At 61.2% G+C, this 57671-nt stretch carries 47 protein-coding genes and 2 pseudogenes (2 of these 49 cut by a window edge); 38 read left to right on the forward strand and 11 right to left on the reverse strand.

Annotated features, from left to right (window positions below):
• Nucleotides 1-1017 carry the 5' portion of a type VI secretion system protein TssA gene (tssA, locus tag TMS3_RS17610; RefSeq protein ID WP_025166606.1) on the reverse strand. It extends 546 nt beyond the left edge of the window, so only the first 1017 of its 1563 coding nucleotides appear in the window; its start codon is at nucleotides 1015-1017; the stop codon falls past the left edge of the window.
• A 418-nt stretch (nucleotides 1018-1435) separates the two neighbouring features.
• Nucleotides 1436-1704 (reverse strand): annotated as a pseudogene (locus tag TMS3_RS24725) (transposase); the annotation flags it as partial.
• Nucleotides 1705-2264: 560 nt separating this feature from the next.
• Here TMS3_RS24725 and TMS3_RS17620 point away from each other — a divergent pair.
• The 7 genes from TMS3_RS17620 to TMS3_RS17650 all read left to right on the forward strand — a co-directional run bounded on the left by TMS3_RS17620 (nucleotide 2265) and on the right by TMS3_RS17650 (nucleotide 9043).
• Complete coding sequence (locus TMS3_RS17620) at nucleotides 2265-3035, forward strand: ABC transporter substrate-binding protein (RefSeq protein ID WP_025166608.1); 771 nt, start codon at nucleotides 2265-2267, stop codon at nucleotides 3033-3035.
• 187 nt (nucleotides 3036-3222) lie between these two features.
• Nucleotides 3223-3912: an ABC transporter permease gene (locus TMS3_RS17625; RefSeq protein ID WP_025166609.1), complete on the forward strand. Its 690-nt coding sequence runs from the start codon at nucleotides 3223-3225 to the stop codon at nucleotides 3910-3912.
• The gene (locus TMS3_RS17630) at nucleotides 3909-4622 is read left to right on the forward strand and encodes an ABC transporter permease (protein WP_025166610.1); all 714 of its coding nucleotides are present in this window, start codon (nucleotides 3909-3911) and stop codon (nucleotides 4620-4622) included. Before TMS3_RS17625 ends, TMS3_RS17630 begins: the two co-directional genes overlap by 4 nt.
• Before the next feature lie 27 nt (nucleotides 4623-4649).
• Nucleotides 4650-5417 (forward strand): ABC transporter ATP-binding protein, encoded by a 768-nt coding sequence (locus TMS3_RS17635; RefSeq protein WP_025166611.1) that lies wholly within the window; start codon nucleotides 4650-4652, stop codon nucleotides 5415-5417.
• Between the two features lie 35 nt (nucleotides 5418-5452).
• A complete protein-coding gene (locus TMS3_RS17640; protein ID WP_025166612.1) occupies nucleotides 5453-6583 on the forward strand; it encodes a DUF2817 domain-containing protein in 1131 nt (376 codons plus the stop codon).
• A 257-nt stretch (nucleotides 6584-6840) separates the two neighbouring features.
• The gene (locus tag TMS3_RS17645) at nucleotides 6841-7899 is read left to right on the forward strand and encodes an aromatic ring-hydroxylating dioxygenase subunit alpha (protein WP_025166613.1); all 1059 of its coding nucleotides are present in this window, start codon (nucleotides 6841-6843) and stop codon (nucleotides 7897-7899) included.
• A gap of 1 nt (nucleotide 7900) precedes the next feature.
• The gene (locus tag TMS3_RS17650; RefSeq protein ID WP_025166614.1) at nucleotides 7901-9043 is read left to right on the forward strand and encodes an FAD-binding oxidoreductase; all 1143 of its coding nucleotides are present in this window, start codon (nucleotides 7901-7903) and stop codon (nucleotides 9041-9043) included.
• A 238-nt stretch (nucleotides 9044-9281) separates the two neighbouring features.
• On the opposite strand, the gene TMS3_RS17655 is transcribed toward TMS3_RS17650, so the two are convergent.
• The gene (locus TMS3_RS17655; RefSeq protein ID WP_025166615.1) at nucleotides 9282-10226 is read right to left on the reverse strand and encodes a LysR substrate-binding domain-containing protein; all 945 of its coding nucleotides are present in this window, start codon (nucleotides 10224-10226) and stop codon (nucleotides 9282-9284) included.
• Between the two features lie 369 nt (nucleotides 10227-10595).
• Here TMS3_RS17655 and hutC (TMS3_RS17660) point away from each other — a divergent pair, with 369 nt between their 5' ends.
• Both hutC (TMS3_RS17660) and TMS3_RS17665 read left to right on the forward strand, forming a co-directional pair.
• Nucleotides 10596-11348, forward strand: a complete 753-nt coding sequence (gene hutC, locus TMS3_RS17660) for a histidine utilization repressor (protein ID WP_025166616.1) — start codon at nucleotides 10596-10598, stop codon at nucleotides 11346-11348.
• A complete protein-coding gene (locus tag TMS3_RS17665) occupies nucleotides 11345-11947 on the forward strand; it encodes a HutD/Ves family protein (RefSeq protein ID WP_025166617.1) in 603 nt (200 codons plus the stop codon). The genes hutC (TMS3_RS17660) and TMS3_RS17665 overlap by 4 nt, the downstream gene beginning before the upstream one ends.
• 139 nt (nucleotides 11948-12086) lie before the next feature.
• On the opposite strand, the gene hutC (TMS3_RS17670) is transcribed toward TMS3_RS17665, so the two are convergent.
• On the reverse strand, nucleotides 12087-12836 hold the full coding sequence (gene hutC / locus TMS3_RS17670; protein WP_025166618.1) for a histidine utilization repressor: 750 nt from the start codon (nucleotides 12834-12836) through the stop codon (nucleotides 12087-12089).
• Between the two features lie 440 nt (nucleotides 12837-13276).
• Between hutC (TMS3_RS17670) and TMS3_RS17675 the strand changes: the two genes are divergently transcribed.
• The 7 genes from TMS3_RS17675 to hutG all read left to right on the forward strand — a co-directional run bounded on the left by TMS3_RS17675 (nucleotide 13277) and on the right by hutG (nucleotide 22819).
• Nucleotides 13277-14638 (forward strand): formimidoylglutamate deiminase, encoded by a 1362-nt coding sequence (locus TMS3_RS17675; RefSeq protein WP_025166619.1) that lies wholly within the window; start codon nucleotides 13277-13279, stop codon nucleotides 14636-14638.
• Between the two features lie 427 nt (nucleotides 14639-15065).
• Nucleotides 15066-16784: a urocanate hydratase gene (gene hutU / locus TMS3_RS17680; protein WP_083491785.1), complete on the forward strand. Its 1719-nt coding sequence runs from the start codon at nucleotides 15066-15068 to the stop codon at nucleotides 16782-16784.
• Nucleotides 16785-16786: 2 nt separating this feature from the next.
• Nucleotides 16787-18319: a histidine ammonia-lyase gene (gene hutH / locus TMS3_RS17685; protein WP_025166621.1), complete on the forward strand. Its 1533-nt coding sequence runs from the start codon at nucleotides 16787-16789 to the stop codon at nucleotides 18317-18319.
• Between the two features lie 70 nt (nucleotides 18320-18389).
• Complete coding sequence (locus TMS3_RS17690) at nucleotides 18390-19730, forward strand: Na+/H+ antiporter family protein (protein WP_025166622.1); 1341 nt, start codon at nucleotides 18390-18392, stop codon at nucleotides 19728-19730.
• Nucleotides 19731-19749: 19 nt separating this feature from the next.
• Entirely contained in the window at nucleotides 19750-20583 is an 834-nt protein-coding gene (locus tag TMS3_RS17695; RefSeq protein ID WP_025166623.1) for a phytanoyl-CoA dioxygenase family protein, read from the forward strand.
• Between the two features lie 222 nt (nucleotides 20584-20805).
• Complete coding sequence (hutI, locus tag TMS3_RS17700; protein WP_025166624.1) at nucleotides 20806-22014, forward strand: imidazolonepropionase; 1209 nt, start codon at nucleotides 20806-20808, stop codon at nucleotides 22012-22014.
• Nucleotides 22007-22819: an N-formylglutamate deformylase gene (gene hutG / locus TMS3_RS17705; protein WP_029866457.1), complete on the forward strand. Its 813-nt coding sequence runs from the start codon at nucleotides 22007-22009 to the stop codon at nucleotides 22817-22819. The genes hutI and hutG overlap by 8 nt, the downstream gene beginning before the upstream one ends.
• A 138-nt stretch (nucleotides 22820-22957) precedes the next feature.
• Here hutG and TMS3_RS17710 read toward each other — a convergent pair whose 3' ends face one another.
• Both TMS3_RS17710 and gspG read right to left on the reverse strand, forming a co-directional pair.
• A complete protein-coding gene (locus tag TMS3_RS17710) occupies nucleotides 22958-24148 on the reverse strand; it encodes a type II secretion system F family protein (protein WP_025166626.1) in 1191 nt (396 codons plus the stop codon).
• 14 nt (nucleotides 24149-24162) lie between these two features.
• On the reverse strand, nucleotides 24163-24597 hold the full coding sequence (gene gspG / locus TMS3_RS17715) for a type II secretion system major pseudopilin GspG (protein WP_029866458.1): 435 nt from the start codon (nucleotides 24595-24597) through the stop codon (nucleotides 24163-24165).
• Between the two features lie 197 nt (nucleotides 24598-24794).
• Between gspG and TMS3_RS17720 the strand changes: the two genes are divergently transcribed.
• The 20 genes and pseudogenes from TMS3_RS17720 to TMS3_RS17815 all read left to right on the forward strand — a co-directional run bounded on the left by TMS3_RS17720 (nucleotide 24795) and on the right by TMS3_RS17815 (nucleotide 48288).
• Nucleotides 24795-25409: a lytic transglycosylase domain-containing protein gene (locus TMS3_RS17720; protein WP_025166628.1), complete on the forward strand. Its 615-nt coding sequence runs from the start codon at nucleotides 24795-24797 to the stop codon at nucleotides 25407-25409.
• Nucleotides 25410-26109: 700 nt separating this feature from the next.
• Nucleotides 26110-31890 carry a manganese-oxidizing multicopper oxidase MnxG gene (gene mnxG, locus TMS3_RS17725; protein ID WP_407691626.1) on the forward strand — a complete coding sequence of 1927 codons (5781 nt, stop codon included), beginning with the start codon at nucleotides 26110-26112 and terminating at the stop codon, nucleotides 31888-31890.
• Nucleotides 31891-31999: 109 nt separating this feature from the next.
• Entirely contained in the window at nucleotides 32000-33979 is a 1980-nt protein-coding gene (locus tag TMS3_RS17730; protein WP_025166630.1) for a cytochrome D1 domain-containing protein, read from the forward strand.
• A 53-nt stretch (nucleotides 33980-34032) separates the two neighbouring features.
• Nucleotides 34033-34692, forward strand: a complete 660-nt coding sequence (locus tag TMS3_RS17735; RefSeq protein ID WP_025166631.1) for an SCO family protein — start codon at nucleotides 34033-34035, stop codon at nucleotides 34690-34692.
• Nucleotides 34689-35318 (forward strand): SCO family protein, encoded by a 630-nt coding sequence (locus tag TMS3_RS17740; RefSeq protein WP_025166632.1) that lies wholly within the window; start codon nucleotides 34689-34691, stop codon nucleotides 35316-35318. The genes TMS3_RS17735 and TMS3_RS17740 overlap by 4 nt, the downstream gene beginning before the upstream one ends.
• 14 nt (nucleotides 35319-35332) lie before the next feature.
• On the forward strand, nucleotides 35333-36895 hold the full coding sequence (locus TMS3_RS17745) for a cytochrome c/ABC transporter substrate-binding protein (protein WP_083491786.1): 1563 nt from the start codon (nucleotides 35333-35335) through the stop codon (nucleotides 36893-36895).
• 17 nt (nucleotides 36896-36912) lie between these two features.
• The gene (locus TMS3_RS17750) at nucleotides 36913-37884 is read left to right on the forward strand and encodes a peptidylprolyl isomerase (protein ID WP_025166634.1); all 972 of its coding nucleotides are present in this window, start codon (nucleotides 36913-36915) and stop codon (nucleotides 37882-37884) included.
• 238 nt (nucleotides 37885-38122) lie between these two features.
• A complete protein-coding gene (locus TMS3_RS17755; RefSeq protein ID WP_025166635.1) occupies nucleotides 38123-38689 on the forward strand; it encodes a response regulator in 567 nt (188 codons plus the stop codon).
• Between the two features lie 67 nt (nucleotides 38690-38756).
• Complete coding sequence (locus TMS3_RS17760; RefSeq protein WP_025166636.1) at nucleotides 38757-40472, forward strand: GspE/PulE family protein; 1716 nt, start codon at nucleotides 38757-38759, stop codon at nucleotides 40470-40472.
• Nucleotides 40453-41253, forward strand: a complete 801-nt coding sequence (locus TMS3_RS17765) for a hypothetical protein (protein WP_025166637.1) — start codon at nucleotides 40453-40455, stop codon at nucleotides 41251-41253. Before TMS3_RS17760 ends, TMS3_RS17765 begins: the two co-directional genes overlap by 20 nt.
• A gap of 1 nt (nucleotide 41254) precedes the next feature.
• Nucleotides 41255-41800: a pilus assembly protein gene (locus tag TMS3_RS17770; protein WP_025166638.1), complete on the forward strand. Its 546-nt coding sequence runs from the start codon at nucleotides 41255-41257 to the stop codon at nucleotides 41798-41800.
• Nucleotides 41787-42335, forward strand: coding sequence for a GspMb/PilO family protein (locus TMS3_RS17775; RefSeq protein ID WP_025166639.1), 549 nt, complete (start codon nucleotides 41787-41789; stop codon nucleotides 42333-42335). Before TMS3_RS17770 ends, TMS3_RS17775 begins: the two co-directional genes overlap by 14 nt.
• Nucleotides 42335-42883 carry a hypothetical protein gene (locus TMS3_RS17780; RefSeq protein WP_025166640.1) on the forward strand — a complete coding sequence of 183 codons (549 nt, stop codon included), beginning with the start codon at nucleotides 42335-42337 and terminating at the stop codon, nucleotides 42881-42883. The genes TMS3_RS17775 and TMS3_RS17780 overlap by 1 nt, the downstream gene beginning before the upstream one ends.
• Nucleotides 42880-44715: pseudogene (locus tag TMS3_RS17785) on the forward strand (secretin N-terminal domain-containing protein); the annotation flags it as partial. The gene TMS3_RS17780 and the pseudogene TMS3_RS17785, both read left to right, overlap by 4 nt.
• Before the next feature lie 429 nt (nucleotides 44716-45144).
• Nucleotides 45145-45618, forward strand: a complete 474-nt coding sequence (locus tag TMS3_RS17790; RefSeq protein WP_025166642.1) for a type II secretion system protein — start codon at nucleotides 45145-45147, stop codon at nucleotides 45616-45618.
• Between the two features lie 4 nt (nucleotides 45619-45622).
• A complete protein-coding gene (locus TMS3_RS17795) occupies nucleotides 45623-45997 on the forward strand; it encodes a type II secretion system protein (protein ID WP_025166643.1) in 375 nt (124 codons plus the stop codon).
• Nucleotides 45984-46508 (forward strand): type II secretion system protein, encoded by a 525-nt coding sequence (locus TMS3_RS17800; protein ID WP_025166644.1) that lies wholly within the window; start codon nucleotides 45984-45986, stop codon nucleotides 46506-46508. The genes TMS3_RS17795 and TMS3_RS17800 overlap by 14 nt, the downstream gene beginning before the upstream one ends.
• Nucleotides 46509-46636: 128 nt before the next feature.
• Nucleotides 46637-46996, forward strand: coding sequence for a curli production assembly/transport protein CsgE (csgE, locus tag TMS3_RS17805; RefSeq protein WP_025166645.1), 360 nt, complete (start codon nucleotides 46637-46639; stop codon nucleotides 46994-46996).
• A complete protein-coding gene (locus TMS3_RS17810) occupies nucleotides 46993-47418 on the forward strand; it encodes a curli assembly protein CsgF (protein ID WP_025166646.1) in 426 nt (141 codons plus the stop codon). The genes csgE and TMS3_RS17810 overlap by 4 nt, the downstream gene beginning before the upstream one ends.
• Before the next feature lie 36 nt (nucleotides 47419-47454).
• On the forward strand, nucleotides 47455-48288 hold the full coding sequence (locus TMS3_RS17815) for a CsgG/HfaB family protein (protein ID WP_407691627.1): 834 nt from the start codon (nucleotides 47455-47457) through the stop codon (nucleotides 48286-48288).
• Between the two features lie 151 nt (nucleotides 48289-48439).
• On the opposite strand, the gene TMS3_RS17820 is transcribed toward TMS3_RS17815, so the two are convergent.
• The 5 genes from TMS3_RS17820 to TMS3_RS17840 form a co-directional block, all read right to left on the reverse strand.
• On the reverse strand, nucleotides 48440-48778 hold the full coding sequence (locus TMS3_RS17820) for a hypothetical protein (RefSeq protein WP_025166648.1): 339 nt from the start codon (nucleotides 48776-48778) through the stop codon (nucleotides 48440-48442).
• A 73-nt stretch (nucleotides 48779-48851) separates the two neighbouring features.
• Nucleotides 48852-50231 (reverse strand): hypothetical protein, encoded by a 1380-nt coding sequence (locus TMS3_RS17825; RefSeq protein ID WP_025166649.1) that lies wholly within the window; start codon nucleotides 50229-50231, stop codon nucleotides 48852-48854.
• A 60-nt stretch (nucleotides 50232-50291) separates the two neighbouring features.
• Complete coding sequence (locus tag TMS3_RS17830) at nucleotides 50292-50786, reverse strand: hypothetical protein (protein ID WP_051394265.1); 495 nt, start codon at nucleotides 50784-50786, stop codon at nucleotides 50292-50294.
• Between the two features lie 110 nt (nucleotides 50787-50896).
• Nucleotides 50897-53125 (reverse strand): cadherin-like domain-containing protein, encoded by a 2229-nt coding sequence (locus tag TMS3_RS17835; RefSeq protein WP_025166651.1) that lies wholly within the window; start codon nucleotides 53123-53125, stop codon nucleotides 50897-50899.
• A 33-nt stretch (nucleotides 53126-53158) separates the two neighbouring features.
• Entirely contained in the window at nucleotides 53159-54526 is a 1368-nt protein-coding gene (locus TMS3_RS17840; protein WP_025166652.1) for a hypothetical protein, read from the reverse strand.
• A 586-nt stretch (nucleotides 54527-55112) separates the two neighbouring features.
• On the opposite strand from TMS3_RS17840, the gene TMS3_RS17845 reads away from it, so the two are divergent.
• Both TMS3_RS17845 and TMS3_RS17850 read left to right on the forward strand, forming a co-directional pair.
• Nucleotides 55113-56561, forward strand: a complete 1449-nt coding sequence (locus tag TMS3_RS17845; RefSeq protein ID WP_235576665.1) for a sensor histidine kinase — start codon at nucleotides 55113-55115, stop codon at nucleotides 56559-56561.
• Nucleotides 56530-57671 carry the 5' portion of a sigma-54-dependent transcriptional regulator gene (locus TMS3_RS17850; RefSeq protein WP_025166653.1) on the forward strand. The gene runs 283 nt beyond the window's last position, so 1142 of the gene's 1425 nt are visible here — the first part of the coding sequence; the start codon lies at nucleotides 56530-56532; its stop codon lies off the right edge, out of view. Before TMS3_RS17845 ends, TMS3_RS17850 begins: the two co-directional genes overlap by 32 nt.

The raw sequence follows: 57671 nt of genomic DNA on the forward strand, positions 1-57671 counted from the left end.
GATCTCTACCTCGCGCATTGCCTGTTCAGCGTCCAGCTCTTGCAGGCATTGCCAAGCCAGGTGTTGACCGTCGAGCCAGAAGGGCGCGCGTGCGATGCTGGCCTCCAGGTCAACCAGCAGGTCGGCGTATTGACCCTGCTGATAGCGTTCCTGGTAGCTGGCCAGCTTGTCCGCAGGTAGGCCGCGCAGAGCGGTGATCTGTTCAGCATTGCGCTCCGGCAAACTGTCGATTGGCAGCCACAGCAGGGTGCGGGACAGACGCAGGGCGCGCAGATCACTGGCTTTCTGTTTTAGCCAATAAGCACACAGTGGGCGCCCCTGGTCTTGCAGGCTGCGTAGGCTCTTGTGCGCGTCCTTCTCGCTCTCTACCGGGGCGCCGGGAGCGAGCATCTGACTGGCGACCTGTTTCACCTGGGCCAGGGCCGCACCGACGCTACCGGGTTCCGGCTGACCCTGGCTGGCGCGGCTGACCAGTTCATCCAGGCGTCGGCACAGCGGCAGCAGCAGCGGGGCGTCTTCGCCCAGGTGTTCGGACAGGCAGGCTTCCAGGGTGCGCAGTTGCTCGGCCAGGCTGCGGAACAAGGGTAATTGCTCGCCAACTGGTACATGCTCGGCCAGCGCTTGTTCCAGGCGCGGAATCAGCCAACTGATAGCGGCGGCACGTGTGCGCGGCTTGCGTGGATGCAGATCGTTCCAGTGATTCAGGCAGAGATAGTGCAGCAGGCTCAAACCGGCTTGCAGGCCAGCGAAGGATTCGCGCTGGTACAGCCCCCAGATCAGCCAGGCGGCGACACGCAGGTCCTTGGAGTGGGCGCTGAGCAGCACCTCACTGTTTTCGCGAACTTTTTGCCAATCAATGATGCCGCTCTCATGCAGCGCGTTGGCCTTAGCCAACTCATTTTCCAGAAGTTCGTATTCTGTGGAGTAGCGCACGTCACTGCCAGCGAAGTCATCTTCGTTAATGGGCAGCTTGGCCAGTTTCAAATAGTGGGTCGTAAGCGCGTTTGAATAGGTCATCCATGACTCATTATGCAAAGCAGGTAATTCAGAGCGCGGCATTTATATGTAAATGCATGCGTAGAACAAGCTGGTCTGCGCAATTTTTTGCGCACATCAATGTGCAGGAAATTGCGCAAAGCCGTTAAGAGGCGGGCATCCTAGCCCCATAGCCTGCCTTGGGCAACAGTGTGAAGTGTGACCTGCGTTGCAGCGATTATATTTGTCGACCATTTATTCAGTCGATAGTTTCGGACCGCACGAATAGTTTTCTCTGCAAGCTTATATATGTGCTGTGGTCGTCAGAAAATGGAGTTTTAGTTTGTAGGAAATAGCCTACTAAGCAACTAACTCAATCCGATTAGACGGGGCGATATGTGCACTGAAACTGCTGGATAAAGATGCTTGCACGTATTGATCGCCGCCTCGACGCAGGGTCTGCCAGCCCACGGAAGCGCACTTTCACATACACCCAACTGGCGCTTGATCACCCGGAACGAATGCTCGCCCTTGGCCCGTACCTGAGCCTTGCCTTCTCGGTCTTGCGCAGTGCTTTGTACAAATACTGCGCTTATCAAGCTTCTTGTACGTACTGCGGCGGGCGGCGATCTGCCCGATGACCTCACGGCCTTTATGTTCAGGGCGTTTCTCAACGCCGGTGTAACCAGCTTCGGCACCGACCATATTCTCATCGCCGTGGAGCGGCTTACCGCCTGCTTCATAGAGGCAGTAGACGAGGTTGTCGTGGCGCCGCTCGCGTACTGGAGTCAGATCTGGATGCCTATGAGTCCGGCGGGGCGTGTAGCCCATCACGAAATGTATGAGCAGGTGATCCACAGACTGTCGAGCCACCAAGCTTGTTGGCCAGGCTGTGGTCGTGACTAAGCATCACTTGGCCGTAACACGAGAGTGACGGATTGCGACGGTAATCGAGCCTTCTGCCTCTCCGGCGCAAGTGCGCATGGTGAGGTAAAGGCTTGTTGGTCATGGACATGGATCAATTCGTATTGGCGCAGACCTGGCTGCTCAATACTTTAGGTAAGCTAAATGAACAGCCAGTTTTCCTGTCTTTTGTTTAATTCCATGACGTATTAATGTGAATTTCGCCCCTTTCTTGAGCTGGCTTTCCAATGTGGGGGAGAGGCTGAAGAATTAGAAAGGCTGTGGCTAGGTGAGAGCCCGGATCACTTAGCGTATAGATGGTGCATAAATAAGTTTCCAGCTATGTGCTGAGCTACGTATTTATAATAAATAAAGGAAAATAATAAATGAAAACCTTTGCACTTGCCGCTGTACTTGCTAGCGTCTCTTTTGGCGCAGTGGCCGAAGAAGTTAACTCCATTCGTTTCGGCGTGGATCCAACCTTTCCCCCCTTCGAGTCAAAAAGTCCGGATGGTTCTTTGACCGGTTTCGATATCGACTTGGGTAATGCAATTTGCGCTGAGTTAAAGGTCAAGTGTATTTGGGTTGAAACAGCCTTCGACAGCATTATTCCTGCGCTCAAGGCCAAGAAGTTCGATGGCGTACTGTCCGCAATGACGGTTAATGATAAACGCAAAGAGCAAGTTGCCTTCTCCGATAAACTCTATAACTCACCCAGCCGTCTGGTTGCGCGGGAAGACAGTGGATTGTTGCCGACGCCTGAGTCGCTCAAAGGCAAGCGTATTGGTGTGGCGCAAGGTTCCACTCAAGAAGCCTACGTCAAGGGCTTCTGGGTGCAGCATGGCGTCAATATAGTGTCCTACCAAAATCAGGATCTGGTGTTCCAGGATCTGATCAATGGGCGTGTCGATGCGAGCCTGACGGATGCGCCGGTCGCCGATATTGGCTTCTTGCAGACCCCTAATGGCAAGGGTTTCGCATTCGTTGGTGAAGCAGTAGAAGAAAAGACAGTGTTGGGCGAGGGCATCGCTATCGGCCTGCGTAAGGAAGACAACGCACTGCGTGAGAAGATCAACGCCGCACTGGCTGAAATTCACAACGATGGTACTTACAAGACCATTGAAAAGAAGTACTTCACGTCTGACATGTACAACTAAGCTCACTCGCTTAACTGTTCTGAGTTAGTCAGCGGGTAATGGGTCCGTGTCGGCCCTGTGGCTCATTACCTGTTTGACTACCCGGATAGTGTAATGGCGATGTGAGCTCCAGTTGAAGAATTTCGCGAGTGTTTACTGCAGTGCCTGAGTGGAACGGTGGGTAATCGTCCATGCAGGAGGAGAAAATATGCTCTTACAAGGTTTTGGCGGACTTATTCTTGAGGGGACCTTGGCAACTATCAAGTTGGCAGTGCTCTCAATGTTATTAGCGGTACTCATTGGCTTGATGGGGGCGTCGGCAAAGTTATCCAAACTTTGCCTTAGGCGCCATACCGCGACGGTCTATACCACGCTGATTCGTAGCGTTCCCGATTTGGTGCTCATGCTGTTGCTGTTCTACAGCCTGCAAATATTTTTGAATAACCTGACTGAGTGGTTTGGTATCGATCAAATCGATCTCAACCCCTTCGTGTCCGGGGTGATCACCCTGGGCTTCATTTATGGCGCTTATTTCACCGAAACCTTTCGCGGCGCCTTTCAAGCTGTTCCGGCGGGTCAGCTAGAGGCGGCCTCGGCCTACGGTATGAGCCGCTGGCAAGTGTTTCGTCGAGTGTTGTTTCCGCAAATGATGCGCTTCGCCTTGCCGGGAATCGGCAACAACTGGCAGGTGCTGATCAAGGCCACGGCGCTGGTGTCGATCATCGGTTTGATCGACATCGTCAAGGTGACTCAGGACGCTGGCAAGAGCTCAATGCAGCTAATGTACTTCAGCATAGTCGGCGCGCTGATTTATCTGGCGATCACCACGGTTTCCAACGGCGTGCTGCTCTGGCTTGAGCGCCGCTACTCTCAGGGTGTTAGGGCGGCAGCGCTATGATCGAGATTATTCAGGAGTATGGCCAGGCTTACCTGTGGAACGATGGCTACCATCTGTCCGGCCTGGCCATGACGCTGTGGTTGCTGACCGTCTCCATCGTCATAGGTTTTGTGCTCTCGGTGCCTCTGTCGGTGGCGCGTGTGTCGCAAAACTGGGCGATTCGCGGGCCAGTCTGGTTCTACACCTATGTGTTCCGCGGTACACCGCTGTATATCCAGTTGCTGATTATCTACACCGGTATCTACAGCCTTGAGGTGGTGCGCGGTCAGCCGCTGCTGGAAGGTTTCTTTCGCGATGGCCTCAATTGCACGCTGTTGGCTTTCGCGATGAACACTTGCGCCTACACCACTGAGGTCTTCGCTGGGGCCATTCGGGCGACGCCTTATGGCGAGATCGAGGCGGGACGTGCCTACGGTATGTCGTCTTTCGGTTTATATCGGCGGATTATCTTGCCGTCGGCGTTGCGCCGCGCGCTGCCGTACTACAGCAATGAAGTGATTCTGATGCTGCACTCCACCACGCTGGCCTTTACCGCTACGGTTCCCGACATTCTTAAAGTGGCGCGGGACGTCAACTCGGCAACTTATGCCTCGTTCGAGGCCTTCGGTATCGCTGCCGTGCTCTATGCATTGCTGGCATTCGTACTGGTCTGGGTGTTTCGCCGCTGCGAAATACGCTGGCTGGCCTTCCAGAAGCCCCAGTCCCATTGATTCGCCGGATTTAGAGAGAGTCGATCCATGTATAAATTGACGGTAGAAGATCTGCATAAGAAGTATGGCCCCCATAAGGTGCTCAAAGGGGTGTCATTGAAAGCCAAGGCGGGGGATGTGATCAGCATCATCGGCTCGAGCGGATCGGGAAAAAGCACTTTCCTGCGTTGCATCAACTTTCTCGAGCAGCCTTGCGCGGGGCGCATCACGGTGAATGCCGAGGAAATTCGGACTCACAATGATTCCAGTGGCGCGCTGAAGGTGAGCGATGCCCGTCAGTTGCAGCGAGTGCGGACCAAGCTGGCGATGGTCTTTCAGCACTTCAATCTGTGGCAGCACATGACGGTGTTGGAGAACATCACCGAGGCACCGATTCATGTGCTCGGCGTCAGCCGCAAGGAGGCTGAACAGCGGGCGCGGGGCTACCTGGCCAAGGTCGGCCTGGAACCCAGCGTGGAAGACAAGTACCCCTCGCACCTCTCTGGTGGGCAGCAGCAGCGTGTGGCTATTGCGCGCGCGCTGGCGGTGGAGCCGGAAGTGATGCTGTTCGACGAACCCACCTCGGCCCTCGACCCGGAGTTGGTCGGTGAGGTGCTGAAGGTGATGCAGGCGCTGGCCGAAGAGGGCCGCACCATGGTCGTGGTGACCCATGAAATGGGCTTCGCTCGCAACGTGTCCAACCACGTGATGTTCCTCCACCAAGGTGTCGTCGAGGAGGAGGGGCATCCGAGCGAGGTGCTGGTCAATCCGCAGAGCGAGCGTTTGACGCAGTTCCTCTCTGGTCGCTTGAAGTAATCCACCGCACAGCCTGTCAGCAGGATGAGATCAGCATGAGCCAAGACTTTCCAGCACAGCCAAGCTATTCAGCGCAGCGTGAACGCTTTCTCGTTGCTGCGCGGGCCGCGGGGGCCCGCCTGAGCGAGTATCGCCATCCTTTGAGTGGGCCCTTCGACGAAGCGCTGCTCACCGATGTCGCGGTAATCGGCGACCCTAGCGCTTCGCGAGTGCTGGTGGCGCTCAGTGGCACCCACGGGATTGAGGGCTTCTATGGCTCGAACTGCCAGGCCAGTTGGTTGCAGGAGCTGGCTGGCAGGGAGCTGCCAAGGGACGTGGCGGTGGTGATGATCCATCTGATCAATCCTTGGGGCACGGCCTGGATGCGTCGGGTCAATGAGGACAATATCGACCTCAACCGCAACTACCTGGATTTCGCCCAGCCCGCGCCGGTCAATCGCGGCTACGAGGCGTTGCACGAGATCTATGCCTGCTCCCAGTTGCGAGGTTCGCAGCGCGAGCGAGCGGATGCACTGTTGGCTGAACGGCTCCGTGCCGAGGGTTGGTCGGCGCTGATGGCGATAGTCGAGGCCGGGCAGTATGCCCATCCCGACGGCCTGTTTTATGGCGGTCAGGCAGCGAGTTGGTCGAACCAGACGCTGCATCGAATCATGCAGCAGCATCTGGACCAGGCGCGTACCGTCATGTGTTTCGATCTGCATACCGGCGCCGGCGATTACGGTCACCTGATGTTGCTGGCAATCGCCCAGGCCGCCTATCCGGCGCTGGACGATGCGCAGGCGGTGTATGGTCCCTGGCTGCACACACTGCTCACCGGCAGCGATAACCAGAGCGATACCGGTGTTGCGGCGACAACCACGGGCTATACCTCGCAGGCGCTGCTCAATGCCTTGCCCGATCAGCACTTGATGCAGTTTGTCATAGAGTGCGGCACTTATCCGGGGGAGCAGATCCACCGTCATCTGCGTGACGATCATTGGCTGCACCTGCACGGTGATCCTTGCGACCGGGTGGGCCGGCAGATCAAGTTGGATCTGTTGGAGCAGTTCTTCCCGGCCGACAGCGACTGGCAGGCGCTGGTCTGGTTACGCACGCGACAGATCTGGGAGCGTGCGCTGGCGGCGTTGCCGCAGATTGATCAGCCCGGCTCGAAACCAGGGCGCTGACACCGCGAGCAGCCTTGCTACTGATACCGAATCGCGACCTTTACTTGGATTGAGCCGCTCATGCTTGAGCGGTTTTGCCGAGAAACCGCTGTGCGCGTTGTAGACGATTTAAAACTATTTAGTTTTTCTAAACAAAGCTCGAGGTTTTCGTATCTTTCCTGAGTTTTGTTTTTCCGTATGCTGATCTCATCAGCAAAGCCGAGGCGTCAGTCATCGCACTGCGGCACAGCACAGATAACAACTTATGGAGAGAACCTATGTTTCTGCGAAATGCATGGTATGTAGCGGCCAGTGAGGCGGAACTGGGTGAAGACCTGTACCCCGCGACTATCCTCGGTGAGAAAGTGGTGCTGTTCCGCAAGACCGATGGCACCCCGGCCGCGCTGGAAGATGCTTGCCCGCATCGTAAGTTGCCGCTGTCCATGGGGCGCCGGCAGGGCGATACGCTAGAGTGCGGCTACCACGGCCTGACTTTCGACTGCTCCGGCAGTTGCGTCCGTGCCCCAGGCAGCAGCCGCATACCGCAAGGTGCGCGGGTACGCAGTTATCCGCTGGAGCAACGCTACGGCCTGATCTGGATCTGGATGGGCGCTGTCGAACTGGCTGACCCAAGCAAGATTTGCGACGTGCCTGAGTGGGGCGATTCGACCTGGGGCATGAATCGCGGCGACAGCATGATCGTGGCCTGCAACTATCTATACGTGACCGATAACCTGCTCGATCCTTCCCACGTGGCCTGGGTGCATCAGAGCTCTTTTGGCAATGCGGCATGCGCCGAAGAACCGCTCAAGACTACGGTCACCGACGTCGGGGTGATCGTTTCGCGCTGGATGCGTGATGTCGAGGTGGCGCCTTTCTACGCAAAGTTTGTTCAATTCAGCGGTCACTGTGATCGCAAGCAGCACTACGAAGTGCACTACCCTGCGCAGGCGATCATCAAGGCACTGTTCACCCCGGCTGGCACTGGCTCGGACGAAGGTCCATTGCATGAGCAGGTGTTCCTGATGAACTCCTACAACTTCATGACCCCGATCGACGAATCGAATACCCGTTACTACTGGTTCCAGATGCGCAACTTCGATCCAACCAACGAGGCCGTGTCGCGCGAGTTCGATGCAGACGTGCGCCATGCCTTCTCCGAGGACCGCGTTATCCTGGAGGCCGTACACAGCGGCTTGTCTAACAAACAAACACCAAACATCGATCTGGCCTCCGACTCCGGGCCGCTGCGTTTCCGCCGCAATCTGAACAAGCTGATCGAACAGGAGCAAGCCAGCAGCTTGATTCCGCTGGTTAAGCAACACGCGGAGGTGTGATATGAGTGCCGAGCGTCAGACCCAGCCGAACCCGCGTGGCTTCAGCCACTATCGGGTGGTGGATAAGCAGCAGGAAAGCAGCGTCATCACCTCCTTTGTCCTGACGGCTGCCGATGGCTCTGCGAACCTGAGCTTTCGCCCGGGGCAGTACCTGATCGTGCGCCTGCCGCGGGAAGACGGCGGTACCCTGTTGCGTAACTACAGCCTCTCGGGGGATGTCGCGAATCCCGCGCATCTGCGTATCTCGGTCAAGCGCGAGCCGGCCCCCTTCGACAGGCCCGAGCTGCCTGCCGGGCTGGGCTCCAACTACCTGCATGACCGCGTGCAGGTGGGCGATCTGCTGGAAGTTGCCGGCCCGGCTGGTGACTTTGTTCTCGACGAAAAGAGTGAGCGCCCGGTGGTGCTGTTCAGTGGCGGTGTCGGGCTGACACCGATGCTGAGCATGCTGCATAAGTTGAGTCAGGATTCGGGCCGTTCGGTGCACTTCATCCATGCCTGTGAAAATGGCGAAGTGCATGCCTTCCGCGATGAGGTGCTGGCCCTGGCCGAGCGTCGTCCCGGGATCCGCGCACACTTCTGCTACCGCAATCCTGGTCCGGACGATCATGCCTATCACAGCCAGGGCCTAGTCACCCGGGAAACCCTGCAAGAGCTGCTGCCACTGGATGACTACGACGTCTATCTGTGTGGCCCGCGGCTGTTCATGCAGGCCAATTGGCGCCTGTTACGTAGTCTGGGGATCGCCCAGCAGCGTATCCATTACGAGTTTTTTGGTCCTGCGACCATCCTCGAAGAGGACGATATCGAGCAATCGGAGCCGGCCTCCGTGCCGACACCCGTACCTGTGCCGGTCGCGCAGAGCAGTGTGGAGCAGGGCGCGGAAACCCTGAGCGTACGCTTCCTGCCTTCCGGCACTACGCTGGCCTGGGATCAGAACTGCAACTCGCTCCTCGATCTGGCCGAGCAAGCCGGCCTGACCCCAGCATTCAATTGCCGGGCCGGCCTGTGCAGTACCTGCCAGGTGGACTTGCGCGAGGGCGATGTCGAGTACTTCGAGGAGCCATTGGAAGTCCCGGAGAACGGCGCGATTCTGCTTTGCTGCTCGCGTCCGCTGAGTACCGTGACCATCGATTTGGGTAGCTAAGAGCACCGTTACGCCTGCACCGGTGTTTGCATTACAGTTACCTACACACCTATGGGTGGGTTCTGCATCGGTTAATCAGGGCGGGATGCTAGTAGAGGCATACGGCCAGCCACCGTACATTGCATGATCCAGTTATACCCCCGTACAAAGCCTTCACTTCGGACAAATCAGGCTATGCCAGGCAGCGCCTGTCAGATAGCGTCGGATGGCTGAAAGTGAAGGATAAGCTTCAGGAGCACTATTCTCCGGCGTCTGCAAATAGTGCCAAGTTGCGCTCACTCTGCTCCCGTCCCCGCGCCACTAGCCAGCGGTGGAATTGTCGGCAGTGGTCGTGATCGAAAGCGCTCTTTGTCCAGGTGAGGAAATAGGACGCAGGCATGGGCAGGGGGCGGCTTAAGGGCATAACCAGGCGACCGGCCTCAATGTCTTGCTCAATCATCGAGTATTGGGCGAGGGCGAAGCCTTGGCCTGCGATGGCGGCCTGTATGGCTACCGCCGAGAGAGAAAAGACTCTATGGCTGTCATGCAGTTGTGAGCACTCAACAGAGTTTGCCTTGAACCAGTCGCGCCATGAGGGCGGCGAAGCGAACTTGGGTAGCCAGTCGATGGATAGCAATGGGTAGACCATTAACGAGGCAGGCGTTACTTGGGCTGGGTCACTGGGGAGCAGGGCTGGACTGCATACGGGCACGACACAGTCGCGGAACAGTTCGATGGAGTTCTCGGCATCCAGCGCACGATCACTGTAGGTAATACGGAAGTCGATCTCATAGCCACTGCTGGATGGTTCCGCATGGCTGCCGTCAAGATAGATATCGACATCCGCTTGACTCTGTTGCCAGGCAAATACCAGCGGGGCCAGCCAGCCTGACATCAGGGATGGCAGCGCACTGACTCGCAGATTGCTTCTGTTTTTCGACTGCTCGACTTCAGCCTGGGCGATTCGCAGGTTTTCGAAAGCGCTGGCACAGCTCTGATGGTAACGCTGGCCCGCACTGGTCAAGCGTATGCGTTTGCCGTCCCGGGCGGTCAAGCTTATGCCCAGCGCATCTTCCAGGATTTTCATCTGCTGGCTCACCGCTCCGGCCGAAACACCCAGGCGTTTGGCTGCTTCTGAAATGCCACCACAGCGGCCAACGGTGTCAAAAACTTGCAGTGCGCGAAGTGGAGGGAGATTGTCCATTGCAGGTTCCACGAACAGAGATAATGAGTATGTAGCCACCGTAAGGTGGGCGTTCGATCTACGTCAGCAGGCTGGATTCTTGGGCACCGTGTGGGCGCGTTCAGGGGTGACAGGCATAGTATCTGGCAGATAGGGCGCCACAGATATTCGTGGTTTGGATACGTAAAAGCTGCGGTGCTCGACTATGTAAGTCGTATTGCCTCGTGCCATGTCGCTCGCAACTCCTCAATCCGGCCTTCAGGCAGGGATGCCCAAGACGCTATTAATTCATGCATACTAATGCCTTATGCATTTGTATGCTTCTGTATATACATGCGCATTTTTGTTAGTCGAAGGCAAGCTAGACACTTGGCTGCCGAGGAGAATCACATGTCTAAGCAGCTCCTGCGGTCTTCGCTGCTGGCCGATCAGCTCAGTGACATTCCTGCCCCGCTCTATGCCCAAGTGAAGCAGATGATCATTCAGCAAATTCAGAGTGGGGCGTGGCCCGTCCACCATCGAGTGCCTTCGGAAAGTGAACTGGTGGAAGAGCTGGGCTTCAGTCGCATGACCATTAACCGTGCCCTGCGCGAGCTGACCAGCGATGGTCTGCTGGTGCGCATGCAGGGGGTTGGCACCTTTGTCGCTGAGCCGAAAGGGCGTTCGGCGTTATTTGCAGTTAACAACATCGCCGACGAGATCGCCGCCCGCGGTCATCGTCATCATTGCCAGGTGATTCGTCTGGGCGAGGAACTGGCCAGTCCAGAGCGAGCTTTTGCGCTCGATCTGCGCCAGGGCCAGAAAGTCTTCCACTCACTGATCGTGCATTACGAGAATGACGTTGCGGTGCAGCTCGAGGATCGCTACGTCAATGCGCTCGTGGCACCGGACTACCTGCAGCAGGATTTCACCCAGCTCACGCCCTATGCCTACCTGTCGCGGGTCGCGCCGCTGACCGAGGGTGAGCATGTAGTCGAAGCCATACTCGCCGAAGCCGAGGAATGCCGGTTGCTGCAGATCGAACGCAACGAGCCCTGCTTGTTGATTCGTCGACGCACCTGGTCCGGGCAACAGGCGGTTTCTACTGCGCGCCTGCTGCACCCGGGCTCACGCCATCGTCTGGAGGGGCGTTTCAGTTCATGAGCGAGATTAAGGTTCTCAGGGCCGCCGATTATCCGCGCATGCCGTGGAAGAATGGCGGCGGCAGCACCCAGGAAATCGTTAAGGATGCTAGCGAAGGACTCGATGGCTTCGGTTGGCGTCTGTCCATTGCCGACATTGCCGAGTCCGGTGGTTTTTCTGAGTTCAACGGCTATCAGCGCCTCATCACGGTACTGGAAGGCGCAGGGATGCAGCTGGAAGTCGACGGGGTTATCTCGCGGCCGCTGCTGTCGTCGGATGCCTTCGCGTTTTCCGGTGGCAGTCGTGTCGACTGCCGGTTGCTGGATGGCGCCATTCGCGACTTCAACCTGATTTATGCGCCGGATCGCTATGCCGCACGCTTGCAGTGGCTGGCACTCGATACGCCCACGCACTTCTATAGCTCCGCTGCCCTAGTGCTGCTGTTCAGTACTGCCGGTAGCCTGCGCGTGAGTCTTGAAGGTGAAGCTTGCCCTGTGCTCGGGCAATATGACTGTCTGGTGCTGGACGCTGAGGCGGATTTACGTGAGTGGCGCCTGGACGCGTCAGTTGGCGGTCGTTGCTGCGTGATTGAGTTACATCGGCTCACGCCTAGTGCCTGAACACGCAGGCCAGTAGGGTGCGGTTGTTGTGTGGCGCAACAATCCCTGACTCGTTGAGTTTGACCCGATTAGCGGCCTCTAGGAGGGGCACTCCAGGAGCTCTCTATTTCCCAGCGTGCTGTGGATGCTTGATCCGGGTTTACCCTGAGCGATTGTTGCCGCTGGTCGATACACGGCTGCCCAGGCGGTAGCGTGAAGAGGGGTGCAGGAAACGCACGAAGGTGACCCCTTGGTTTTGCGACCAGGTGCGGCGAATCAGCACCAGGCAGGGCTCATATTCACTGATGTGCAGTTGCTGGCGCTCCTCCGGGGTTGGCAGTACTGCGTCGACTATGTGTTCGATATCGTCGGCGGCGATAGTGTTCAACAAGTATTGCGACGGTTGTAAGTCGTTACCGAACTGCTGCTGGAGGAACTCGGGCACCAGTTGCGCGTTGACGTAGCGGTCTTCCAATTGCACGGGTACGCCGTCCTCAGAATGAACGCAGACCAGATGATGGACCGAACTGCCAGTTTTCAGTTCGAGGGCGGCCGCCACGGCAAGAGAGGCGCTTTCGCGCGTCAGCTGCAGAATTTGGCAGGAGTAGCGGTGTCCGCGCGCCTGAATTTCGTCCGCGATGTTGGCGATCATCAGCAAGTTGGACTGAGGCTTGCGATTGGCGACGAAGGTGCCGACTCCGGACAGGCGAACCAGTTCGCCCTCGTCGGTCAGCTCGCGCAGAGCGCGGTTGACCGTCATCCGCGACATGTTCAGCTCGAGGGACAGCTTCTGTTCCGAGGGGATGAGGGCGCCGGGCTTCCATTCTCCAGAACGTACTTTCGTCATGACAAAGGATTTCGCCTGACGATAGCGTGCTTGCGGCGGTTGCGGCAGTCTGTCCTTGGGCATATTTCAATCCCCTAGCGGGTTGCTAACACGTTGGCCAGTGCCGAAAGGAACAGGGCGTTGTCTTCGCGGCTGCCTATGTTCACACGCAGGAAGCGGGTATAGCCAGGCTCACGCCAGGGTTTGACGATCACTCGCTGCTGCCAGCAGCGCAGTATTCAGTTCTTTCGCTTCGTGCGGCGTCTCGAAGAACAGAAAGTTGCCAGCTGAGGGAAGCGGCGTCAGTCCGAATGCCTAAATGGCGGTGTGTATGCGCTCGCGTTTCTGACCAACGATACTCATCGTCAGTGGGGAGCCAAGTAGGGCGAGTCATGCCTGTCAGCTGCTCTGGAGGTGACTTTTGGGCCTGTGAATTTCCTCACTTACTCGGCATGACCGTTTACAGTCGATGCTAAGGTCTGTATATGTATATACAAATAAAGTCAGCACCTAGGATAACCCCTATGCCCGCATTCTTCGCCTCTTCCGCACTGCTCGCCGAGGGCTGGGCTCGGAACGTGCGTCTAGATATCTCCGCCTCCGGCAACCTGGAAAAGATCACGGTTGACGGCTCGCCTGAAGGGGCCACACGCCTCGCCGGTCCGGTGTTGCCGGGCATGCCGAACCTGCACTCGCATGCGTTTCAGCGCGCGATGGCCGGTCTGACCGAGTTGGCTGGGAATCCCAACGACAGCTTCTGGACCTGGCGCGACGTGATGTACCGGTTGGTCGAGCGCCTGGACCCCGAGCAAATCGAAGTCGTCGCCCGTCAGCTGTATATCGAGATGCTCAAGTGCGGCTACACCAGCGTCGCCGAGTTCCATTATGTGCACCATGACAGCAACGGTCAGGCCTACGCCGAGCCGGCAGAACTGGCGCTGCGCATCAGCCGCGCGGCGCGGGATGCGGGCATCGGTTTGACCCTGCTGCCCGTGCTCTATTCCCACTCGGGGTTCGGCGGCCAAGCGCCCAATCATGGGCAACGTCGCTTTATCAACAGCACCGACAGCTACCTGAACCTGATCGAGCGCCTGCGTCCGCTGCTGGCGCAACAGCCCGCCCAGCAAGTGGGGCTGTGCTTCCACTCACTGCGCGCGGTGACGCCAGAGCAAATCAGCGCCGTATTGGCCGCCGACAGCAGCGACTGTCCGATTCATATCCATATTGCCGAACAGCAGAAGGAAGTCAGTGACTGCCTGACCTGGAGCGGCCGCCGGCCATTGCAATGGTTGTTCGAGCATGTACCGGTGGATCAGCGCTGGTGCCTGGTCCATGCGACCCATGCGGATGCGGGCGAGATCCGTAGCATGGCCAGCAGTGGCTCGGTGGCTGGCCTGTGCATTACCACGGAAGCCAACCTGGGCGACGGGATCTTTCCCGCCGTGGACTACATCGCTCAAGGCGGGCGCCTGGGCATAGGCTCGGACAGCCATATCTCGGTGAACGTGGCTGAAGAGCTGCGCTGGCTCGAGTATGGTCAGCGTCTGCGCGACCAGAAGCGCAACCGCTTTTACCGCAGCGACCAGCCGATGATTGGTCGCAGCCTGTTCGATGCCGCGGTGGCCGGCGGCGCCCAGGCATTGGGGCAGCCAGTGGGTGCGCTTGAGGTGGGCAAGCGCGCCGACCTGCTGGTGCTCGATGGCAATGATCCATACATCGCCACGGCCGAGGGCGATGGCATTCTCAATCGCTGGTTGTTTGCTGGCGGTGATCGGCAAATCCGCGATGTGTTCGTCGCCGGGCAGCAGGTAATCCGCGGCGGTCGCCACGCCGCCGAGGAACAAACCCAGCTGGCCTTTGCTCATGTGCTACGAAAGATGGTCTGAGACAACAAGCCTAATAGGTTAGGGCAGTCCGCGCGCCCTTGGCGCGCGGTTGACTGTCTGGCTGTGGTATCCCGCATCTCGTGTGGCTATGGAAGTGGCCATGATCAAATTCCGCGCGGTGTGACCTTTGCCGCAAGCACCCCTGCCAATCGTCGCTGTGCATGTCGAGCCGCCGAAGGCTGCTGAGGCGTTGGTGGGTATCGCCGTCACCGGCGTCTGACAAGCCGATGCCTGCCCACGTCGCAGGTCTGCGGGTATCTCCTGATCCATCTAGCTAATCAGCGCGAATCGCGCCGTAGGCGGCTGTTTGCGTGTCTGCGATGGGTGGCGTTTAGTGATCTTGCGCGGGCTTAAAAATAGCTTGATATAGGTTGTATATACATGCTTATATTCAGCCTGTGTCTTGGCGTGGCAAATCTGCAGAGCCATGCAAGCAGCAAAATTTTCTGGAGGATTTCTTGTGAGTAATTCAAGCCGTTTCCGTGATGTCGAAATCCGCGCCCCACGCGGTACCCAGCTGAATGCCAAGAGCTGGCAGACCGAAGCGCCGCTGCGCATGTTGATGAATAACCTCGACCCGGAAGTCGCCGAGAACCCCAAGGAATTGGTGGTGTATGGCGGTATCGGTCGCGCCGCGCGCAACTGGGAGTGCTACGACCAGATCGTCGAGAGCCTCAAGCAACTGAACGACGACGAGACCCTGCTGGTGCAATCCGGCAAGCCGGTCGGCGTGTTCAAGACCCACAGTAATGCCCCGCGCGTGCTGATCGCCAATTCCAACCTGGTGCCGCATTGGGCGAACTGGGAGCACTTCAACGAACTGGATGCCAAGGGCCTGGCCATGTACGGCCAGATGACCGCCGGCAGCTGGATTTACATCGGCAGCCAGGGCATCGTCCAGGGCACCTACGAAACCTTCGTCGAAGCCGGCCGCCAGCACTACAACGGCAGCCTGCAAGGCAAGTGGGTTCTGACTGCAGGCCTGGGTGGCATGGGTGGCGCGCAGCCGCTGGCCGCGACCCTGGCCGGTGCCTGCTCGCTGAATATCGAATGCCAGCAAAGCCGCATCGACTTCCGTCTGAACAGCCGTTACGTCGACGAGCAAGCCAGCGACCTGGACGACGCTCTGGCACGTATCGCCAAGTACTGCGCCGAAGGCAAGGCCATCTCCATCGCCCTGTTGGGCAATGCCGCCGAAATTCTCCCGGAACTGGTCAAGCGCGGTGTGCGCCCAGACATGGTCACCGACCAGACCAGCGCCCACGACCCGCTCAATGGCTACCTGCCGATCGGCTGGAGCTGGGAGCAGTATCGCCAGCGTGCGCAGAGTGAGCCGGCTGCGGTGGTCAAGGCGGCCAAGCAGTCGATGGCCGTGCACGTGCAGGCCATGCTGGACTTCCAGCAGCAAGGCGTACCAACTTTCGACTACGGCAACAACATCCGCCAGATGGCCAAGGAGGAGGGCGTCAGCAATGCCTTCGACTTCCCCGGCTTCGTTCCGGCTTATATCCGTCCGCTGTTCTGCCGCGGTATCGGTCCGTTCCGCTGGGCCGCGCTGTCCGGCGACCCGCAGGACATCTACAAGACCGATGCCAAGGTCAAAGAACTGATTCCCGATGACGCGCACCTGCACAACTGGCTGGATATGGCGCGCGAGCGCATCGCCTTCCAGGGGCTGCCGGCACGTATCTGCTGGGTCGGCCTGGGCCAGCGCGCCAAGCTCGGCCTGGCGTTCAACGAAATGGTCCGCAGTGGCGAGCTGTCCGCGCCGGTGGTGATCGGTCGCGATCACCTGGACTCCGGTTCGGTCGCCAGCCCCAACCGCGAAACCGAAGCCATGCAAGACGGCTCCGATGCCGTGTCCGACTGGCCACTGCTCAACGCCCTGCTGAATACCGCCAGCGGCGCCACCTGGGTCTCGCTGCACCACGGCGGCGGCGTCGGCATGGGCTTCTCCCAGCACTCCGGGGTCGTCATCGTCTGCGACGGCAGCGATGAAGCCGCCGAACGCATCGCTCGTGTGCTGCACAACGATCCGGCCACCGGGGTGATGCGTCACGCCGATGCCGGTTACCAAATTGCCATCGATTGCGCTAAGGAGCAGGGCCTCAACCTGCCGATGATTACCGCGGTTAAAGGAGCCTGAACATGAACACTCTGAATCTTCTGCCCGGTCAGCTGACCCTGGCCCAATTGCGTCAAATCCACCAGGCACCCGTCAGCCTAACCCTGGATAACAGTGCCTCTGCAGGCATCGAGGCCAGCGTGGCCTGCGTCGAGCAGATCCTCGCCGAGAACCGCACCGCCTACGGCATCAACACCGGTTTCGGTTTGCTGGCTTCGACCCGCATCGCCAGCGAAGACCTGGAAAACCTGCAGCGTTCGCTGGTGCTGTCGCACGCCGCCGGCGTTGGCCAACCGCTGGATGATGACCTGGTGCGCCTGATCATGGTGCTCAAGGTCAACAGCCTGAGCCGTGGCTTCTCCGGTATTCGTCGGCTGGTCATCGACGCGCTGATCGCCATGATCAATGCCGAGGTTTATCCGCATATCCCGCTCAAGGGCTCGGTCGGCGCCTCCGGCGACCTGGCACCTTTGGCGCACATGTCGCTGGTGCTGCTGGGTGAGGGCAAGGCCCGCTATCAGGGTGAATGGCTGCCGGCCACCGAGGCGCTGGCCAAGGCTGGCCTCGAGCCGCTGACCCTGGCGGCCAAGGAAGGCCTGGCGCTGCTCAACGGCACCCAGGTCTCCACTGCCTACGCCCTGCGCGGCTTGTTCCAGGCCGAGGATCTGTTCGGCGCGGCGCTGGTCACCGGCGGCCTGAGTGTGGAGGCCATGCTCGGCTCGCGCGCCCCGTTTGATCCACGCATTCACGCGGCCCGTGGCCAGCGTGGGCAGATCGATGCGGCCGCGGCCTATCGTGACCTGCTCACCCCGAGCAGCGAAATCTCGCAGTCCCACGAGTACTGCGACAAGGTGCAGGACCCGTATTCGCTGCGTTGCCAGCCGCAGGTCATGGGCGCTTGTCTGACCCAGATCCGTCAGGCTGCCGAGGTGTTGTCAGTCGAGGCCAACGCGGTGTCGGATAATCCGCTGGTGTTCGCCGCCGAGGGCGATGTGATCTCCGGTGGCAACTTCCACGCCGAGCCGGTGGCCATGGCCGCCGACAACCTGGCCCTGGCCATCGCCGAAATCGGTTCGCTGTCCGAGCGGCGCATCTCGCTGATGATGGACAAACACATGTCGCAGTTGCCGCCGTTCCTGGTGGCCAATGGCGGGGTCAACTCCGGCTTCATGATCGCCCAGGTTACCGCCGCCGCACTGGCCAGCGAGAACAAGGCACTGTCCCATCCGCACAGCGTCGACAGTCTGCCGACCTCGGCCAACCAGGAGGACCACGTGTCCATGGCCCCGGCCGCCGGCAAGCGTCTGTGGGAAATGGCCGATAACGTGCGTGGCATCCTCGCCGTGGAACTGCTGGGCGCCTGCCAGGGCCTGGACTTTCGCGAAGGTCGTAAGACTTCGGTGAAGCTGGAACAGGCCCGCGTTGCGCTACGCGAGCAGGTCAGCCACTACGAGGAAGACCGTTTCTTCGCCCCGGACATCGAGGCCGCCAGCCAGCTGATCGCTTCACGCTGCCTGAGCACTCTATTGCCTGCGCAACTGCTGCCAAGTCAATAAATGTAAGGGCGATGCACAGCGGCTGCGCTCTGCATCGCCAACCAATAAAAATAACAATAGGGAGTAATGCGTGAGCGCAATCGTATTAGCTGTTCTGGTGATGGTGACCCTGAGTTTGCTGAGGGTATCGGTAGTCTTCGCTCTGATTGTTTCGGCGGTCGTGGGCGGGCTGTATGCCGGCATGCCGATGGGCGATATCGTCTCGGCCTTTAATGGCGGTCTAGGAGGAGGAGCTCCGGTGGCGTTGGCGTATGCCACGCTGGGTGCGTTCGCCATCGCGCTGTCGCGCACGGGCCTTTCACAGCGGATGTCGCGAAGTGTGGTGAGTTACATCAGTAACGGCAATCACTCGGGCAGTCATTTAACCGTCATCAAGTGGAGCATGCTGTCGAGCTTGATATTGGCCGGCTTCGCGTCCGGCACCGTGATTCCGGTACACATTGCGTTTATCCCGATTCTGGTGCCGCCGCTGTTGCATGTGATGAACCGCCTGCAGCTGGATCGTCGCGCGGTCGCTTGCGCCATTACCTTCTCTATCACCGTGATGTATATGTGTGTGCCGGTGGGTTTCGGCAGCATCTTTCTCAACGATATCCTGATCGCCCAGATCAACAGTGCGGGTGAGGCAGCAGCCTTCAGTGTGACCGCGGGCATGGCGCCGCAAGCGATGCTGCTTCCGGTGCTGGGTATGCTGGTCGGTCTGGCCATTGCCTTGCTGGTCAGCTATCGGCGCAAGCGCGGCTACCAGGATCTGCCCATCGAAGGTTCTCATGAAGAGCAGGCCGCCAGCCTGACGTCCAGGCAACTGGGCATGATCCTGCTGGCCCTGGTGCTGGCCCTGGTGGTGCAGCTGTGGACGGGGTCCATGGTCTTTGGCGGCTTGGTCGGCTTCTCCATCATCACCATGAGTGGGGTCATCCGCTGGAGTGAGCAAGACAATGTGTTTACTCAAGGCATGCGCTTGATGGCCATGGTGGGCTTTATCATGATCGCCGCCTCGGGTTTTGCCGGGGTGATGAATGCCACCGGGGAAATTCCGACACTGGTCAGCAGTTCGGTGGAGCTGATCGGCGACAATCGCGGTCTAGCGGCGCTGGTCATGCTGCTGGTGGGGCTGCTGATTACCATGGGTATCGGCTCGTCGTTTTCCACCGTGCCGATCATTGCGGCCCTCTATGTGCCCTTGGCGCTCAGCTTCGGCTTCTCGCCACTGGCGGTGATCGCCTTGGTCGGTACTGCTGCCGCCCTCGGTGATGCTGGCTCGCCGGCCTCGGATTCAACCCTGGGCCCGACCGCCGGCCTGAATGCCGATGGCCAGCACGACCATATCTGGGACACCGTGGTACCCACCTTCCTGCATTTCAACTTGCCGCTGATTGCCTTTGGTTGGGCCGCGGCCATGGTGTTATGAGCCACAAGGAATAACCTCAATGACGCTACAAACCAGTGAGTTCAAATTAACGACTGAGCAGGTGGAAGATTTTCAGCGCGATGGAGCTATCTGCATTCGGCAGTTGTTCAGTGCCGAGGAGGTTGCCCTGCTGACGACTGGCATCGAGCAGAACCTGGCCAAGCCCAGCGAGCGCGCCAAGGTTGCCAGCAGTCCAGACGACCCTGGCTGGTTCTTTGAAGACTTCTGCAACTGGCAAGAGATTGATGCTTATCGGCGCTTTATCTTCGATAGCCGGGTTGGAGAGGTCGCCGCGCAGCTGATGCAAAGCCAAGCGGCAAGGCTCTATCACGACCACCTGCTGGTGAAGGAACCCAATACCCAACAGCGTACGCCCTGGCACCAGGATCAACCCTATTACAACGTAGAGGGCCGGCAGAACTGCAGCATGTGGATGCCGGTGGACCCGGTGTCCCGCGAGGCGACGCTGGAGTTTGTCGGCGGTTCGCACCTGGGCCCCTGGTTGATGCCGCGAACCTTCCTGGACAACCAGGCACGCTGGTTCCCGGAAGGCAGCCTGGCTGATCTGCCGGATATCGAGGCGGATCGTTCAGCCTGGAATATCCTCGGCTGGCAGCTGGAGCCCGGTGATGTAGTGTTCTTCCATATGCTCACGTTGCATGCCTCGGCGGGTGTCGGCGGCAACCGGCGGCGGAGGGCGTTCTCTGTACGCTTCCTTGGCGACGACATGCGCCATGCGCCACGTCACTGGAAAACCTCGCCGGAATTCCCTGGCCTGGTCGACGAATTACCTGAAGGCGCTACCCTGGAACACCCGCTGTTCCCGCTTCTGCATCCACTGCAGTCGGTATAAGCCACCGCCGTGCAGCGGCGACGCTCCCGGCAGTGAGCCGCCGCTGCACGACAGTGAAGACTGGATTAACCGATTGGCGGCGATTTTTCGCACGGCCAGGCGAATGTCAGAGGGTCAGATGCACATTAACAGGCCGTTGAATGACTACCTGCGCGCCGCTTTGGACTTGGCCTCGGTTGCCGGCAAGCCGGTCGTAAGCGACTCGAATATTGGAGATCTGTGATGAACAAACTCTGGCTCAATTGCCACGCCGCCACGATGGCCGGTGGGCATTACTCGATCATCGAGGATGCGGCGCTGGTGACGCGCGCCGAGCGCATCGAATGGATCGGCCCGCGCGCCGAACTGCCAGCCGGCGACTATGCCGAAACCATCGACCTCGGCGGTGCCTGGTTGACCCCGGGGCTGATCGATTGCCACACCCACCTGGTGTTCGGCGGTGATCGCAGTGGTGAATTCGAGCAGCGCCTGGAAGGCGTCAGCTATGCCGAGATTGCCAAGGCCGGTGGCGGCATTGCCAGCACGGTGCGTGCCACCCGCACGGCCAGCGAGGATGAGCTGTTCGCCAGTGCCCAGCAGCGTCTGCGCAGCCTGCTGCATGACGGCGTGACCACGGTGGAGATCAAATCCGGCTATGGCCTCGACCTGGCCAGCGAGCGCAAGATGTTGCGGGTGATCCGCCGCCTTGGCGAAAGCCTGCCGGTTACCGTGCAGGCCACCTGCCTGGCGGCCCATGCGTTGCCGCCGGAGTACGCCGAGCGCAGCGATGCGTACATCGATCTGGTGTGCAGCGAGATACTGCCGACCCTGGCGGCTGAAGGTCTGGTCGATGCGGTCGATGCCTTCTGCGAGCACCTGGCGTTCTCCCCAGCGCAGGTCGAACGCGTATTTCAGCGTGCCGGCGAGCTGGGGCTGCCGGTCAAGCTGCATGCCGAGCAGCTTTCCTCGCTGCATGGCTCCAGTCTGGCGGCGCGCTACGGCGCTCTGTCGGCCGATCACCTGGAGTTTATGGACGAGGCCGATGCCCAGGCCATGGCTGCTGCCGGCAGCGTGGCGGTGCTGTTGCCCGGCGCCTTTTACTTCCTGCGCGAGACGCAATTACCGCCGATGCAGGTGCTGCGTGAGCATGGCGTGGCCATGGCGATCGCCAGCGACCTCAACCCTGGCACTTCGCCGGCGCTGTCGGTGCGGCTGATGATGAACATGGCCTGCACCCTGTTCCGCATGACCCCGGAGGAGGCGCTGGCCGGCGTTACCCTGCACGCGGCCAAGGCACTGGGCCTGGCCGACAGCCACGGCAGCCTGGAGGTCGGCAAGGTCGCCGACTTCGTCGCCTGGGATATCGCCCGGCCGGCGGAGCTGGCCTACTGGCTCGGCGGCGAACTGCACAAGCGGGTGATCCGCCATGGCGAGGAGCAAATCGATGTCTGAGATCAACCACGCCTTTGAATTCAGCCGTGGCCGTGTGCCGCTGCTGATCAGCATGCCGCATGCCGGCCTGCGCCTGACTCCCGCGGTGGAGGCGGGGTTGGTCGAGCAGGCGCGCAGCCTGCCGGATACCGACTGGCACATCCCCAGGCTCTACGACTTCGCCGCCGAACTGGGTGCCAGCACCCTGGCCGCCGGCTACTCGCGCTTTGTGGTCGACCTTAATCGACCGGCCGACGACAAGCCTTTGTATGCCAGCGCGACCACCGGGCTGTACCCCTCGACGTTGTTCGATGGCCAGCCGCTGTTCCGGGAAGGCCTAGAGCCCTCGGGCGAGGAGCGGGCGCGTTATCTGACGGAAATCTGGACGCCTTATCACCGCACCCTGGCAGCCGAGCTGGCACGGCTGAAGCGCGAGTTCGGCTACGCCTTACTGTTCGATGCCCACTCGATTGCCTCCCGAGTGCCGCGTCTGTTCGACGGTCGCCTGCCAGACTTCAACCTGGGTACCAATGAGGGCGCCAGTTGCGACCTGCAAGTGGCGCAACGGCTGAAGCAGGTGTGCGCCGCTGCGCCGCACTACAGCCACGTGCTCAACGGGCGCTTCAAGGGCGGGCATATCACTCGTCATTACGGCAAGCCCGCAGATCATATCCACGCCATCCAGTTGGAACTGGCGCAGGCTCTGTACATGGACGAGGTAGAGCCCTACACCTACCAGACGTCCCTGGCCGATCCGACCCGCCTGGTGCTACGCCAGTTGCTGGAAGAACTACTTAATTGGGGCAAAGAGCACTACGGGCGCTGACAGCGTCTTCGTGCTCCAGGTTAAATCCTCTACGCCGTGGGCATGCATATGCCGCGGCGTTTTTTTTGCGCGGGAGTCATTCAGCAGAGCCACTGCAGAGTGGGGCTGTAGGCGTTGCTAGGACGCAAGTTGCCTGCGCTATTGAATGCTCGAGGCCAGTTCGAAGATCGGGATGTACATCAGGATGACAATCACCCCGATGATCAAACCGATGAAGACCATCAGCAGGGGCTCGAACAGCCGGACAAACCACTCGATCCAGCGGCTGGTTTCTTCATCATAAAAATCGGCGGTGCGCTCCATCATTTCGCCAAGATTTCCTGACTGCTCGCCGGCGCGCAGCATGCGCAGGGAAACCGGCGTTGCCAGTTGGTTTTCCTCCAGGGTTCTGGACAGCGCATGGCCTTCGCGGATGCGTTCGCACGCTTGGTCGAGGCGGCTGCGAGAGGCCACGTTGAGCAGACCTCGGACCATACTCATCGCCGTGAGTACGGGAATGCCACCTTGCAGCAGAATGCCCAGCGAGCGGTAGAAGCGCGCCAGCTCGTAGATGAAGATACGCCGGCGAATGGTCGGGACCTTCTCGATTAACTGGCTCAAGGCGTAGCGCACGCTGTTTTGCCGCAGGAGGAGGGCGCTGGTGATGATCGCCAACAGCATGCCGCCGAATACGCTGGCCTGGTGGGCATGCAGGAACAAGCCGGACTTCAGCAGCACTTGCGACAACCAGGGCAGGTTGGATCCGAGGCCCTCGAACACCAGGCTGAAGCGGGGCACCACGTAGCCGATCAGAAACAGCAGCACGCCGCAGCCGACCACCAACAGCAGCAGTGGATAGACCGAGGCGCTGACGATCTTCTGGCGTACCTCATCCATGCGGCTGCGGTACGCCACATAGCGGCTCAGGGCGTCGCCGACCGCGCCGGTCTTTTCACTGGACTTGACCAGGGCCACGTACAGCGCCGGGAACACCCAGGGGTATTGGCCCAGCGCCTGGGAGAGCGACTTGCCCTCATAGAGCAAGCGCACCAGACCCGCGAGAATCTTGCGCGCTTCAGGCGCGGACTCTTTTTCGGCCAGGCTTTCCAGCGCATCGATCAGGGCCAGTCCGGCATTCAGCAAGGTGGTCAGTTCCTGACTGAACAGCAGCAGCGGGAAGGCCTCGCGCGCGCGCCAGTGGCTCAGCGACCAGCGCTGTTCCGGGCGCAGGGTCAACACCCGTAGATCCTGCTCTTCCGCCAGGCGCAGGGCGTCGGCAGGTGTCTGGGCCTCGACAACCAAGGAGACCACGGCAGATGGTTTACGCACCCCTTTGACCCGATAGCGCATGGTGTTCTAGCCCGTCATTGCCAGTTGGTTATTTCTGCGTTCTCGCCGTCCCCGCCGGGCTGGCCGTCCTTGCCCAGCGACAACAGGTCGTAGTCGCCGTACTCGCCAGGTGAGCGATACACATACTCGTGGCCCCAGGGGTCCTGCGGGATGGTCTTCTGCAAGTACGGCCCCGCCCATTTCGGCTCGTCGCTGGGTGCCAGCACCAGCGCGTCAAGGCCTTGTTCGGAGGAGGGGTAACGACCGACTTCGAGACGATAGATATCGATGGCCTTGGACAGTCCCTCGATCTGCGCACGCGCAACCTTGATTTCCGAGCGGCCGAGCTGGTTGAAGTACTTGGGGGCGACGATACCGGCGAGCAAGCCAAGTACTACCAGCACCACCAACAGTTCGAGCAGGGTGAAACCTTGTTGGCCCCGCAGGGCCAAGTGACGACGCAATTGCATAGAAGCCTCCATAGCCATGGTTTGCTGTGAGCCTGTCAATGAGCGCTATGCAAGAGGCGTGCAAGGCGAGCCCGGGGTATCGCCTTGCGTGGGCTACGCACTATTCCCGGCACAGGCTTTGCGTGCTGCAGCGGCACAACCAATCAGGTGCTTGCGGCTGCACGGCTGCACTTGACCTTCGTCGAGGGGATTCGAGGATGCGACTGTCTAGCTTATGTTTGCTCGCTGTCGGCGCCGTAACGGCCGCGGTCACTGTGCAGGCCGATGTCTATAGAGGCGTAGCCGCAGACGGCAGCGTGACGCTCTCCAATGTGTATCGTGAAGGGCAGCACTATGTCCGCGTGCGCCGGGAAACAGCGGCGTCGCCACTGCCTAAAACCAAGCGCCAGGCTTTGACAAAGCCGCGGCCGTTCACCCAGTTAGTGGTGGCGGCCGCAGCCGAGAACGGGCTGCCCGAAGCCTTGTTGCATGCGGTGATCGATACCGAGTCGAACTACGATCCGACGGCGCTCTCGGCGGGTGGTGCGGCCGGCTTGATGCAGTTGATGCCGGATACTGCCCGCGAACTGGGGGTCGAGGATGTTTGGGACCCGGAAGCGAATATCCGCGGCGGCGCTCGCTATCTGAAACGTTTGATGGCCATGTTCGACAATGACCTTTCCCTGGCTCTGGCCGCCTATAACGCGGGCCCTGGAGCCGTCAGGAGTCGCGGCTGGGTCATTCCGCCGTTTGCCGAAACCCAACGCTATGTTCCCCGGGTGATCGAGCTTTACCAGCGCCTGCAAGCGGGCGAGCAAGCCACTTCACTTTGATCGGCCTGAGCCGATATCTCCCGCCCACTGCTGGGGAATATCCCCACTAGCGGGGCTATTTACCCTCTTGAACTGGCTATCTAATGGCCTGCGTGGCTAGTTCAATTAGTCCATTTCGACGTCTGAGGCCCCGATACTGCGTTGCCGCTCCTCGCCATTGCGCGCTATGACTCGTCGCGCGTCTTGTCTCGGTACCTCAATCATCCGAACTTGGGTTAACCCACTCACCGTACAGGCCACTAGCAGATGCTCACAAGGAGCGTTGGATGGCCGCAAACGCGCGAAAGGTTTGCGCCTCGTTCAGTGACAAATGCATGCGCTGGGTAGGCGGTCTGCGTGGGCCGTCACTGCCGTCATTTGCGCGCCAAGCCGGTGATTGGGGCCTGCGCTTCAGCGACACACTCCAACGGTATACAACGACTCGCTCACGGGACTTTGTTGGCTGGCCCTGGCGGGGCAGGAGTGGGCGAAGAGTGGGGGAAAATCCCCAAAGTGGTTTTGGCTGTTATGTATACCTTTGAATAATAAAGAAAATATTAATGGCATAGGGGTTGCTTGGAAGGGGGTGTCAATTCCACCGGTGTTGATTAACCCGAACTCGAGGGCCGCCAAGATGAACCGGAAGAGCGCATCCACAAGGGCCAATATTCAGCCTCGCCATGCTTCTGGTGGCGCTCAGTTAGCGGGCATCGGTGGCCTGTTGACGCTCATCGTGGCTGTGTTCCTGCCTGTACAGGGCGCTGAAGCGGCGATCAGTTGCGCGCGCAACCTGGTCGCCGACGTGGTGGCGATCGACCAGCCGCTGATGTTCAACCGACTCGGTGCGCAGAACGTCAACGGCATGATCTTCGCGCTGCGCAGTGATGTGGTCGATGACCACGACGTGCCACTGAACAAAGGTGGCCGCGCCGTGCCAGGCGAGGTGCTGTTGCGCCCCGACAAGCGCCCGCGGCCTTTGGTGCTGCGCGTCGCCGCGGGCGATTGCCTGCGGGTCAACCTGCAGAACCTGCTGACCGCCACGGCCAACCCACGGCACAACGAGGTGGAGGATGAGCTGCAGGTAGACGATCAGGTGGCCGACCGCCATATCGGCTTCAAGGTCACCGGCATGCAGGCGGTCGATTCGATTGCCGACATCGCCGCCAACACCGGGCGTAACGGCAACTTCCTGCTGGCGCCGGGGGCAAGCCGCAGCTACAACTTCTACGCCGAGCATGAAGGTGCCTTCGTCGCCAGCAGCGACGGCGCCACCTTCGGCGGAGAGGGCAGCGCCGGCAACGTGTCCAACGGGTTGTTCGGTCAGGTCGTGGTGGTGCCGAAAGGCGGGCGTACCTATCGCAACACCCTGACCGAAGAGGATCTTCGCCTGGCCAGCACGGGTCGCACCCCGGCCGGCCAACCCATAGTCGATTACGAGGCGCGCTACCCGATGCGCGAACCCTGGATCAGCGAAGGCAAGGCCGGCACGCCGATCCTGAGCATGATCGATGGCAACCAGATTATCGCCAGCCATAGCGATGCGATAGTCCTGGGGCCGAATGCCGATGGCAGTTTCCCACCCTCGACTTATCCGCTCGAAAGCATGGGCAAACGTAACCCGGCACTGCCCAATCGACTGGAACCGTTCCGCGATTTTTCTGCGATCTTTCATGACGAGAGCGTGGCCGCGCAGGCTTTCCCCGAGTATTGGGCCGACCCGGTGTTCGGCCATGTGCTGCAGCCGACCCGTGATGCCTTCATGATCAACTATGGCTCTTCCGGTATGGGTGCCGAGGTGATCGCCAACCGCCTTGGGGTCGGGCCGATGCACGACTGTTTGTCCTGCGCCTATGAGGAGTTCTTCCTCAGTGCCCACGCCGCTGGCGACGCCGCGATGCTGGTGGATGTACCGGCCAACGTCGGCCTGGAAGGGCTGCGCCCGGGCCAGGTGCCGCCGCAGGACAGCACCGGCATCAAGGCGAGCATGGCGCTGTACCCGGCCGAACCATCCAACGTCAGCCACAGCTACATCGGCGACTTCGTCAAGTTCCGCAACACCCACGTCGGCCATGAACAGCATGTGTTCCACCTGCATGGCCATCAGTGGTTGTTCAATCCCAATGACGACAACTCCGACTACAAGGATGCCCAGGGCATAGGCCCGGGTTCGGGTTACACCTATGAAATCGCCTACGGTGGTTCGGGCAACCGCAACCGCACGGCGGGCGATGCGATTTATCACTGCCACTTCTACCCACACTTCGCCCAGGGCATGTGGGCCATGTGGCGGGTTCACGATGTGCTGGAGGAGGGCACCCGGCTGGCGGTGTCGGCCGAAGGCGAGGACGGTTTCCATGAGGAGCCGTTTGCGCTGCGCAGCGGTTTGCCGGCGGCGGGCGCCCGGGCCTTGCCCGATGGCGAAATCATCGCCGGAACGCCGATCCCGGCGGTGGTGCCCTTGCCGGGCAAGGCCATGCCGCCAATGCCGGGCAAGGTGGCGGTGGTGCCGAAGATCAGCGGCACGCTGCTGGCCGGGCATGACGACGATGAGCCCGAAGATGAGTCGGCGCATGACGACAGTGAGCACGGCCGGATCGTCGGCTCGGTGGCGCTGGTCGATCGCAGCGAGGCCAACCGCAACGCCGATGGCAGCTTGAAGAACCCGGGCTTCCCATTCTGGATCGGCGGCATCGAAAGCACGGTCGGTCAGCGGCCCACCACGCCGCCGCTGGATATGCTCGCCCCGGCCCTGGCGCAGTCCCTGCGTGACAGCGGCAAGGCGCTGTGGGCCTCGCTCGACCCGGCGCAGGCGGGGGGCTGGGACGGTGGTCTACCACGCCATGCGCTGGACGGCTGGGCGGCCGGCGGCGAAGCCGAGGTCACCACCAGCGCGCTGGATTTCTCCAAGGTCATCCACAAGGCTAAGGCAGTCTTCTATCCGGAAGAGGGTACCGACGTCGAGCAGGCGGCGATGGCCTACCACGCCAAGCCCTCGCACCCGAGCTTCGCGGTGATGCCCAACCTGGACGTAGTGGCCAGCGATTTTCGCACCAACGGCGCGTTGCCGGTCGGCGGCGCTCCCTACTATGAACCCTGCATGGATGACCGGCAGATGCGCCTGACCGCCGGGGGTGGGCGCGGGCAGTTCTTCAGTGGCGAGCCGGGTGGGACCTCGTTCAGCGGCTCCTCGGTGTTCACTGCCGATCGGCCGCGCATCTACAAGGGCGCGAATATCCAGTTCGATGCGGTGTTCAACAAAGTCGGTTATCACTTCCCGCAAACCCGCATTCTCAGCCTGTGGGAGGATGCGGTGCCGGTGATCAACAAGCAGCGTCCGCCAGAGCCGCTGGTGATGCGCATGAACACCTTCGACTGCACCATGTACCACCACACCAACCTGATTCCGGCGCTCTACGAGCTGGATGACTTCCAGGTGCGCACCCCGACCGACGTGGTTGGCCAGCATATCCACCTGCCGAAGTGGGACCTGACCGCTGCCGATGGCTCGGCCAACGGCTGGAACTACGAGGACGGTGTGCTCGCGCCGGGGGCGGTGGTCGAGCGTATTCATGCGATCCGCGCATTCAATGGCTGCGAGCCCGGCGATCCGCGCGAAGGTAGCGCGGACTGTCCAGTGGCCAAGAGCCATCCGTACTTCGGGCAATTCGGACGGAGCGACTGGCTCGGGGCCCGAACCACCATGCAGCGCTGGTTTGCCGACCCGGTGGTGAACATCCATAACGTTGATCGCGGCCTGGGTAATATCTTCACCCACGACCACCTAGGCCCCTCCACCCATCAGCAGATCGGCCTGTATGCCACCGTGCTGACCGAGCCGGCGGGCTCCAGTTGGTTCCATGCGGAAACTGGCGAGCCGATGAACAGCCGCAGTGATGGCGGGCCGACCTCCTGGCAGGCGGTGATCGCCACCGGGGATAACAATGGTGACGGCAAGAACGACAGCTTCCGCGAGTTCTTCCTGGAGTTCAGCGACTTCCAGCACGCCTATGAGGCCGGCGTGTATGTCGGTGCGGGTCCCGATGGTATCCCCAACGCGGCGGCCTACCCGACGTCGACCGAAAGCTTCCGCTATGCGGTCAATCCACCGGTGCGCAAGAGTCCGAATTCCGGCGGTTTGCTGGAGTCGGTGATCGAGGCCGCAGGTGGCGAGGTACCGGGTTGTCCGAGCCGGCCGTGTCCGCAGGCGATCTCGGCGGACGATCCGGGCATCTTCGTGGTCAACTATCGGCATGAGCCGGTGGGGCTGCGCATCTACGACCCGAATCGCATTGCCCCGGACGGCAAGCCAGGAATGCAGGCCGAAGGGTTGGCCGGGGACCTGGCGTATGCCCTGCAAAGCCGCACCGATCGGGCTATTCCGGCGCTGAACCTGGCGCCCAGTGCCATCAGCTCGGCCGTGGGGCCGACCGGGGCGAGCACGACCTTTCCGCCGCACATCAACCAGGCGGGGGATCTGCCCGGTGACCCGTTCACGCCGCTGTTGCGCTCTTATTCGGGAGATAACGTGCGGCTGCGCACGCATGCCGGCGGCCACGAGGAGGCGCACAACGTCACGCTGCATGGCATCAAGTGGTTGCAGAACGGCAGCGGTTACGGCAACGACTCCAACTCGGGCTGGAAGGCTTCACAGATGGTCGCGCTGTCCGAGCAGATGGGCTTCATGGCGCCAGTGTCGATGATGTCCAGTGCCATCGCCGAGACCGCCGACTACCTGTACTCGATGGATGCTTCGCTGGAGGGCTATTGGACCGGCATGTGGGGGGTGCTGCGCAACTACACCATTAGTCGCAACGACCTGTTCGCCTTGCCGAATAACCCGCGTCCGGTGGCCGCGCGTAACACCCTGGCCTTCGACGGCGTGTGCCCGCTGTTTGGCCCCAATCCCAACGGCATCGGTACCCGTTCGACTCCGCAACGGCGTTATGAGGTGGTAGTGGCGTTGGCCAACGACATCCTCGACAACCCGCTGGGCCTGACCCTCGACGACCCGCAGGGTGCGGGCATGCATGTCGGCGCCGCGCTCAATTCGGCAGGTGGCACCCTGGTGTTCAACCCGCGCGCGGTGACCATTCCACAGGTCACGGTGGTCGATGACGAAACCGGTGCCACGACCACTGTCGGCGGCCAGTCGGGACCGCTGCACGATCCGACCGCGATAATGTATGTGCGCAAGGACGACCTCGACCCGCTCACCGGAAAACTCAAGGCCGAAGTCCCGGTCGAGCCGCTGGTGCTGCGCGCCACGGCTGGCGAGTGCATCACCATCAACCTGGAGAACCGCCTGCCGGAAAACATGCCCGACCTGCCGGACTTCAACATCATGCAGGGTGTGGTCAAGCGCGACCGCAGCGGGCAGGAGGGGGTATCGACCTTCAACAACAACCTGATGCGCCCGTCCAGTCATGTCGGCCTGCATGCGCAGTTGTTGGCTTACGACATCACCCAGTCCGATGGCTTCAACGTCGGTATCAACCCGGTGCAGACTGTGGCGCCGCGTACAGCGGGTGGCGCCTATCAGAGCAGGACCTACCAGTACTACGCCGGTCATCTGGAGCGTGAGGGCCGGCCGGTCTCCCAGACCCTGCGCAACCTCGACAAGATCACGGCAACGCCGATCGAGTTCGGCGGCTTCAACCTGCTGCCGGCGGACATGATCAAGCAATCGCAGAAGGGACTCGGTGGCGCCATGGCGATCCTGCCAGCGGGTTCGACCTGGACCGAGGATGCCGGAATGCGTGCGGCGGCGACCGTGCAGGCACCGGGGCAGGCGGAGTACCGCGACTTCTCCCTGGTCATGCAGAAAGGCGCGAGCATGCGCTGGGCCAACGGCCGGCCGGTGCAAAGCATGGCCGCCGAAGGGGTAGGTGTGCCCAGCGATCCAGAGGACAACTCGGGCATGAGCCTCAACTACAAGAGCGAGCCACTCTGGTACCGCTTCGCCAAGGCGCCGGATGCGCCCTTCGGCATGGCGGGCGGCGGCGGTTGGGGCGATATCGCCAACGTCCATATGGCCTACAGCAATGCGCTGGTGGGCGGCGATCCGGTGACGCCGATACTCAGGGTCAAGCCCGGCCAGCCGTTCCGTACCCACGTGACCATGCCGGCGGGCGGCAGTCGTGCGGTGTCCTTCTCGCTGGATGGGCATGTCTTCGCCCAAGAGCCGTTCGAGTCGGAAAAAAACGATGCCTACGGTTACCCGTTGCAGTTTTCCGGAATCGGCTCGGTACGTTTCGGTTACAACCCGATGACGCGCTATAGCGGCGCCCAGGAGAGCGTGTTGCCGGCTGCCCACTTCAGCTTCCTGTTCCCCAGTGCCGGGGGCAGCAATGCACTGCCGGGTGACTACCTGTATCGCGATTACGCGGCGTACGGTAACGCTGGTGGCTTGTGGGGCCTGTTGCGGGTGGAGCAGGAAAGTGCCGTGCAGGTGCCGCTGGCCACCCCGCCCGAGCCGACGCGAGTCAGACGCACCGCGCGCTAAACGACGCCTGGTTGAGCGGTCTGGCAGGCCGCTCAACGCGGGTTCCGCATCATCGACGGCTGGCCGAGCGCGGCCAGCCTAAGGGGACATCGCAGTGAAATCCGTACATATGCTGGTGTTGTCTGTCGGTATGAGTCTGCTGCTGGTGGGCCGTCTTGAGGCGGCCGCGTCACCCAGCACGGCTGCACCCACAGTAGTGGCCGCAACCTCGGTGCCGACGGATCTGGTCGCGCAGCATGCAAGCGCTCGCGGCCACCTGGAACGGGATGGCGTGGCCATCGATTTCGAGGCGCGTCCGGTGACGCCGGGGGGCACGCTGACCGAAGGCCAGTTCGCCGATATCCGTTTTCGCCTCAGTGATATCGCGTCCGGGCAGCCGCTGCGCGGTCAGGCGCCCGGCGCCTGGCTCGACAAGGCGCTGAGCGTCAATGGCCAACAGACCGCGCAACTGTCCTGCAAGGCCAGGATAGGCCAGTATCTCAGGGGTGCGGTGGGCGTACGGCCGCTGCTCGACCTCAACAGTTACTACCTGCTGATCCTCAATAAGGACCCGAGCATCATGGTGATCGACCCACTGACCTCGGTGGCCGGGATCACCAGTACGCTCAGCCGCATTAGCCTGAAGAAGGCGCCCATGGACTGGGTGGCCAGCGCCGACGGCAAACGCTTGTTCGTCTCCATGCCGGATGCCGGGGAAGTGGCGGTGATCGATGCGGAAGACTTCAAGGTGCTGGGCAATGTCGCGGCCGGTCAGCAGCCGGTGCGCGTCGCCTTGCAGCCCGATGGCCGCTATCTGTGGGTGGGCAACAATGCCAGCAGCGATGCCGACAGTGGGGTGACGGTGATCGATACCGAGACGCTGCAACCGGTGCTGAGCGTGGCCACAGGCCTGGGCCACCATGAAATCACCTTCAGCGAAGACTCGCGGCATGCCTTCGTCACCAGCCGTGACGCCGGTACGCTGACGGTGTTCGATGTGGCGACGCTCAAGGTGTTGCGCCAGATCCACACCGGACCGCACCCACTTGCCGTGGCGCAGTCAGCGCTGTCCAAGGCGGTGTATGTCGCCGATGGCAAGGCCGGCACTATCACCGTGATCGACGCGAACAGCCTGAAAACCCGCAAGGTGATCGAGTTGCAGCAGGGCATCGGCCCGCTGCGTTTCTCTCAGGACGGGCGCTATGGCTTCGTCCTCAATACCCTGCAGAACAGCGCCACTGTGATCGACGCCGGCAGCGATGAAGTCCTGCATAGCCTGGATGTCGCCGCCGAGCCTTATCAGCTGATGTTTACCCGTGGCTTTGCCTACATTCGCGGGCTGGCCTCGCCCAAGGTGTCGATGATCGACCTGAGCTCCTTAGGCAAGGACCGCCAGCCCAGCGTGCTCGGCTTCGAAGCCGGGCGGCAGGCGCCCAAGCTGGCCGGCGATCTGCCCCTGGCGGAAAGCTTCTCTGCCGCGCGCGACGACGCCGCGGTGTTCGTGGTCAACCCGGTGGACAACACCACCTACTTCTACATGGAAGGCATGAATGCGCCGATGTTCGGCTACCTCAATCGCGGTCACACGGCGCGGGCGGCCAGGGTGGTCGATCGCAGCCTGCGCGAGGAGGAACCCGGGGTGTTCAGTGCTCGGGTCAAGCTGCCGGCCGCCGGCCAGTTCGATGTGGCCTTCATGCTCAATCAGCCGGAAATCTTGCACTGTTTCACCGCCGAGGTGCAGAAGAGCCCCGAACTGGAACTACTGCGCACAACCCCGCGCGTCGAGTTTCTTCTCGACAGCCCAACGGTAAGCGTTGGCACCCAGGTCGCGGTGCGCTTCCGGGTGCTTGCGGGCAGCCTGGACCAGGCGCAAAGCGGCGTCGAGGACATGCGCCTGCGCTACTTCCTGGCGCCGGGCGCACGGCCGCACGAGGTGGCGGCCCATGAAGTAGCCGATGGGGTTTACGAGGCCAGCGTAGCGATCCAGCAAGCCGGTGCTTACTACCTGCATGTAGGTTCGACTTCACTGGGGGTGAAATTCGGAGAGCTGTCATACGCCAGTTTGCGCGCCCGAGCTGAACCCATCGACCTGGTAGAGGACAGGCCCTGAGCCGGGTGCCGCTTCGTTTGCCCGTTTTACGCCACTGTCGTAGGAGAACAACCATGGCCAACTATGTGCTCAAGTTCACTGCTGCACTGATCGTGCTGGGAGTGGCTGCCGGTCCGCTTCAGGTCCATGCGACGCAAGACCATTCCGCTCATCAGGTTCAGGCACTGCCTCCTGCTGGCACCCCGGTACGTTTCGCCGATGTCACCCTGACCGATCGGCAGGAACGCCCGGTTCGCCTCAAGGATGATCTGGTGGCGGACAAGATCGTGGTGATGGGGTTCATCTACACCAGTTGCACCACGGTGTGCCCGGTGATCTCGGCGATCATGCAGAAGGTGCAGACGCAGCTTGGCGAGCGGGTCGGCGCACAGGTGCAACTGGTGTCGATCAGCGTCGACCCGCTGCGCGATACCCCGGCCCGCTTGCGCGAATATTCGCTTCGCTACCGGCCAGGTCCGGGCTGGGCCTGGTTGACCGGGTCGGTTCAAGCAGTCACCGACACACTGAAAGGGTTGGGCACCTGGTCGGCTGATTTTGCAGATCATCAGCCGGTGATCATGGTCGGTGACGGGCGCAGCGCGCAGTGGACCAGCTTCTACGGCTTCACCGATCCAGCAGTGCTGGTCGCCAAGGTCGAGGCGCTCAGCGCCGCGCGTGAACACGGGACACATGTAGCCCATCAAGCATCCATCGAACAGGGAGTTCGACCATGAACCTGATTAATTCAATCGGCCTGGCGCTCGGCGCAGGTCTGCTCAGTTCGGCAGTACTGGCCCACTCAGGCCATGAACAGCCGCAACCCAGTGCTAGCCCGGCGGTGCAGGAAGTGAAGGGCGGTCGCACCATGGATGCACGCAGCTATTTCACCGACAGCCGCCTGCTCAATCAGGACGGCCAGGAAGTGCGCTTCTATAGCGACGTACTGGACGGGCGGGTGGTGCTGCTCAACGTGATTTTCACCCGCTGCGAAGATGCCTGCCCGCTGATCACCCGCAAGCTCAAAGAGGTGCGCGACGCCTTGGGCGAAGATGCTGGCCGGGTGCATTTCGTCTCGCTGAGCAGCGACCCTGAGCATGACTCACCGCAGGCGTTGAAGGCTTACGCGCGCAAACACAGTGCTGATGATCCGAACTGGACGTTCCTCACCGGGCCGAAGGATCAGCTCGATGTGGTGCTGGCCCGTCTTGGCCAGCTGTCGCGCAGCCCGCAGGAGCACTCAACGCAGCTGATCGCCGGCGATGTCGCCCACAAGCGTTGGAGCAAGATCCGCCCCGATGCGCCGGTACAGGCGATTGCCCAGCGACTGCAGCTCTTGGCAGAACCTGTCGCCGGACGTTAGTCGGGGGAGAAGGCATGATGACGCACTGGCCATGGTTGTTAATCGGATCACTGTGCTGGACGGCGATGGCAGCGGCGCTGGAGTTGACGCCGCAGGAGGCCGCCGGCAAGCGTATCTACCTCGAAGGCACGGGTTCATCGGATGCGCCTATCTATGCCCTGGTCGGTGCCTCTGATACCTCGATACCCGCCTCGGCATTGCCCTGCGGCAACTGTCACGGTGCCGATGGCCGTGGCCGCCCAGAGGGTGGGGTGCGACCGCCGGATATTACCTGGCAGCGCCTGACTAAGGCGTACGGCCAGCGCCTCGACAGTGGCCGCAGTTATCCGGCCTATGACGAAGCCGCCCTGGTCCGGGCCTTGAGCGAAGGGCGCGATCCGGCTGGCAATCGGCTCGACCCGGCGATGCCGCGCTTTGTCATGTCATTGCGCGACATGACTGACCTCAGCGCCTATCTCAAACGGCTTGAGGACGACCGCGACCCCGGCCTGGAGGACGAATTGCTGCGCATTGGCACGTTGCTGCCGGCCAAGGGATCGCTGGCCGCGTCGGGCGAAACGGTTGCCGCGGTACTGGCAGGGGTGATCGGCGGAATCAACGATGCGGGCGGAATTTATGGCCGCAAGCTCGAATTGGTGATTGCCGACCCCGGCCCGGATCGGCGTAGCGCAGAGGCGGCGCTGCACCGGCTGCTGGCGCAGCGGATATTTGCCCTGGTTGCCCCGCTGGCGCCGGCCTTCGAGGGGCACTTTGCCGATCTGATCGAAGCCAGCGGGCTGCCCTTGATAGGCCCCTTGACCCAGCTGGCCGAGGAACATTCCAGTCGCCTGGTGTTCGATCCGCTGCCCGGGCTGCGTGAGCAGTTGTTTGCCCTCGGCGACTATGCCAGTGCTCATCTCGAGCTGAGTGATCCGCTGGCGTCGATCGTCTATCCGCAAGACAGTCGCTTACGGCCTCTAGCAGAAGCATTGGAGATTCGCCTGCAAGGTCAGGGTTGGTCGCGGGTACGGCTACTCGGCTATCGCCCGGACAGCCTGGAAAACATGGCCGATCGGCTTCCTCGCGAGACCCAGGCGGTATTCTTCCTGGGCGCTAGCGATGCATTCGCCGCGTTGACCGAGCGGCTGCGCGACGCCCAGCCCAGTCCTTACCTGTTTGCGGCCTCGACCCAGGTGGGCGCTGCAGCGATGCAGGCCCCACGGCGCTTTTCCGATCGACTGTTCCTCTCCTACCCCTTCCTGCCGGGTGATTGGACCCCCAGTGGGGTTGCCGATCTGCTTGAAGTGCGACAGCGTGGCGGGATAGGTGGCCAGCATGCGTTGATGCAGGTCGGGGCCTACAGCGCGGCCATGTTGCTGGGTGAAGGTTTGAAGCGGGCAGGGCGTGATGCCAGCCGGGAAAAACTGGTGACCGCGCTGGAGAACCTACACGACTTTAATACGGGGCTGACGCCAGTGCTCGGTTTCGGACCCGGAAAGCGCGTGGGGGCGGCCGGGGCGCATATCGTCAAAGTGGATATTCAAGGCCAGCGTTTCTGGCCCACCGGGCGTTACATCAGAGTTGATCCCAGGCTGTAACACAGGAGCAGCGGACGATGAAAATGGCGAGTGGTGTACTGAACTGGCTGATCGCCGCTGCGCTGCTCGCAACAGGTGCTCCGCTGCAAGCCGGGGAAGTGGGGGTAGCTGCACGGGTGAACGGTAGCGCGATCAGCAATTTTCGTCTCGAGCGGCATTTCGCCGACTATCTCATTACCCAGCGTCGCAGCGTCGGGGCGATCCGCAGTCCGAGCACCTACAAACGCCTCAAACGTGAAGCCTTGCAACAGTTGATCGACAAGGAGTTGCTCTGGCAGGAGGCCCAGCGGCGGCACATCGTGGTCGAAGATGCGCAGGTGGAGCAGGCGCTGGAGGCCAAACGCTCGGCCTTTGCCAGCGCAGAAGCGTTCAGCCGGGCTCTGAGCGAGTCAGGTTTCGATGAATCGAGCTACGCCACTTACCTGCGCCATGAACTGGCCGCCAGCCAAGTGCTGTTAGCGATGAGCCAGCCAGCGGCGCCAGCCGATGAGGAGGTGCGCCGCCTGTTCGAGGAGAACCGCGCACGCCTGGTGCACGCGGAACTGGTCCGCGCCCGCCATCTGCTGCTGTCGGTGCCGCCTGGAGCCGACGCCGAGAAGGAAGCCGAGGTCGAGACACGGATCCGTGAACTGTTGCAGGAGATTCGCGCCGGTGCGGATTTCGCGGAATTGGCGCAACGCCATTCAGACGACAGCAATGCGCAGCAGGGCGGGGACCTGGGCTATTTCCCTCGCGGCCGGATGGTCCCCGCATTCGAGACTGCGGCATTCGCCTTGGATCCAGGTGAAGTCAGCGAGCCGGTACGAACGCCGTATGGCTGGCACCTGATCAAGGTCGAAACACATCGGCCCAGCGAACCGATCGACGAAGTGCAGGGCTTGGCCATCGTGCGCCAGATGCTGCTTACTCAGGGGCAGGCTCAGGCCCGCGAGGCTGCATTGTTGCGACTGCGCGAGGCCAGCAAGATCGAAGTGCTGACGGCGCTGTAAGTCCCCCGGTTTTCCCCTGTATTGTCCCCAGAGTTGGGGGAAGCTTGCCGGCTTACCCGGAGTTTTCCCCAATGAACATCCCATTGGTTTCGGCTTCTCCATTTTTGTTGTTTCAATTCATAAAGATAGAGTGTTTTTTTAAAGACACTTATACCTGGCATAGCCTGTGCTTCTGTACAACTAAAGGCACACTCCTAGAGCCAGGAATCCACCGAGCCTTTCGCATTAGGAGTCTCCCTTGGCAAATAAAGTATTGGTGGTCGAGGACGAGAAGGTCCTCGCACAAAACCTTAAGGCCTACCTCGAGATGCTGCACTTCGAGGTGCAGGTGGCTCATGACGGCGCCGGTGCCATTGGCCTAACGCTTAATCAGGATTATGTACCGGAGGTGATCGTGCTCGACTTCCGCTTGCCGGACATGGATGGCTTCCAGTTGCTGGATGCGATTGGCCGGCGCTTCGATTGCAGGTGCGTGCTGATCACCGCCCAACCGACCTATGAGGTCTACGACGGGGCCGTCCAGCGGGGTGTCGGTTATGTCCTGTTCAAACCCTTTCCACTGGCGGAGCTGGGCCGGGTGGTTAGCCGGCTGATGAACCCTGATAGCGAAGAGCCGGTAGTCATGGACGGTCAAGAAAAGCTTGAAGTGTTGATCGAGCGGCGGCGCAAGAAGGCCGCGAGCTTCCCCTTGCAGATGTATGACGGCAACTGGGTCCTGGCGGACCGCCGTGGCCCGCTGGAGAGCCAGGCACCGACGCAGGATACCAAGGAGCAACGCTTGCTCAATGAAGAAGGGTCGCAATAAGTGTACGGCTGAACCTGGTGGGCGCTGTCGATGAACGATGTGCCCTGCGGATGTAGGAGAGCCTTTCATGGAAAATCTTTCCCTTGTCGTGGCGCGAGTGCCGGCGCCCGCCGCAGAGCGGCCTGAGGCACCTTTCGACAGCGAATTATTGCGCCGCGCTCAGGCGTGTCGCGAGGCGCAGGGCGACCGCCTGATTGAGCACCTGCAGAAACTGGCCGGGCTCGACGCCGCGACCTTCACCCGCCGCCTAGGCGCAACTCTGCGCTACCCGACGCTGGACAGCGAGACCCTGTTCAGCTGCAGTCCGGCTTTCGATCGGGTAGCCCTGGCTCAGGCGCTCAAGCGCGAGTTCGCCATGATCCATATGGGCCAGGCCGTGGTCGGGATCTTCGCCGATCCTTTCGAGGCCGCACGTCTGGCCTGGATCGACGAGTGCCTGCACGGTGCGCCTCTTTATCTGGTGCATTCGGACGATCTGGCCGCCTACCTGGCGCGGCATGAGGAGAGTGTCCACGCCATCGATACGCTGACCCCGCAGGCGAGTGAGTCGGTCGACAGCGAAATCGTCGAAACCCTCTCGCTGGCACGTATCAGCGAAGACTCCAGTGTGGTGGTCAAGCTGGTCAACTCAACGCTCTACGATGCGCTGAAAATGCAGGCCAGCGATATTCACCTGGGCATGACCGGTAGCGGGCTGGTGATCAAGTACCGTATCGACGGCGTGCTCAGCAGCATCAACCGGGTGCAGGGCCTGGAGATCGCCGAACAGGTGATCTCGCGGGTCAAGGTGATGGCCGAACTGGACATCGGTGAAAAGCGGGTGCCCCAGGATGGCCGCTTCAAGGTCGGCATCAGCGGCCGGCAGATCGATTTCCGTATTTCCATCATGCCCAGCATCTTCGGTGAGGACGCGGTGCTGCGGGTGCTCGACAAGCAGGACCTGGCCGATCAGGTGCAGGGCGTGCGCCTGGAAGCGCTGGGCTTCGAGACGGCGACCCTGGACAAGCTGCGGCGCTTGGCGGCCGAACCCTATGGCATGGTCCTGGTGACGGGGCCCACCGGCAGCGGCAAGACCACCACCCTGTACGCCATGATCACCGAGATCAACCATGGTATGGACAAGATCATCACCATCGAGGATCCGGTCGAATACCTGCTCCCCGGGGTGCTGCAGATCCCGGTCAACGAGAAGAAGGGGCTGACCTTCGCCCGCGGCCTGCGCTCGATCCTGCGGCATGACCCGGACAAGATCATGGTCGGCGAGATCCGCGACCCGGACACCGCCCAGATCGCCGTGCAGTCGGCGCTCACCGGGCACCTGGTGTTCACCACCATCCATGCCAATAACGTGTTCGACGTGATCGGCCGCTTTGCGCAGATGGAAGTGGACCCCTACAGCTTCGTCTCCGCGCTCAACGCGGTGCTGGCCCAGCGCCTGATCCGTCTGGTCTGCCCGGCATGCGCGGTCAGCATCACCCCGAGCCGCGACGAGCTGCTCGCCTCGGGGCTCGACCCGGCGGCGGTCAAGGATTATCGCTTCGTGCACGGCGGCGGTTGTGGCCGTTGCCGCGGTACCGGTTATCGCGGGCGCACGGCGATTGCCGAGCTGTTGCAACTGGATGACGAAATTCGCCAGCTGATTATCGAACGTCAGCCGATTGCACGAATCAAGGAACTGGCCTGCCGCCGAGGTCTGCGTCTGCTGCGCAGCTCGGCGCTGGAGTTGGTCCGCGATGGCCGTAGCACGCTGGAGGAGATCAATCGTGTCACTTTCGTCGCCTAAGTCCTACACCGCCGTGCTCGGTGCCCACAGTGTCGGCCTCTACCGGCGACTGCGCGAGGGTAGTGAGCTGCTCGGCCGCGCCGAGTTCAATACCGCTCAATACCCCGCCTGGCCAGCTGCGGCAGATGCCCTGGCGGCTTTGTTGCAGGCGCATGCTCAGGCCGGCGGCGAGCTGCGTGTGTTGCTGTCCAATCACTTCACCCGCGTGCTGCTGATTCCCTGGGTCGAGCAAGTCACCTCGCCGCAGGAGCTGGCCAGCTACGCGTGCATCTGCTTCGAGGATATCTACGCCGAACCGGCCGCGGGTTGGACGCTGCGCCTGTCGCCCGAGGCCGCCGGCCGCGCACGGCTTGCGGCGGCGTTGCCGGACGAGCTGCTGGGGCGCCTGCAAAACCAGGCCAAGAGCGTCGGCTGGCGTCTGCTATCGGTACAGCCCTATCTGATGGCGGCGTTCAATCGCTTCAGCACGGCCGTGGCGCAAGACGACTTCCTGTTCATCGTCGCCGAACCCGGACGCAGCAGCTTGCTGCAGGCTCGAGATGGCCACTGGACGAGTGCGCGCGCGGTGTCGCTGGCCAATTCGGACGCTGCATTAAATGCCCTGATCGCCCGAGAATGCGCGCTGCAACGGCTGGATAGCGCGGAGTCGGCGACGGTATACCTGCATACCCCAGGACGGCTCGAGCCGTTCGACAGTGTGGCGGCGCAGCACCTCGATCGGCTGTGGCCGTTGGGGCAGGGCGACGATCTCCTGCACGCCATGAGCCTGGTGGTGAACTGAAATGCGCCGACTCGAACTCGACTTCCAGCGTCGCCAGATCGCCAGCCCACTAGGCTGGGGCTTGTTGGCGGCGGGCCTGCTGGTGAGTGCGCTGACGTTGCTGGGACATCTGCATCTGGCCGAACTGACGGCACTGCGCGCAGGCGAACTGCGTCATATCGAGGGGTTGTTGCAGACCGGTGGTGCCGGCCTGGCGCCGCTGTCTGCCGGCGAGAGCCGCGCACAAGCGGCCAGCCTGGCGGAAATGCACCGCGTCTCGGCGCAAATGAACCTGCCTTGGGCAGCCTTGCTCACGACCCTGGAGTCGCTGCAGCGCAAGGACATCGCCCTGTTGTCGCTGGCCCCGGATGCGCGCAAGGGCCAGTTGCGGATCTCCGCCGAAGCTCGCGATCTGCAGGCCATGCTGGCGTTTCACCGCAGCCTGGAGCAGAGCGTTGAACTGCGCGACGTCTCGCTGCTCAATCACGAGGTCGTCACCCAGGTGGCGGAACGACCGATTCGCTTCAATCTACTGGCAACCTGGGAGGTCAAGGATGCGCATCCCTAGGCTGATCCTGCACGAACATCTGCAGCGGTTGGGCTGGCCAGGGCTCTGTGGCGCCAGTTTGCTGCTCTTGGCGCTGGCGTACGCCGGGCTGGGACTGCTGCCGGGGCGTCAGGCACTGGACGAATTGGTCGAGCGTAGTGTGCGTGGCGAACAACAGTTGGCACGCATCGCCAACGGCACGCTGGCACCCTCCATGGCACCGGGGCAACAACTGGACGCCTTCCTTCAGGCCTTGCCCGCGCAACTGGATGCGACCTCGGCGATCGATCGCATCTATGCCCTCGCCAGCCAAGAACGGATTGCCCTGGACAGCGGCGAATATTCGCTGGGCATCGACCCCAAGACCCACCTGGCGCGTTATCAGATTCTGCTGCCGGTGCGCGGCAGCTACCCGCAGCAACGGCGTTTTCTCAACGCCTTGTTGAGCGAGGTTCCGGCGCTGGTGCTCGAGGATCTCGAACTGAAGCGCAAGCAGATTGCTGAAAGCGAACTCGAGGGTCGGCTGCGCATGACCCTGTACCTGTCGAGGTGGTGATGGATACGCGACGTAAGCTGTACTGGCTGGGTTTTCTCGGCGTCGCAGGGCTGCTGGCGCTGATCCCCGAGTATTTCTTCGAGGCGGACAAAGCGCCAACCCAGCCGCCGCTGGTCAAGTCGAAACAAGCCGGTGGCCCGCTCAGCGTGCTGCGTTCGGGCGAGCTGCCTGCCGCGGCGCCCGCCGCTGAGCTGTCACCAGGCCGCCAGCAGGCGGTGGACCAGGCCAGCCGATCGCCAGCCGATCTGTTCGCCGTGCACAGCTGGTACGTCGCCCCAGCCCGGCAACCTGTCGCCTTTACCCCTGTGGCGCCACCCGTGCCAGCGGCGCCGGTATCGCCGCCGCTGCCTTACGCGTTTCTCGGCAAGCTGGACGACAGCCAGCGCGTACGCGTGTTTCTGCTGCGCGGTGAAACCATTTTCACGGTGTCCGTGGGCGATGTGATCGAGGGTACCTACCGGGTCGAGCGTATCAGCGGGACAGAGATGACCTTGGTCTACCTGCCGTTGAACAGCACACAGTCGTTGTCTGTAGGGAGCAGTTTATGACCATGAAAGTCCGCGCCTCGAGTCTTGTCCGGGTCCTGCTGCTGGGGACTGTGCTGTTGGCCGGCTGCGCCAGCGATGCGATCCGTCGCGAAGGCGTGGGATTGATCGAGGAGGGCCATTACGAGGAAGGCCTGGCCCGCCTGGAAGAGGCCGTGCGCCAAGATCCTCGCAATACCCAGGCACAGATCGCTCTGACCACCCAGCGTGCCGAGGTGGTGACCAAGTTACTGACCCAGGCCGATCAGGCGCGCAATCTGCGCGATTATCCAACCGCACACGCCGGGTACCAGCGGGTGCTGGCTATCGAACCGAACAATTTTCGCGCCGGCGAAGAGCTGAGACGAATCGAGCAACTGCGCAACCTCGCTGAGATGCACCAACAAGGGCAGGCCGCCTTGCGCCGCGGTGACCTGATCGGCGCCCAGCAGCAGATGAATGCGATCAATGCGCTCGAACCGCAGAATCCGGGTGCCCTCGAGCTGCAACGGGGTATCGAGACCGTGCGTGCGCGCACCGCAGTGCCCTACCCACAACTGCGCTCCAAGCTCGATCAGCCGGTGACCCTGGAGTTTCGCGATGCCAGCCTGAAGATGATCTTCGAAGTGCTGGCCGAAACCGCAGGGCTGAATTTCATCTTCGACAAGGATTTGCGCCCCGACCTGAAGGCCACCATCTTCGTGCGACAAGTGGCGATCGAGGATGCAGTGGCGTTGCTGCTGCAACAGAACCAGCTGCATCAGAAGGTGGTCAACGACAACACCATCTTCATCTACCCGGATACCCCGCAGAAGCTCAAGGACTACCAGGATCTGGTGGTACGCACCTTCTACCTCACCAATACCGATGCCAATACCGCGCTGAACATGGTCAAAGGCATCCTCAAGACCCGCGACGTGTTCGTCGACGAACGCCTCAATACCCTGACCATGCGCGACACCGCCGATGCGGTGCGGATGGCCGAGAAACTGTTCATGGCCCATGACCAGTCCGACCCGGAAGTGGTGCTCGAGGTCGAGGTGATGGAAATCTCCCGTCAGCGCATCCTCGACCTCGGTCTGCAGTGGCCGAACACCTTCGGTGTGGTCAACGCGGATGGCGGTGCGGTGAGCATCTTGAGCCAACTGCGCGGGATCAACTCGGATCGCATCTCCATAGCGCCGTCGCCGCAGCTGCGCATCAACGCCCAGGACAACGACATCAATACCCTGGCCAGCCCGGTCATCCGGGTCAGCAACCGTCAGCAGGCGCGGATTCATATTGGTCAAAGAGTGCCGATTGTCAGTGCCACCTCGGTGCCCTCGACTCAAGGCCCGGTGATCACCGAGAGCATCACCTACCTGGACGTCGGCCTGAAGCTGGAAGTGCAGCCCACGGTGCACCTGAACAATGAGGTCGCGATCAACGTGGCCCTGGAAGTCAGTAATGCCACCCCGCTGGAAGCCACGCGCCAGGGCACGATTCCAGTACAGATCGATACCCGCAATGCGGTGACCACGTTGCGCCTGCACGATGGCGAGACCCAGGTGCTGGCGGGGCTGGTGCGCAACGACCACGGCGCGACCGGCAACAAGATTCCCGGCCTGGGCGATATTCCCGGCATTGGTCGCCTGTTCGGCAGCAACAAGGACACCATCGGCAAGTCTGAGCTGGTGCTCTCCATCACCCCACGGATCATTCGCAACCTGCCGTACCAGAGCCCTTACGACCTGGAGTTCTTCTCCGGTACCGAAGGCAGCATGCGGGTACGCGCGGCCAACATGCGCGCCGCCTCGGCGGCTGGCGTGGAGCTGACCGTGGACACGCCAGCCACGCCGTTGGCCACGGCGCCGGTTGCCGAACCACTGCTGCTGAGCTGGATTGGCCCGCGTGAATTGGGTGCCGGGGAAGAGGCGATCATCGTACTGCAGGCACAGACCGGTCAGCCCCTGCGCAGCTCGACCCTGCAGGTGGCATACGACCCGGCAACCCTGCAGGTGCTTGAGATACTCGAAGGCGATCTGCTGCAGCACGACAGTGCACCGACCTCGTTCTCGCCACGTCTGGACGAAAGCACCGGCACCCTGTTTGCCGCACAATCGCGCGCCACCAGTCGTGGCGCCACGGGGGAGGGCAGCTTGCTGCGCCTGCGTGTGCGCGCGCTGCAAGCCAGTCGCGACAGCATGCCGGTGCGACTGGTGAATTTCTCGGCGCTGGGGCAGGCCAATCAGTTGTTGAGTGCGGCCTTGCCTGCATCCCCAATATTCACGGTCAGGCCTTGAGTCATGCGTCGGCCAGTGCGCGGTTTCTCGCTGATCGAGGTGGTCATCACCATGGCCATCATCGCGCTGCTCGCGAGCATCGCCGCTCCGTTGACCGAGACGGTGGTTCGCCGGGGCAAGGAGCAGGATCTCAAGCGCGCGCTGTACCAGGTTCGCGATGCCATCGACGCCTACAAGATTGCCGCCGACGCGGGACACATCGAGAAGTCGCTCAGCGGTTCCGGCTATCCGCCTTCGCTGCAGGAACTGGTGGATGGGGTTCGCGACCTGCGCAGCGTCAAAGGTAACCGCATCTATTTCCTCCGGCGGATTCCCCGTGACCCCTTCGCCGACTCGCGATTGTCGGCGCTGGAAAGCTGGGGCCTGCGTTCCTACACCAGCCCTGCGGATGATCCGCGAGCAGGCGAAGACGTCTTTGATGTCTATTCCCTGGCCCGCGGTACGGGCCTCAATGGTATTCCTTATCGGGAGTGGTGAAATCATGCGACGGCATTCGGGCTTCACCCTGATCGAACTGCTGGTGGTCATGGCCATCATCGCCACCCTGATGACCATCGCGGTACCGCGCTACTTCTCCAGCCTGGAGAACTCCAAGGAAACCACGTTGCAGCAGAGCCTGGCGGTGATGCGCGAGGCGCTCGACCAGTTTTACGGCGACACCGGCCGGTACCCGGAGTCGCTTGAAGAACTGGTGGCGCAGCGCTACCTGCGCAGCCTGCCGCAGGACCCGATCACCGAGCGCCGCGATCTCTGGGTGATAGTGCCGCCACCCGAGAGCGCCCCAGGCCAGGTCGGCGATGTCAGAAGCGGTGCCACTGGGCGGGCGCGGGACGGGAGTCTGTATGCGCAGTGGTAAGACTCTGGCCGCGGATCAGCGGGGTTTCACCTACCTCGGTGTGCTGTTTCTCATCGTCTTGATGGGCGCGGCGCTGGCCGGAGCAGGGCAGCTCTGGTCGACCGTCAGCCAGCGGGCCAAGGAGCGTGAGTTGCTCTGGGTGGGCAGCCAGTATGCCCAGGCGCTGCGCAGCTATTACCGGCGCTCGCCAGGCGTCGCCTTGTATCCGCAGAGCCTGGACGAGTTGCTCGATGACCGGCGCTTCCCCGCGACGCAGCGACACTTGCGCCGCCTGTACCCGGACCCGATGACCGGCAGCAGCGAGTGGGGCCTGGTTCGCTCCTTCGATGGGCGTATCGCCGGGGTGTACAGCCGCGCGCAACAGCGGCCGCTGAAACAGGCGCATTTCCCGGCGCAATGGGTCGATTTCGAAGGCATGGGCAGCTACCGAGATTGGCAGTTCGTCGCGGAAAAGGCCTTCCTGATGGATGCGAGAAGTGGCCGACGCGATCCACAGAGTGGCACCAGATGAACACGGCGACCGCGGTGCGCGTAGCCCAGGCATTGCCTGGGCAGGCACGGCGTGTTCGCACTTACCGCCGCAGCGGGCCGAAAGGTGCGGGGCGCTGGCCGGGGAGCCGATTCCTGGCGGGACTGGCGATGCTGTTCCTGCTGGCGACGGCGCAGGCCAATGAAGACGACATCATGGGATTTATCGTCGACAACAGCATTTCCAATATCGGCCATGAGTTCTATCGCTACTTCAGCGAGCGTCTGCGCGATACCAGCAAGCTGGATTTCAACCTGGTGGTTCGCGAACGTCCATCGGCTCGCTGGGGCAGCCTGGTGTGGGTCGAATATGAGGGGCGGGTGCTCTATCGCAGCTTCCTGGCACCCAATACCGCACAACTGCAACCGGTCGCCTATCAGGCGGCAGACCAGATACTGGAGGAAATCTCCCGGCAAAAATTGGAAAACTTGTTGTACGACACCTTCGATATGGAGAGGGACGAACTATGAACAAGAAAAGCCTAAAGCTCTCGGCCAGCGTGGTGCTGGTGGGGCTCGGTCTGCTAGGGCCCGTTCAGGCGACCGAGCTGGTGTATACCCCGGTCAACCCCAGGTTTGGCGGTAATCCGCTGAACGGCGCCTGGCTGCTGGCCAATGCCCAGGCGCAGAACAATGAAAAGGATCCGGACCTCGAGGATCGCCTGAACCTAACCGGAACCACGGCTCTGCAGCGCTTCACCAGCCAGTTGGAGTCACGCTTGCTGTCGCAGCTGCTGACCGATATCGAGAGCGGTAATGAAGGCAGCCTGACGACTGACTCGTTCATCATCAACCTGGTGGATGTCGACGGCTCGCTGAATATCCTGATCACCGACCGTCTGACCGGCGAGGTGTCGGAAATCGTCGTCAACGGCCTTGCGCCGATCAATTGATGCAGGGAGCTAAATACCGTGAACAGACTACTAGCGATGGCGATGTTGCTGGCCGCCCTGCAAGGCTGCGCCTTGCGCGAACCCATGCCGGCGGAGCTGGAAAACGCGACTCCGACCCTGACGCCGCGGGCCTCGACCTATTACGACTTGCTGGCCCTGCCGCGGCCCAAAGGCCGCCTGGTTGCCGCTGTGTACGGCTTCCGCGACCAGACTGGGCAGTACAAGCCGACGCCTGCCAGTTCGTTCTCCACCAGCGTGACTCAGGGCGCCGCCAGCATGCTGGTCGACGCGTTGCAGGCCAGCGGCTGGTTCCGGGTGCTGGAGCGCGAGGGCCTGCAGAATATCCTGACCGAACGCAAGATCATTCGCGCCTCGCAGAACAAGCCCAATACCCCGGTGAATATCCAGGCCGATCTGCCCTCGTTGCAGGCCGCCAACATCCTTCTGGAAGGCGGGGTGATCGCCTACGACACTAATGTACGTAGCGGTGGTGAGGGGGCTGCCTACCTGGGTATCAGCCTGTCTCAGGAGTATCGGGTGGATCAGGTTTCGGTGAACCTGCGTGCGGTGGATGTGCGCAGCGGTCAGGTACTGGCCAACGTCATGACCTCCAAGACCATCTATTCGGTCGGGCGCAATGCCGGCATATTCAAATTCATCGAGTTCAAGGAGCTGTTGGAGGCCGAGGCGGGCTACACGACCAATGAACCGGCGCAGCTGTGTGTGCTCTCGGCTATCGAAGCCGCCGTGGCTCATCTGGTGGCCCAGGGCATCGAGCGGCGCCTGTGGCAGGCTGCTGACGAAAGCTCCTTCGATAAGTCGTCACTGCCCAAGTACATGAGCCAGGCGCGGGCCGATCCACTGCCTTAGCAGGCTCACCGGTTAATCAGCAGGCTCAGAATGCCGCTCACTCGAGTGCTACGTCTTTTGCTGGCCTGTCTATGGGCGCTGGGAAAAGACACCATCCCACTGGAACATGGGCACAGCCATGTGTATTGGCTGCTCGGCCCCGGGTCGCCGCTCACTCTAGGCGGATCGATCTGGACTCGGCCGCCTGTTCAATCCCATCGAGCCACCAGCGCAGCCGGGCCTCAACCTGGCTGGATGCCGGCACACCGATCCGGTTGTTGACCGGACAGGCGGGGACGGCTGCTGCCCGCAACTGGCCGCTCTGACTGGAGCGACTGCGACCCGCCGGACCGCTGGCGATCACCACCAGTTCGAAGCGCAGCGCTTGCCCTGTACCGATAAAACACAGCGATACCTGGGCTTGTTGCGGCGCAAGTTGGCGTATCTCGAAATCCGGTGTAACCGCTGGTACGCCGGCCAGCACAACTGCGGCAAAGAGGGTGGTTAACACTGGCGGTACTGCCTATGTGAGAGAACAAGCAACAATGCCGCCCCTGGGGACGGCATTGGCTGGCAGCGGAGAATCAGTTTTGATTGACGGTGGCGGTGTTACCCGTGCCGTACTGATTGACATAGGCGGTCTGGCCTAAGTTGGCCTGATTGACGTAGGCCGCGTTGCTTGAGCCGCCCTGAGTGACAACCGCATAGTTGCCAATGTCGGCTTGCACGATGCTGGCGAGGTTATTGTCGCCATATTCTTGCGCGACGTATGCCTGGTTAGCACTGCCGGACTGCTCCAGTTCGACGATGTTGTAATCGCCGTTGCTGAAGCCCCCGGCATAGTTGCCGCCATCGCTTTGCGCGGAGGTCAGCATGTTGCCCGTGCCATCCTGGGTGAAATAAAGCTCGTTGTTCATGCCCGTCTGGCTGAGGTTTACCTGGTTATCCGTGCCGAACTGGGTCAGGTTGGCTTTTTGAGCGGTGCCGTACTGGCCGCCAGCGTTGCTATCAAAACTGGTGCCTGCATAGACCTTGTTGCCGTCGCCGACCGAGGTGACCGTCAGTTGGTGGCCGCTACCTTCCTGGTAGGTATAGCTGAGGTTGTCCGCGCCGCCGCTTTGGCTGATGCTGGCTGTCACTCCAGTGGCGTTGTATTGCTCGGCTTGCACAGCGTTGAAGTCGCCGTCTTGCCAGACGGTGGCCTGGTTGGTGCCGCCAGTGGTCTGATCGACCACTGCCTCGTTGTAGCTACCGTATTGGGTGATGGTGGAAATACTGCCTTGCTGGCCGTCTTGCCAGGTTTCAGAGAAGTTGCCCGTACCGCTCTGCAGCACGCTGGCACTGTTGTCCGCGCCGCCATATTGGTCGACATAGGCGTCGTTGAACACGCCGGACTGTTGCAGGTAGATGCTGCTGCCATCCTCGAACTGCTGCGAGGCTCCGGCGAAGTTGTCATCGCCGCTCTGGACGATCTGTGCATCATTGCCGCTGCCGAGCGACTGGACCACCGAGGCGTCGTTGGCCGTGCCGCTCTGGGTGATCGCGGCGTTACTCTGCTGTTGTTCTTCCTGCCAGGTGAGGGCCAGGTTCTCCGCGCCGTCCTGGGTTTGTGTCGAGGTGCTGTCGCTACCCAATAGCTGGATGCTGGCACCGTCATTCAGGATGCCGGACTGACTCTGCACCGAGCTGCTGCCCTGGTCTTCGCTCTGTTCGGCGAAGGCCGCGTTGTAGTCGCCACTCTGGGTTTGTTGCGCGGTGCTGGTGGTGAACGCCTGGTAGACCTCGGCATAGTTGCCAGTACCGGTTTGCGTCTGGGTCGCCGTACTGAAGCTGGCGGCGCTCTGCGTGACATCGGCGATGTTGTCGTCGCCGAATTGATTCTGCGTGGATGTGCTGTCGTCGGCCAGGGCCTGGACGCTGATGACGGTCAGAACGGCAGCCGCGAGAGGTTTGATCTGAAACATGGTATTGCCTCCAAGGGGGTGTGTTTCCTGAGTGCACAACACAAGTGAGAGTTACCGACCTCAGCGATACTGGCGGACCAGCACGCTCTGGTTGTTACCGTATTGGGTGACGCTGCTTTGCAGCCCCTCCCCGGACTGCTCGATGCGAGCACCGTTATAGGTGCCGTTCTGAATGATCTGCGCCTGGTTGTAGGCGCCGACTTGCGAGATGTACGCCTGGTTGCCATATCCTTGCTGGCTGATCATGGCGATCTGGTTCATGCCCTGTTGCAGGATGAACGCTTCCTGTGAGCTGCCGGCCTGAACGATCTGACCCAGCAATGACTGACCGCCCTGGTCAATTAGCGCCTGGTTGGCCTGACCCTGCTGTTGCACCATGGCTCGCTGATCGACAAGCGCTGCCAGGTTGGCACTGTCGGGAAAGTCGAGAAGGTCGACATTGCCCGCCAGATCTAAGTTGTCCATCAGGTCTGCCGCGTGCACCACCGGGCTGCTCAAACAGAGGCCGAGTACCGCCGCGATGCCGACCGAGTGGAAACGCAAGGGCAGTGGCATGAGCATGTCCTCTGGTAACCCAGCAGAAACCTGCCTGACTTTCAGGGCCCGTGCCTGCCGTCGATCCCGGTCCCCAGTGAGGCGGCCAGTGATCGGCGGCAGGCGCGTCCCTAGCGTATTACCAGCGGTACGCTGACCACCGTGCCGAAGGCCGAGCGCACCGTCGCCGTCGGGTTAGCCGACGGGGTTATGTCCGTGGTGTCGACGGAAATCCTCCAGCGGCCGGCCAGGCTCAAAGTCGCGGTGCCCAGCGTTACCGGCCCAGTAGTGGTCGATACTTCGACGGTAATGGTGTTGCCGGTGGCCAGTGAGGTCTGTCCATCGAGATCCCAGCGGTAGCGATTTCGAGTGCGGTCGCGAACCACTGCATTGGCCACCGTCAGGTTTTCCGCCGCCGGTTGCGGCGAGACCGACACGCTCACGGTGGCTGGCGTCGACACGGCACCGAGCGAGTCCTGCGCCTGGTAGCTGAACGTCGCGGTAAAGGCACTGGTGATCGAGGCCGGTGGGGTGTACGTCAGAGTGGCGCCATCGGTACTGACCGTGCCTTGACCAGGGGCCGGCTGGGTGAGCCCGACGATGCTCAGGGGGATGTTGCCTTCGGGGTCACTGTCGTTTGCCAGCACGTCGATAGTCAGCGCCGTACCCAGGGTGGCGGCGCTGTCGTTGACTGCCACAGGGGCCTGGTTGGGGCTCACGGTGACCGTCACGGTGGCCGGATCCGAGCGCTCGCCACGCGCATCCTGAACCCGATAAGTGAAAGTCACGAGCAATGGCGCGCCGTTGACCGCTGCAGGCGGTGTGTAAATCGCCGAGGTGCTGCCATTCAGGGCAACGCTGCCTTGGCCCGTGGCCGGCTGGGTCAACTCGACCACACTAAGGGGAGTGTCGCCATCGGGATCGCTGTCGTTCGCCAGCAGGTTGATGGTCACCGGCACCCCGGCACTGGTGGCGGCGCTATCATCGACGGCCAGCGGCGGCTGGTTAGGCCCGACGGGTGGCGGGCTGCCGACGACTGTGACCGCTTCGGTATCCGAACCGCCGGCTGCGGACTTCACCGTGATGCTGGCGGGTGGCTGCGGCAGGTCGTCGACAGTCAGTGTTTGCAAGGTACCGGCCTTGGACAGCCGGCCGAAGCCTTGGGCGACCAAGTCTGGAATCGCCACTGCGTCGCTCGAACTGGCCTGCACGATCAGGCGCCGGTCGTCCCAGGAAAAGCGTGCGCTGTCGATCTTGACGATGTCGCTCAATCGGCTCGACAGCGACGTCGGTTGAGTCACCCCGGTGGGGTGACTCGCGGTAACCACCACGAAGGGTGGTAATGCCTGCGGGGCCGAATTGTGCGCGAAGAAATAGCCGTTGTTGTCACCGGTCATGTCGATCAGGCAGGGCGAAGGCGGAGTGCCATCGACCAGCGCCAGGCTCTCGCGGAAACACAACGTGGAATCCGCCGGCGAAGTGGCGAACACCTCGATTCGCGTCTGGGTGGCTGTGCGGCTGTAACTGGAGCGCTCGACCGCAACGGGGGTCGCGGGGCGCGAGTCGAGCAGCTTGCCTGAGACGACGAACAGGTTGGATTCGATGACCCCGGCCGGTCCTTCGATACGCACGAAATTGGTGTTGTTCGGGCTGCCGGTGACCGGCTCGGTCAGGTTCGGGTCGCCGACAAAGGTCTCAAGCGTCCCGGTCTCAGGGTTGGTCTCGGTATAAGGGCCATTCACACTGCGCAGGAATGGACCGATGTTGCCAGTAAGGGCGCCGCTGAAATCGCCGGGGGCGGCGATGCCTATGTCGCGGGTCAGGTTGATCGCCCTACGCCCGGGCGTGGTGACCACAAAGGTTTCCACCCCATAAGGGTGAGTGACCGTGTAGGTCCCCGCTACCGGTACCGAGGCGCGGATGCGGATACGTGCGAAGCTTTGTTGGTCGCCGTCGGCCGGTAGCTCGAGTGCAAAGGCGGCCTCCAGGGCAGCGCCGTAGACTTCCAGTTCATAACCGCTGTTGCCGACTTCGGGGATGCTGGTCTCGGCGAGAAACCAGAACAGTTCGCCGGGAAAGTTATTCGGAAACACCATCGGCAAACTGTCGTCGTACACCCCGGGCTCTGCGGCCAGCGTGCACATGTAGGTGTCAGGAGCCGCTGCGGCCCTGGAACTCAAGGCTTTGGACTGACAGAGTTCGAGTGCCAGACCATCGGCGTCTTCATACCAACGTGGAAAATGACCGGTCGCCGCGGTGTATGGACCGGGGTCGACGGCGCTGAGTTCGGCCTGAACCGGGCTGACCACAACGGCCCCCAGTCCCAGGGCCATGACGAGTATTCCTGGCCACTTGTACATGATGCCTCCAGGCTCGAAAGAGCATTTCTTGGATTAGGGGAGGATGACCAGCTCTTCGGTATCACTGCCGCCGTTGCTGGACGTCACGGTGACGCGCGCCGGTGGAATGGGCGTGATGCCGGTTGTCAGGGTCTTCAGCGCACCTGCACCGCTGAGTGCGCCGATCGGCGAACCGGTGCTGGCGCTGGCATTCAAGGTGGGTGGGGTGGTTTCGTCACTGCTACTGGCCACCAGTGTGAGTTGGCCGGAAGCGAGGCTGTATTCAGCCGTATGGATCGTCACCAGGTCGACCAGTGGGGCGGCGAGGGTGGTAGCTGTGCTGCTGGCGATGGCCGCGCTGTTGTCTGCACTGATGCTCAGGTTCGCCAGCGGCGTCGGAGCGTTGCCTGACTGGCCGTACCAGTTGCCGGTGGCATTGGCCTCGGTCATCGCCACGGTGCTGCTGGTGGTATCGACGAAGCTGGCCGTACCGGGAGGCGGCGGGGCCTGTACGAATACATCTTGCTGCGCCACGGTGCCGCTGGCAGCGGTGCTGCGTGAGTAGGTGGCGCGCTCGACTTTTACCGGGGTCGGCAAGGCGACGCTCGAGAGCTTGCCGGACACAGCGAACAAGTCAGTACGCAGGTCGATGCCATCGGGGCCTTCGATGCGAACGTAATTGGTAGCGAACGGACTCCCGGTCACGGCTTCTTCGAGGTTGGGATCGCCAATGAAGCTTTCAACCTGGCCGGTGTCCGGATTGGTTTCGTTGTAGGGACCGTTCACGCTACGCAGGAAGGGGCCGATATCACCGGCCAGGGCGCCGTCATAGGTTTTCGGCGCTCCGATACCGATGTCGCGGGTCAGGTTGATCGCCCGCACTCCGTCATCGCCGATATCGTCTGCGCTGACCTCGAACACCTCGACCCCATAGGGGTGGGTGATGGTGTAGGTACCGGGCGTCGGCAGATCAACGCGAATGCGGATGCGGGCGAAGCTGATCTGCTCGCCTTCGACGGGCAGCCCGCCGCTGAACGCGGCCTCCAGTGCCGAAACGTAGAGCAGATCGACTCCCGTGGCGGCGTCGACGATGGCGGCGTCGCCAGTGAACCAGAAGGCTTCATCGGGGAAGTTGCTGGTGAAGACCAGCGGCTGGGTGTCGTCATACACCCCCGGTGCGGGAAGGAGCGAGCACATGTAGGAAGGAACGTCCCCGGGAACGCTGGGAACGCGGGAGCTAAGTGCCCGGGACAGGCACAGGTCGAGGGTGCGGCCGTGGGTATCCTGATACCAGGCGGCAAAAGAGCCGTTCTCAGGTAGATAAGGGCCAGGGTCCAGGTTGAACAGCGCCGCCTGGGCGGAATGACTCGTGGCGACAACCAGTACGATCGCGGCCGAGGCAATAGATACTTTGCTATGCATGAGTTCTCTCTCCTGCGATGAACCCCCGCCCCATATGGATTACACAGTCACTGGCAGGCTGCATGAGTCTTGGCAACATCCGTACCATCTTTGGAAAACAGGCAGCTAAGTTTCTAAATAGGGGCTTTGGCGGATAACAGTGAGAATGATCAAAGCTAGTTTCGGGGAAGCTCTCCCCAAGTTTGGGGTTTTCTGGGGGTAAAGCGGGGAAGGGGATATAGGGGGAAGGGGGTGTAGAGCGGAATTTAAACAGTTGAGCAAGTTTGATTGGCTTGGCCGCTCAACTACCCTGCCGATTCAGGGTTCAATGGTACGGTCGTAGGTGTTAATGCCACGAGTTGGCGCAGCTATAGCCAGTGAACTCATTAATAGTATCTAGCTCTATTACAGATCACTTCTGTTCGTTTTTTTGACGCCAAAAAAGTCAATTAAACAGAGCGCTAAGTGCGGTTCAGATAATAACGATTGGTTATTTAAGCGCCGTCACGCGAGTGAGCTATAACTATTCAAAAGCAAAAAAGTAAGTTGCAGGATGTCTCGCGGACAGGAAGTCCTTATGGCTGTGCCGTCTGTCGGGGAGACACGTATGCTGGAAGGAGAAACAACCACGAAGCAGTTCAACCTGCTGCGTTGGTTTTCGTTGGCTAGCCTGCTCATCATCGCGTCTGTCGCGATAAGCCTTGGCGTCATTTCTACCCGATTCGTAGTGGACGAAAGCATCGAGCGGGATGCCATGCTCAGTGCGCAGTTCATTCAGGCAATCGCTGACGTGCAAGTACGCTACGCTGAACTGCCCCCCGATATGCCCATGTCCGAGTATCTCGACCCACGTCGCGACATTTTGCAACCCGCTGTGACCCAGCAAGTATTGAAAGTCTCGCGCAAGGAGTTTCTTGACCATATCAGCAACCTGCCTGATGTCCTGCTAGCCAATATCTACGCTCAGGATCGAGTGATTATCTGGTCAACCAACCCGGAGTTGATTGGAAAGTCGGATTCAGACAATTTTTTTCTGGAGGAGGCCTTTCGCTTGAAGCGCAGAGTTGCCTCCAGCCACTACAAAGTCTCGGATAGGAAAATCGAGCAGAAGTTCCTGCGCATGCCGGAAGACTTGTTTATCGAAAACTACATCCCGCTCCTCGATGGAGCGGGCAATGTCATGTCGATGATCGAGATCTACAAGGAGCCGATGGACCTGATCGCCAGGATCCAGCGTGGTTATGTGGTGATCTGGCTCACGGCGGGGATTGGTGGTGGACTGATCTATTTCAGCCTGTACTGGATAGTGCGTCGGGCCTCAGTCTTGCTCGCGTCTCAGCAGAAACAACTGATTGCCAATGAAACCTTCGTGACCTTGGGAGAGATGTCCTCCTCGGTAGCCCATAGCCTGCGCAACCCGCTTGCGGTCATTCGCTCCAGCGCTGAACTGGCCCTGGAGCTGGCGGGCAAACCGGCGACCAAGAACATCAACGACATCATTGATCAGGTTGATCGCATGTCGAAATGGGTACGGGATCTGTTGATCACCTCCCGCCCACTCAGTGGCGAGTCAGAAACGGTAGACCCGGCCGCTGCCATCCGCGACACCCTGTACGCCTTCGAACATCAGCTCAAACGCTCCAAGGTTGAGGTCGAGTTAACGGCCGAGTCTGCGCCTGCAGTGATCAGCCAACGGGTGTTGCTCTCCCAGGTCCTGAATAGCCTGCTGGCCAACGCCATCGAGGCCATGCCTGAAGGCGGGCGCCTGGGGGTCAAGATCGAGCAGGACGGCACAAAAAAATGGTTGCACATGACCATCCACGACAGTGGCAAGGGTATGTCACGGCAACAAGAAATGATGGCGTTCAAACCGTTCTACACCACCAAGCAAGGCGGGCTTGGAGTAGGGCTGGTGATGGTGAAGCGGATCATGGAGCGCTTCGGCGGAAAGGTCAGCCTGGTCAGTCGAGAGCAGAAGGGGACCAGTGTTTGTTTGAGTTTCAGAATTGCGGAGGGAGGGAGCTATGGAACACAGCATATTGATTGTCGAGGATGATGAGAAACTGGCCGAGAACATCCAGACCTATCTCGAGCGTAAAAACTACGAGGCATGGGTCTGCCATTCGGCCGAAGAGGCTCTCGAGTTCCTCAAGACCCAACAGCCCGACGTGCTGCTGAGCGATCATTCGTTACCCGGCATCACCGGGCTCGAGCTGGTCGATCAGGTACACCGCAGCGCGCCGCAGATCAAACTGCTAATGATGACCGGGTACGGCAACATCGAGGATGCGGTGGCCGCGATGAAGGCCGGAGCCTTCCATTACCTGAGCAAACCGGTGGCCTTGGCCGAGCTCAAAATGATGATCGATAAGGCGCTCGAGGCTCAGCGCATAGAACACAAACTGTCCTTTTACCAAGGACGCGAGGCCAAGGACGCCGGGTTGGCCGCATTGATCGGCGATTCGCCAGCCATGCAGGCCGTGAAAATGACCGTGCGCCAGTTACTCGATGCGGAAAGTCGCATGACCGATGCTGATTTACCCGCGGTGTTGATCGAGGGTGAGACCGGGACAGGCAAGGAGTTGGTCGCCCGGGCATTGCATTTCGATGGCGTTCGCCACAATGGCCCATTTGTCGAGTTCAACTGCGCCTCGATTCCCGCGCACCTACTGGAGGCTGAGCTTTTCGGCCACGAGAAAGGCGCCTTTACCGACGCCAAAGAGCGCCGAGTCGGCTTAGTCGAAGCGGCGGAGGGCGGCACACTATTCCTCGATGAAGTCGGCGAGATGGATCTCGCGCTGCAGGCCAAGCTGCTCAAGTTGCTCGAAGATCGCACCATTCGCCGGATTGGTTCGGTGAAGGAACGCAAGGTCAACCTGCGCATCATCAGCGCAACCAATTGCAACCTCGAACAGATGGTGCAGCAAGGCAAGTTTCGGCGCGATCTGTTCTTCCGTCTGCGCATCATCTCGATCAAGGTTCCGCGTTTGTATGTGCGCGGCGACGATGCGTTGCACCTTGCCCGCCATTTCCTCAGCCTGCACGGCAAACGCTACGGGAAGCCGGGGCTGAAGTTCTCGGCCGAAGCCGAAGCATTGCTGCTGAGTTACAGCTGGCCGGGCAACGTGCGTGAGTTGCGCAACATGCTCGAACAGAGCGTTTTACT

Origin of the sequence: Pseudomonas taeanensis MS-3, from assembly GCF_000498575.2 — a bacterium.
In the GTDB taxonomy this organism is placed as follows: Bacteria; Pseudomonadota; Gammaproteobacteria; order Pseudomonadales; family Pseudomonadaceae; genus Aquipseudomonas; species Aquipseudomonas taeanensis.

Coding starts and splice junctions, on each gene's coding strand:
- TMS3_RS17840 (WP_025166652.1), bottom strand. CDS start 54,526: ATGCATAGCAAAGTATCTATTGCCTCGGCCGCGATCGTACTGGTTGTC.
- hutH (WP_025166621.1), top strand. CDS start 16,787: ATGAACACTCTGAATCTTCTGCCCGGTCAGCTGACCCTGGCCCAATTG.
- TMS3_RS17655 (WP_025166615.1), bottom strand. CDS start 10,226: ATGGACAATCTCCCTCCACTTCGCGCACTGCAAGTTTTTGACACCGTT.
- TMS3_RS17720 (WP_025166628.1), top strand. CDS start 24,795: ATGCGACTGTCTAGCTTATGTTTGCTCGCTGTCGGCGCCGTAACGGCC.
- TMS3_RS17745 (WP_083491786.1), top strand. CDS start 35,333: ATGATGACGCACTGGCCATGGTTGTTAATCGGATCACTGTGCTGGACG.
- TMS3_RS17650 (WP_025166614.1), top strand. CDS start 7,901: ATGAGTGCCGAGCGTCAGACCCAGCCGAACCCGCGTGGCTTCAGCCAC.
- hutC (WP_025166618.1), bottom strand. CDS start 12,836: ATGCCCAAGGACAGACTGCCGCAACCGCCGCAAGCACGCTATCGTCAG.
- hutC (WP_025166616.1), top strand. CDS start 10,596: ATGTCTAAGCAGCTCCTGCGGTCTTCGCTGCTGGCCGATCAGCTCAGT.
- TMS3_RS17800 (WP_025166644.1), top strand. CDS start 45,984: ATGCGCAGTGGTAAGACTCTGGCCGCGGATCAGCGGGGTTTCACCTAC.
- TMS3_RS17780 (WP_025166640.1), top strand. CDS start 42,335: ATGGATACGCGACGTAAGCTGTACTGGCTGGGTTTTCTCGGCGTCGCA.
- csgE (WP_025166645.1), top strand. CDS start 46,637: ATGCTGTTCCTGCTGGCGACGGCGCAGGCCAATGAAGACGACATCATG.
- TMS3_RS17845 (WP_235576665.1), top strand. CDS start 55,113: ATGCTGGAAGGAGAAACAACCACGAAGCAGTTCAACCTGCTGCGTTGG.
- TMS3_RS17645 (WP_025166613.1), top strand. CDS start 6,841: ATGTTTCTGCGAAATGCATGGTATGTAGCGGCCAGTGAGGCGGAACTG.
- TMS3_RS17665 (WP_025166617.1), top strand. CDS start 11,345: ATGAGCGAGATTAAGGTTCTCAGGGCCGCCGATTATCCGCGCATGCCG.
- hutU (WP_083491785.1), top strand. CDS start 15,066: ATGCAAGCAGCAAAATTTTCTGGAGGATTTCTTGTGAGTAATTCAAGC.
- hutG (WP_029866457.1), top strand. CDS start 22,007: ATGTCTGAGATCAACCACGCCTTTGAATTCAGCCGTGGCCGTGTGCCG.
- TMS3_RS17675 (WP_025166619.1), top strand. CDS start 13,277: ATGCCCGCATTCTTCGCCTCTTCCGCACTGCTCGCCGAGGGCTGGGCT.
- TMS3_RS17830 (WP_051394265.1), bottom strand. CDS start 50,786: ATGCCACTGCCCTTGCGTTTCCACTCGGTCGGCATCGCGGCGGTACTC.
- TMS3_RS17625 (WP_025166609.1), top strand. CDS start 3,223: ATGCTCTTACAAGGTTTTGGCGGACTTATTCTTGAGGGGACCTTGGCA.
- TMS3_RS17740 (WP_025166632.1), top strand. CDS start 34,689: ATGAACCTGATTAATTCAATCGGCCTGGCGCTCGGCGCAGGTCTGCTC.
- TMS3_RS17775 (WP_025166639.1), top strand. CDS start 41,787: ATGCGCATCCCTAGGCTGATCCTGCACGAACATCTGCAGCGGTTGGGC.
- TMS3_RS17635 (WP_025166611.1), top strand. CDS start 4,650: ATGTATAAATTGACGGTAGAAGATCTGCATAAGAAGTATGGCCCCCAT.
- TMS3_RS17640 (WP_025166612.1), top strand. CDS start 5,453: ATGAGCCAAGACTTTCCAGCACAGCCAAGCTATTCAGCGCAGCGTGAA.
- TMS3_RS17790 (WP_025166642.1), top strand. CDS start 45,145: ATGCGTCGGCCAGTGCGCGGTTTCTCGCTGATCGAGGTGGTCATCACC.
- TMS3_RS17710 (WP_025166626.1), bottom strand. CDS start 24,148: ATGCGCTATCGGGTCAAAGGGGTGCGTAAACCATCTGCCGTGGTCTCC.
- TMS3_RS17825 (WP_025166649.1), bottom strand. CDS start 50,231: ATGTTTCAGATCAAACCTCTCGCGGCTGCCGTTCTGACCGTCATCAGC.
- TMS3_RS17795 (WP_025166643.1), top strand. CDS start 45,623: ATGCGACGGCATTCGGGCTTCACCCTGATCGAACTGCTGGTGGTCATG.
- TMS3_RS17695 (WP_025166623.1), top strand. CDS start 19,750: ATGACGCTACAAACCAGTGAGTTCAAATTAACGACTGAGCAGGTGGAA.
- TMS3_RS17735 (WP_025166631.1), top strand. CDS start 34,033: ATGGCCAACTATGTGCTCAAGTTCACTGCTGCACTGATCGTGCTGGGA.
- TMS3_RS17730 (WP_025166630.1), top strand. CDS start 32,000: ATGCTGGTGTTGTCTGTCGGTATGAGTCTGCTGCTGGTGGGCCGTCTT.
- TMS3_RS17810 (WP_025166646.1), top strand. CDS start 46,993: ATGAACAAGAAAAGCCTAAAGCTCTCGGCCAGCGTGGTGCTGGTGGGG.
- TMS3_RS17770 (WP_025166638.1), top strand. CDS start 41,255: ATGCGCCGACTCGAACTCGACTTCCAGCGTCGCCAGATCGCCAGCCCA.
- TMS3_RS17835 (WP_025166651.1), bottom strand. CDS start 53,125: ATGTACAAGTGGCCAGGAATACTCGTCATGGCCCTGGGACTGGGGGCC.
- TMS3_RS17750 (WP_025166634.1), top strand. CDS start 36,913: ATGAAAATGGCGAGTGGTGTACTGAACTGGCTGATCGCCGCTGCGCTG.
- TMS3_RS17630 (WP_025166610.1), top strand. CDS start 3,909: ATGATCGAGATTATTCAGGAGTATGGCCAGGCTTACCTGTGGAACGAT.
- gspG (WP_029866458.1), bottom strand. CDS start 24,597: ATGCAATTGCGTCGTCACTTGGCCCTGCGGGGCCAACAAGGTTTCACC.
- hutI (WP_025166624.1), top strand. CDS start 20,806: ATGAACAAACTCTGGCTCAATTGCCACGCCGCCACGATGGCCGGTGGG.
- TMS3_RS17760 (WP_025166636.1), top strand. CDS start 38,757: ATGGAAAATCTTTCCCTTGTCGTGGCGCGAGTGCCGGCGCCCGCCGCA.
- TMS3_RS17620 (WP_025166608.1), top strand. CDS start 2,265: ATGAAAACCTTTGCACTTGCCGCTGTACTTGCTAGCGTCTCTTTTGGC.
- TMS3_RS17815 (WP_407691627.1), top strand. CDS start 47,455: ATGGCGATGTTGCTGGCCGCCCTGCAAGGCTGCGCCTTGCGCGAACCC.